Source organism: Glaciibacter kafniensis, from assembly GCF_039538945.1.
Classification (GTDB): Bacteria; Actinomycetota; Actinomycetes; order Actinomycetales; family Microbacteriaceae; genus Cryobacterium; species Cryobacterium kafniensis.
Window position 1 is genome coordinate 1 of record NZ_BAABCN010000002.1, and the last position, 57,671, is coordinate 57,671.

46 protein-coding genes, 1 tRNA gene, 1 rRNA gene and 1 pseudogene (1 of these 49 running past the window's edge) are annotated in these 57,671 nt (G+C 65.5%); 40 read left to right on the forward strand and 9 right to left on the reverse strand.

Going from position 1 to position 57,671, the window contains the following annotated elements; translation table 11 throughout:
- Positions 1-103 precede the first annotated feature (103 nt).
- The 19 genes from rrf to ABD791_RS00545 all read left to right on the forward strand — a co-directional run bounded on the left by rrf (position 104) and on the right by ABD791_RS00545 (position 19,983).
- Positions 104-220 (forward strand): 5S ribosomal RNA (gene rrf / locus ABD791_RS00455).
- Between the two features lie 112 nt (positions 221-332).
- Positions 333-2,678 (forward strand): hypothetical protein, encoded by a 2,346-nt coding sequence (locus ABD791_RS00460; RefSeq protein WP_345061213.1) that lies wholly within the window; start codon positions 333-335, stop codon positions 2,676-2,678.
- A gap of 6 nt (positions 2,679-2,684) precedes the next feature.
- Complete coding sequence (locus tag ABD791_RS00465; RefSeq protein WP_425562204.1) at positions 2,685-3,722, forward strand: HAD-IIA family hydrolase; 1,038 nt, start codon at positions 2,685-2,687, stop codon at positions 3,720-3,722.
- 10 nt (positions 3,723-3,732) lie between these two features.
- Entirely contained in the window at positions 3,733-3,942 is a 210-nt protein-coding gene (locus ABD791_RS00470) for a hypothetical protein (protein ID WP_345061215.1), read from the forward strand.
- Between the two features lie 14 nt (positions 3,943-3,956).
- Positions 3,957-4,838, forward strand: a complete 882-nt coding sequence (locus tag ABD791_RS00475; RefSeq protein ID WP_345061217.1) for a TlyA family RNA methyltransferase — start codon at positions 3,957-3,959, stop codon at positions 4,836-4,838.
- A gap of 4 nt (positions 4,839-4,842) precedes the next feature.
- Complete coding sequence (locus tag ABD791_RS00480; protein ID WP_345061219.1) at positions 4,843-5,763, forward strand: NAD kinase; 921 nt, start codon at positions 4,843-4,845, stop codon at positions 5,761-5,763.
- A gap of 60 nt (positions 5,764-5,823) precedes the next feature.
- Positions 5,824-7,518, forward strand: a complete 1,695-nt coding sequence (recN, locus tag ABD791_RS00485; protein ID WP_345061221.1) for a DNA repair protein RecN — start codon at positions 5,824-5,826, stop codon at positions 7,516-7,518.
- 186 nt (positions 7,519-7,704) lie between these two features.
- Entirely contained in the window at positions 7,705-9,393 is a 1,689-nt protein-coding gene (pyrG, locus tag ABD791_RS00490; protein ID WP_345064401.1) for a CTP synthase, read from the forward strand.
- Positions 9,386-10,024: an NUDIX domain-containing protein gene (locus tag ABD791_RS00495; RefSeq protein ID WP_345061223.1), complete on the forward strand. Its 639-nt coding sequence runs from the start codon at positions 9,386-9,388 to the stop codon at positions 10,022-10,024. The genes pyrG and ABD791_RS00495 overlap by 8 nt, the downstream gene beginning before the upstream one ends.
- The gene (gene xerD, locus ABD791_RS00500; protein ID WP_345061225.1) at positions 10,021-10,926 is read left to right on the forward strand and encodes a site-specific tyrosine recombinase XerD; all 906 of its coding nucleotides are present in this window, start codon (positions 10,021-10,023) and stop codon (positions 10,924-10,926) included. The genes ABD791_RS00495 and xerD overlap by 4 nt, the downstream gene beginning before the upstream one ends.
- Before the next feature lie 1,036 nt (positions 10,927-11,962).
- Positions 11,963-12,850: a ParA family protein gene (locus ABD791_RS00505; RefSeq protein ID WP_345061227.1), complete on the forward strand. Its 888-nt coding sequence runs from the start codon at positions 11,963-11,965 to the stop codon at positions 12,848-12,850.
- Complete coding sequence (locus ABD791_RS00510) at positions 12,834-13,643, forward strand: segregation and condensation protein A (protein ID WP_345061229.1); 810 nt, start codon at positions 12,834-12,836, stop codon at positions 13,641-13,643. Before ABD791_RS00505 ends, ABD791_RS00510 begins: the two co-directional genes overlap by 17 nt.
- A gap of 199 nt (positions 13,644-13,842) precedes the next feature.
- Complete coding sequence (scpB, locus tag ABD791_RS00515; protein ID WP_425562231.1) at positions 13,843-14,388, forward strand: SMC-Scp complex subunit ScpB; 546 nt, start codon at positions 13,843-13,845, stop codon at positions 14,386-14,388.
- Positions 14,385-15,218 (forward strand): pseudouridine synthase, encoded by an 834-nt coding sequence (locus tag ABD791_RS00520; RefSeq protein ID WP_345061233.1) that lies wholly within the window; start codon positions 14,385-14,387, stop codon positions 15,216-15,218. The genes scpB and ABD791_RS00520 overlap by 4 nt, the downstream gene beginning before the upstream one ends.
- Positions 15,219-15,354: 136 nt before the next feature.
- Complete coding sequence (locus ABD791_RS00525; protein WP_345061235.1) at positions 15,355-16,437, forward strand: prephenate dehydrogenase; 1,083 nt, start codon at positions 15,355-15,357, stop codon at positions 16,435-16,437.
- A gap of 4 nt (positions 16,438-16,441) precedes the next feature.
- A complete protein-coding gene (cmk, locus tag ABD791_RS00530) occupies positions 16,442-17,152 on the forward strand; it encodes a (d)CMP kinase (protein WP_345061237.1) in 711 nt (236 codons plus the stop codon).
- Positions 17,145-18,668, forward strand: coding sequence for a ribosome biogenesis GTPase Der (gene der / locus ABD791_RS00535; protein ID WP_345061239.1), 1,524 nt, complete (start codon positions 17,145-17,147; stop codon positions 18,666-18,668). The genes cmk and der overlap by 8 nt, the downstream gene beginning before the upstream one ends.
- 231 nt (positions 18,669-18,899) lie before the next feature.
- Positions 18,900-19,418 carry a TlpA family protein disulfide reductase gene (locus tag ABD791_RS00540; RefSeq protein ID WP_345061241.1) on the forward strand — a complete coding sequence of 173 codons (519 nt, stop codon included), beginning with the start codon at positions 18,900-18,902 and terminating at the stop codon, positions 19,416-19,418.
- On the forward strand, positions 19,402-19,983 hold the full coding sequence (locus tag ABD791_RS00545) for a DUF4395 domain-containing protein (RefSeq protein ID WP_345061243.1): 582 nt from the start codon (positions 19,402-19,404) through the stop codon (positions 19,981-19,983). Before ABD791_RS00540 ends, ABD791_RS00545 begins: the two co-directional genes overlap by 17 nt.
- 792 nt (positions 19,984-20,775) lie before the next feature.
- Here ABD791_RS00545 and ABD791_RS00550 read toward each other — a convergent pair.
- The 3 genes from ABD791_RS00550 to ABD791_RS00560 form a co-directional block, all read right to left on the reverse strand.
- The gene (locus ABD791_RS00550) at positions 20,776-22,242 is read right to left on the reverse strand and encodes a DUF2252 domain-containing protein (RefSeq protein ID WP_345061245.1); all 1,467 of its coding nucleotides are present in this window, start codon (positions 22,240-22,242) and stop codon (positions 20,776-20,778) included.
- 256 nt (positions 22,243-22,498) lie between these two features.
- Entirely contained in the window at positions 22,499-23,017 is a 519-nt protein-coding gene (locus tag ABD791_RS00555) for a hypothetical protein (RefSeq protein ID WP_345061247.1), read from the reverse strand.
- 152 nt (positions 23,018-23,169) lie between these two features.
- Complete coding sequence (locus ABD791_RS00560) at positions 23,170-23,769, reverse strand: GNAT family N-acetyltransferase (protein WP_345061248.1); 600 nt, start codon at positions 23,767-23,769, stop codon at positions 23,170-23,172.
- Positions 23,770-23,887: 118 nt separating this feature from the next.
- On the opposite strand from ABD791_RS00560, the gene ABD791_RS00565 reads away from it, so the two are divergent.
- The 7 genes from ABD791_RS00565 to mobF all read left to right on the forward strand — a co-directional run bounded on the left by ABD791_RS00565 (position 23,888) and on the right by mobF (position 32,285).
- Positions 23,888-23,964: transfer RNA gene (locus ABD791_RS00565), tRNA-Pro, on the forward strand.
- Between the two features lie 178 nt (positions 23,965-24,142).
- Positions 24,143-24,391 (forward strand): helix-turn-helix transcriptional regulator, encoded by a 249-nt coding sequence (locus ABD791_RS00570; protein WP_345061249.1) that lies wholly within the window; start codon positions 24,143-24,145, stop codon positions 24,389-24,391.
- A gap of 47 nt (positions 24,392-24,438) precedes the next feature.
- Entirely contained in the window at positions 24,439-25,611 is a 1,173-nt protein-coding gene (locus ABD791_RS00575; protein WP_345061250.1) for a tyrosine-type recombinase/integrase, read from the forward strand.
- A gap of 264 nt (positions 25,612-25,875) precedes the next feature.
- A complete protein-coding gene (locus ABD791_RS00580) occupies positions 25,876-26,364 on the forward strand; it encodes a DUF1801 domain-containing protein (protein WP_345061251.1) in 489 nt (162 codons plus the stop codon).
- Between the two features lie 438 nt (positions 26,365-26,802).
- Entirely contained in the window at positions 26,803-27,399 is a 597-nt protein-coding gene (locus ABD791_RS00585; protein WP_345061253.1) for a hypothetical protein, read from the forward strand.
- Between the two features lie 145 nt (positions 27,400-27,544).
- Positions 27,545-28,261, forward strand: a complete 717-nt coding sequence (locus ABD791_RS00590) for an NADPH-dependent F420 reductase (RefSeq protein ID WP_345061254.1) — start codon at positions 27,545-27,547, stop codon at positions 28,259-28,261.
- Between the two features lie 478 nt (positions 28,262-28,739).
- Positions 28,740-32,285 (forward strand): MobF family relaxase, encoded by a 3,546-nt coding sequence (gene mobF / locus ABD791_RS00595; RefSeq protein WP_486326970.1) that lies wholly within the window; start codon positions 28,740-28,742, stop codon positions 32,283-32,285.
- A gap of 128 nt (positions 32,286-32,413) precedes the next feature.
- On the opposite strand, the gene ABD791_RS00600 is transcribed toward mobF, so the two are convergent.
- Positions 32,414-32,998, reverse strand: coding sequence for a TetR/AcrR family transcriptional regulator (locus ABD791_RS00600; protein WP_345061256.1), 585 nt, complete (start codon positions 32,996-32,998; stop codon positions 32,414-32,416).
- 220 nt (positions 32,999-33,218) lie between these two features.
- Between ABD791_RS00600 and ABD791_RS00605 the strand changes: the two genes are divergently transcribed.
- The 5 genes and pseudogenes from ABD791_RS00605 to ABD791_RS21215 all read left to right on the forward strand — a co-directional run.
- The gene (locus tag ABD791_RS00605) at positions 33,219-34,595 is read left to right on the forward strand and encodes an MFS transporter (RefSeq protein ID WP_345061258.1); all 1,377 of its coding nucleotides are present in this window, start codon (positions 33,219-33,221) and stop codon (positions 34,593-34,595) included.
- Between the two features lie 58 nt (positions 34,596-34,653).
- Entirely contained in the window at positions 34,654-36,879 is a 2,226-nt protein-coding gene (locus ABD791_RS00610) for a glycoside hydrolase family 3 C-terminal domain-containing protein (RefSeq protein WP_345061260.1), read from the forward strand.
- A 58-nt stretch (positions 36,880-36,937) separates the two neighbouring features.
- Positions 36,938-39,454 carry an alpha-L-rhamnosidase gene (locus ABD791_RS00615; RefSeq protein ID WP_345061262.1) on the forward strand — a complete coding sequence of 839 codons (2,517 nt, stop codon included), beginning with the start codon at positions 36,938-36,940 and terminating at the stop codon, positions 39,452-39,454.
- The gene (locus ABD791_RS00620) at positions 39,451-39,573 is read left to right on the forward strand and encodes a hypothetical protein (RefSeq protein ID WP_345061264.1); all 123 of its coding nucleotides are present in this window, start codon (positions 39,451-39,453) and stop codon (positions 39,571-39,573) included. Before ABD791_RS00615 ends, ABD791_RS00620 begins: the two co-directional genes overlap by 4 nt.
- Before the next feature lie 328 nt (positions 39,574-39,901).
- Positions 39,902-39,952: pseudogene (locus ABD791_RS21215) on the forward strand (hypothetical protein); the annotation flags it as partial.
- Positions 39,953-39,991: 39 nt separating this feature from the next.
- Here the strand turns inward: ABD791_RS21215 and ABD791_RS00625 are convergent.
- Entirely contained in the window at positions 39,992-40,168 is a 177-nt protein-coding gene (locus tag ABD791_RS00625) for a hypothetical protein (protein ID WP_345061266.1), read from the reverse strand.
- Positions 40,169-40,536: 368 nt separating this feature from the next.
- Between ABD791_RS00625 and ABD791_RS21220 the strand changes: the two genes are divergently transcribed.
- The gene (locus tag ABD791_RS21220) at positions 40,537-40,830 is read left to right on the forward strand and encodes a substrate-binding domain-containing protein (protein ID WP_486326966.1); all 294 of its coding nucleotides are present in this window, start codon (positions 40,537-40,539) and stop codon (positions 40,828-40,830) included.
- A gap of 95 nt (positions 40,831-40,925) precedes the next feature.
- Here the strand turns inward: ABD791_RS21220 and ABD791_RS00630 are convergent, their stop codons facing one another.
- From ABD791_RS00630 to ABD791_RS00640, 3 genes are read right to left on the reverse strand one after another with little or no spacing between them, the layout of a single operon-like run.
- Positions 40,926-41,603 (reverse strand): SDR family NAD(P)-dependent oxidoreductase, encoded by a 678-nt coding sequence (locus ABD791_RS00630; RefSeq protein ID WP_345061268.1) that lies wholly within the window; start codon positions 41,601-41,603, stop codon positions 40,926-40,928.
- Positions 41,600-44,443, reverse strand: a complete 2,844-nt coding sequence (locus ABD791_RS00635) for an FAD-binding and (Fe-S)-binding domain-containing protein (RefSeq protein WP_345064407.1) — start codon at positions 44,441-44,443, stop codon at positions 41,600-41,602. The genes ABD791_RS00630 and ABD791_RS00635 overlap by 4 nt, the downstream gene beginning before the upstream one ends.
- Positions 44,444-44,456: 13 nt before the next feature.
- The gene (locus ABD791_RS00640; RefSeq protein WP_345061270.1) at positions 44,457-46,172 is read right to left on the reverse strand and encodes a dihydroxy-acid dehydratase; all 1,716 of its coding nucleotides are present in this window, start codon (positions 46,170-46,172) and stop codon (positions 44,457-44,459) included.
- A 51-nt stretch (positions 46,173-46,223) separates the two neighbouring features.
- On the opposite strand from ABD791_RS00640, the gene ABD791_RS00645 reads away from it, so the two are divergent.
- Genes ABD791_RS00645 through ABD791_RS00660 form a run of 4 tightly spaced genes read left to right on the forward strand, consistent with a single transcriptional unit; the run spans position 46,224 to position 49,855 of the window.
- Positions 46,224-47,027 (forward strand): IclR family transcriptional regulator, encoded by an 804-nt coding sequence (locus ABD791_RS00645; RefSeq protein WP_345061272.1) that lies wholly within the window; start codon positions 46,224-46,226, stop codon positions 47,025-47,027.
- Positions 47,024-47,920, forward strand: a complete 897-nt coding sequence (locus tag ABD791_RS00650; protein ID WP_345061274.1) for an SMP-30/gluconolactonase/LRE family protein — start codon at positions 47,024-47,026, stop codon at positions 47,918-47,920. The genes ABD791_RS00645 and ABD791_RS00650 overlap by 4 nt, the downstream gene beginning before the upstream one ends.
- Before the next feature lie 55 nt (positions 47,921-47,975).
- The gene (locus ABD791_RS00655; protein ID WP_345061276.1) at positions 47,976-48,836 is read left to right on the forward strand and encodes a fumarylacetoacetate hydrolase family protein; all 861 of its coding nucleotides are present in this window, start codon (positions 47,976-47,978) and stop codon (positions 48,834-48,836) included.
- Positions 48,837-48,841: 5 nt separating this feature from the next.
- Complete coding sequence (locus ABD791_RS00660) at positions 48,842-49,855, forward strand: zinc-dependent alcohol dehydrogenase (protein WP_345061278.1); 1,014 nt, start codon at positions 48,842-48,844, stop codon at positions 49,853-49,855.
- Positions 49,856-50,062: 207 nt separating this feature from the next.
- Here the strand turns inward: ABD791_RS00660 and ABD791_RS00665 are convergent, their stop codons facing one another.
- Positions 50,063-51,040, reverse strand: coding sequence for a LacI family DNA-binding transcriptional regulator (locus ABD791_RS00665; protein WP_345061280.1), 978 nt, complete (start codon positions 51,038-51,040; stop codon positions 50,063-50,065).
- 106 nt (positions 51,041-51,146) lie between these two features.
- Between ABD791_RS00665 and ABD791_RS00670 the strand changes: the two genes are divergently transcribed.
- From ABD791_RS00670 to ABD791_RS00685, 4 genes are all read left to right on the forward strand, one after another.
- Positions 51,147-52,544 (forward strand): MFS transporter, encoded by a 1,398-nt coding sequence (locus ABD791_RS00670; RefSeq protein WP_345061282.1) that lies wholly within the window; start codon positions 51,147-51,149, stop codon positions 52,542-52,544.
- Between the two features lie 81 nt (positions 52,545-52,625).
- Positions 52,626-55,094: a glycoside hydrolase family 2 TIM barrel-domain containing protein gene (locus ABD791_RS00675; protein WP_345061284.1), complete on the forward strand. Its 2,469-nt coding sequence runs from the start codon at positions 52,626-52,628 to the stop codon at positions 55,092-55,094.
- A 23-nt stretch (positions 55,095-55,117) separates the two neighbouring features.
- Entirely contained in the window at positions 55,118-57,403 is a 2,286-nt protein-coding gene (locus ABD791_RS00680) for a glycoside hydrolase family 3 N-terminal domain-containing protein (RefSeq protein WP_345061286.1), read from the forward strand.
- Between the two features lie 26 nt (positions 57,404-57,429).
- On the forward strand, positions 57,430-57,671 hold the 5' end (the start) of the coding sequence (locus tag ABD791_RS00685; RefSeq protein ID WP_345061287.1) for an SDR family NAD(P)-dependent oxidoreductase. It continues 526 nt past the right edge of the window; the window shows 242 of its 768 coding nt (coding positions 1-242); it begins with the start codon at positions 57,430-57,432; its stop codon lies beyond the right edge, outside the window.

Genomic DNA, 57,671 nt, shown 5'->3' on the forward strand with positions numbered 1-57,671 from the left:
AAACAACATAATTGAAGAGTTTGTCCAGAACCTTGGACGACGAAGCGATGATTGTTCGAAACGACTTGACAACCCTCCTCACGGAGAGTTGATCGGAAGATGTTTCGGCGGCCATAGCGAGAGGGAAACGCCCGGTCACATTCCGAACCCGGAAGCTAAGACTCTCAGCGCCGATGGTACTGCAGGGGGGACCCTGTGGGAGAGTAGGACACCGCCGGACTTAACTTAGAAAAACGTGAAATGGCCACCCTACGGGGTGGCCATTTTGCGTTAAGCCGTACGCTTGTAAAAGCACGAGGTGCGGCACCATAAATTACACAGGAGATACAACAGTGAGCCCTTCAGGATCCAATGGCAACGACCCCCGCGGCGGTGGCCGGGAGGACCGATGGTCCGGCGCAGGCCGAAACGACCGCTCGAAGGGTGCACAGGGTGATTCCGGACGCTCCTCGGGAGCTCCGCACCGTGGTAACTCCGATCGTCCGTCCGGTTCGGGTGAGCGTGCCCCGTACCGTGGTAACTCTGATCGTCCCTCCGGTTCTGGCGAGCGTGCTCCCTACCGTGGAAACTCCGACCGCACGAGTGCACCTCGCGACGGTGAGCGCAAGCCCTGGGAGAAGTCGGGCGAGCGCCCCGCGTACCGCGGAAACTCCGATCGTCCCTCTGGTTCGGGTGAGCGTGCTCCCTACCGTGGCAACTCTGACCGCACGAGTGCACCTCGTGACGGAGAGCGGAAGCCCTGGGAGAAGTCGGGCGAGCGTCCCGCGTACCGCGGAAACTCCGATCGTCCCTCTGGCTCGGGTGAGCGTGCTCCCTACCGTGGCAACTCCGACCGCCCGAGCGCTCCGCGCGACGGCGAGCGTAAGCCGTGGGCCAAAGATGGCGAACGTCCGGCCTACCGCGGAAACTCCGACCGTCCGTCGTCTGGCTCCGGTGAGCGCAAGCCCTGGGAGAAGTCCGGCGAACGCTCCGACCGTGCTCCGTACCGCGGAAACTCTGACCGTCCGGCTCGTCCGGCGCAGGATGGAGAGCGCAAGCCGTGGGCCAAGGACGGCGAACGTCCGGCCTACCGCGGAAACTCTGACCGCCCGTCCGGCGGAGACCGTCCGGCGCACCGCGGAAACTCAGATCGTCCCGACCGCCCGGCCCGTGCGCCCCGCGATGGCGAGCGTTCTGAGCGTCCGGCCTACCGCGGCGGTGCAGATCGTCCCGGACACCACGGCGACAAGAAGCCGTGGGACAAGGATGGTTCACGCTCCGAACGCCCGCGCCGCGACTCTGATTCACGTGACGGAGACAAGAAGCTGTGGACTCGCGACGGTGCCCCGGCCCGTAACGACCGTGAAGCCCGCGACGCCCAGTACATTGCTGAAGAGGAGACAGTCGAGCAGCGGATGCAGCGTGAGCTGCGCCCGGTTCGCTCGCGTCACGACGATCCCTTCCTGCCCGACGATGTCTCGGACAAAGATCTCGACCGCATCGCGCGCAACGAGCTGAAGACACTCACCAAAGACAATGCCGAATGGGTGGCCAAGCACCTCGCCATGGCAGTGCGCCTCATCGAGGAAGACCCGGAGCAGGCTCACCTGCACGTCGTCTCGGCAGCCCGTCGCGCCGGCCGCATCGCGGTCGTGCGTGAGACGTTGGCCATCACGGCATATGCCGTCGGCGACTTTGCTCTGGCCCTGCGCGAGCTGCGCACCTACCGCCGCATCTCCGGCTCGAACGAGCAGATTGCTCTGATGGTAGACAGCGAGCGTGGCGTGGGACGCCCCGACCGTGCACTCGAACTCGGCCGTTCGGTCGAACGCAGCACGCTGCCCGCCGGCGTTCAGGTGAGCCTGGCGATTGCGATGTCGGGTGCCCGCCTCGATCTCGGTGAGACCGAGGCCGCACTGCGCGAACTCGAGATTCCGCAGCTCGACCCCAAGACCGCTTTCTCCTACAGCGCCGAATTGTTCTCGGCCTACGCCGAGGTGCTGGCCGATCTCGGCCGCGATGCCGACGCAGAGAAGTGGATGACTCTCGCCGCCCGCGCCGACGCCGCATTCGGTGACGCCGCGCTCGACGAGACCATCGAAATCATCGAGATCGATGAGGACGAAGACGGAATCCCGTTGGACGACGAGGACTCGGTGGTTGAGGAGCGCCCGACGGAGTCGGACGTGTCTCGAAACCACGCCGACGAGCAGCAGATCGACGAGTCGGAAACTGCTGAGCTGGAATCCGCAGATCACGACTCAGAGGTCGTCTCACGAGGTCTCGAGACGGTCGCTGGCGCTCCCTCCTCGACCACCGAGGTGGTCGTCGAGGTTTCGGCCCCCGTGGCGGCGAAGGCTGAGAAGGCTCCGAAGGCTCCGAAGGCTGAGAAGGCTCCGAAGGTCGAGAAGGCTCCGAAGGTCGAGAAGGCTCCGAAGGCTGAGAAGGTCGAGAAGCCTGTCAAGGCCGAAAAGGCCGAAAAGGCTGTCAATGTCGCGAAGGTCGTTGAGGCTCCAGAGGTCTCGACCGGCTTGACCGAAGCTCCCGATGCTTCTGAAGACGACGCGGTCTCGACAAGCTCGACCACCGAAGCCAAGGCTGAAGCCGCGCGCCTCGCGAAGAACGAGAAGGCTCGCCTCGCCCGCGCCGAGAAGGCCGCAGCGAAGGCAGCAGCCGCGACCACGTCGACCAAGAAGTAGAGACGAGTGCTGAAGCTGGGACGCACAACGAAGGCGACAACGCCTCTCGACGGCGTCGACGTTCTCCTTGCCGACCTCGATGGTGTCGTATACGCCGGTCCTGCAGCCATTCCGTTCGCGGTCGATGCGCTGAACCTGGCCGCCGAAACGATGCGTGTCGGCTACATCACCAATAACGCCTCACGCACCGACCAGTCTGTCGCCGACCACCTGACCGAACTCGGTCTGGCGGTCGCGGCAGCGGATGTCGTGACGTCGCCTCAGGCTGCCGTGCGTCTGCTCGCTGAGCAGGCGCCGGCCGGCTCCCAGATCTTGGTGGTCGGCGGCGAGGGCCTGGTCGTCGAGGTCGAGAAGGCCGGATTCATCGTGACCCGGTCGGCCGACGACAAGCCGGCCGCGGTCATCCAGGGGTTTGCTCCCGACGTGGGCTGGGCGCACCTGGCTGAGGCGGCGTTCGCGCTGAACAACTCAGCGGCCGACGGCGGCGAAGGCATCCCGTGGATTGCCACGAACACCGACTGGACGATTCCCGTCGCCCGCGGCATCGCGCCAGGCAACGGCACGCTGGTCTCTGCAGTGCACACGGCTGTCGGTCGGTTGCCGCTCGTGGCAGGTAAGCCGGAGGTCGCGATCTTCACAGAGGCGATCAACCGGTTCGACGCGAAAAACGCGTTGTTCATCGGCGACCGTCTCGACACCGACATCCTGGGCGCCAATCGCGCCGGAATCCCCTCTGTGCTGGTGCTGACCGGCATCGACAAGGCGAAGCAGGCCTTGGCGGCCGATGCGAACTCGCGTCCACAGTTTTTGCTCAGCGACCTTCGTCAGCTGCACGAGCCCTACCCGGTGCCTGTGTTCAGCAAGGACCAATCGACGGCCACCGTCGCCGGCGCGTCCGTGCGCATCCGTGGCAATGATGTCGAAATCACTGCTGACGGCGACAACGGGATCAACCTGTTGCGCGCCGCGTGTGCTGTGATTTGGGCATCGGGCCGACCGATCTATGGGCTCAACGTTCCGGAGCGACTGTATCTCGACCGGTAATCTTGAAGGTATGGATGCCACCGAGACTCCCTCCGGCGAAACGAACGGCGAAACGAACGGCGAATCATTCGACGCCTCGTTTGAGGACGGGCTTGCCTCGCGGCTGTCTCTGATCGAAGAGCAGCCGTTGGAGAAACGCGCCGCGGCATACACCGAGGTTCACGATCGGTTGCGTGACCGCCTCGAGGGCGGCGACGTGCCGGCGGCGGCACACCGATGAATGAGGTTGCTCCTGTGAACGAGTCCACACCGATGGAGGAGTCCCCATCGCCGGACGAGGCCGCGCCCACGACCCCGCCGACCCCTCCGACGCCGCCGAGCGACCCGCGGCTCGACATCGCGCTCGTCGAACGCGGCCTGGTGCGCTCGCGCACTGTCGCCGCCAAACTCATCGCCGACGGCCTGGTCACGGTGGATGGCAAACCGGTCGTCAAGGCATCCGCCAAAATTCGGGAGAACCAGGTTCTCGAGGTTGCGTCCACCGACCACTACGTGAGCCGCGGTGCCCACAAGCTCATCGCCGCACTCGACGCCTTCGACATTCCGGTCGCCGGGCGCACGGTGCTCGACGCCGGCGCTTCGACCGGCGGTTTCAGCCAGGTGCTGCTTGAACGCGGTGCTGCACAGGTGATCGCCGCCGATGTCGGGCACGGTCAGATCTCTCCGGAACTCGTCTTCGATCCGCGGCTCGCCCTGGTCGAAGGCTTCAACCTGCGCTACGCGACGGCGGAATCGATCGCCGCGGCATCCGGGGTCGCCACGCGTCCCGACCTCGTTGTCGGAGACCTCTCCTTCATCTCGTTGACGACGGTGCTGCCGGCCCTCGTCGCAACGGCGACCCCCGACGCCGACTTCGTGCTGCTGATCAAGCCGCAGTTCGAGGTGGGAAAAGAGAGCATCCGCGAGGGCGTCGTCACGAATCCGGCCCTTCGAGCGGATGCGGTCACCGGCGTGCTCTGGGCGGCCTTTGACCTCGGCCTCCGCGCACACGGTCTGATCGCCTCACCGATTGCCGGTGCAGCAGGAAATCGCGAGTATCTGTGCTGGATCAGCACCGCAGCCGACAGTAATCCGACAGAATGGATCGACCGGATTACCCGACTCGTGGGAGCGTGACGACATGACTGCAGCACCTCGTCACATCCTCGTTGTCGCGCACACCGGCCGCACCGATTCGCTCGACGCCGCCGTCACGGTGTGCCAGCAGCTCCTCGCTGCCGGCGCGGTGCCGGTGCTCGACGTCGACGAACGTGCCGACCTGCTCGCGTCGTCACCCGAGCTTGAAACCCACCTCGGCATTCTGGGCGACGGCGTTGACGCCGACGAACTCGAACTCGTGATTGTGCTCGGCGGCGACGGCACGATTCTGCGTGCCGCCGAACTCGTGCGCGGCTGCTCTGCTCCGCTTCTGGGCATCAACCTCGGCCACGTCGGCTTTCTCGCCGAGAGTGAGCGCGACGACCTCGGCGAGGCTGTGCACCGCGTGCTCACCCGCGACTACACGGTCGAGGAGCGCATGGCACTCTCGGTACGCGTCAAAGTCGGCAGCGACGTCGTCTACGAAACCTGGGCGCTCAACGAGGCGTCGGTCGAGAAGGCCAGCCGCGAACGGATGCTCGAGGTCGTCATCGAGGTCGATGGCCGCCCCCTCTCGTCATTTGGCTGCGATGGCGTCGTCATGTCGACGCCCACCGGGTCGACCGCGTACTCATTCTCAGCCGGCGGCCCGATCGTCTGGCCCAGCCTCGACGCGCTGCTGCTCGTGCCGCTCTCGGCCCACGCGCTCTTTGCCCGACCCCTCGTGGTCGGCCCCGATTCATCGTTGGCCGTCGAAGTGCTGGCCCGCAATGATGGGGCCGCTGTGCTCTGGGCCGATGGCCGCCGCGCCTTCGACCTGCCGCCCGGCGCGCGTGTCGTCGCCCGGCGGTCGAGTGTTCCGGTGCGCCTGGCGCGCCTGCACACCGGACCATTCACCGACCGTCTGGTCAACAAATTCAACCTGCCTGTCACGGGCTGGAGAGGTCCTGTTGGCAGTGAATAAGGCGCAACGCATGAACGAGAATCTCGGGAGTGAAGCGCAGCGCATGAACGGTGGACGAGCATGATCGAAGAACTGTCCATTCGGGATCTCGGCGTCATCGCCGAAGCCACCCTGCCGCTCGGCCCCGGGTTCACCGCGGTCACGGGTGAAACCGGCGCCGGAAAGACCATGGTCGTCACTGCCCTCGGGTTGCTGCTCGGCGAACGCGCCGACGCCGGCACCGTGCGCCAGGGACAGGCCCAGAGTTGGGTGGAAGGCCGCTGGTTGATCGACCCCGTCGGCGCCGTCGCCGACCGGGTGCGTGACGCCGGGGGAGACCTCGACGGCCCGGAGCTCATCCTCGGCCGCTCGGTGTCGGTCGAAGGCCGCAGCCGTGCCATCGTCGGCGGCCGCAGCGCCCCGGCGAGCGTGCTCGGTGACCTCGGTGGCGATCTTGTCGTCGTGCACGGCCAGTCAGACCAGGTGCGCCTGCGTTCCGCCGTCGCCCAACGTGATGCCCTCGACCGGTTCGCCGGACCCGACCTCGCCGCCGCACTGACCAACTATCGAAGCGCCTTTCACCGCTGGCAGGCCAACCGGGTCGAACTTGAACAGCTCACCCGCGAACGCGACGAACGCGCCCGTGAAGCCGACGATCTGCGCGCCGCAATCGCCGAGGTCGAGACCGTCGCACCGCAGCGCGGCGAAGACGTCGAGCTGACCGAGCGTGCCGAACGCCTCGGCAACCTCGAGGAGCTGCGCCTCGCCGCCGCCCAGTCGCGCGAACTGCTCTCAGCCGAGGAGTCGACCGACGATGTTCCGGATGCGACGGCGCTGCTCGACGCGGCACGTCGCCAACTCGAGCGCGCGGCCGGCCACGACCCCGCCCTGCCGCCGATGGTTGACGCGATCGCCAACGCCGGCTTTCTCATCGCCGACATTGCCGCGCAGCTGTCCAGCTACCTTGACGGCCTCGACGCCGACGGCGCACGAGAGCTCGAAATCGTGCAGGAGCGGCGCGCCGAACTCTCGACCGTTGCCCGCAAATACGTCGGCGGACTCGACGAGGCCATCGATTTTCTCGACACCGGCAGTGCCCGGCTGCTCGAACTCGACGGCGACTCAGACCGCATCGACCAGTTGGAGGGCGAGACCGCAGCCGACCTGCAGCTCGTCGACGAACTCGCCGGCACCCTCACCGCGTTGCGGGTGCAGGCCGCCGGAGAGCTCGGCAGTGCGGTCACCGCAGAGCTGAGCGCGCTGGCGATGCCAGACGCCCGACTGATCGTGGAGATCGACAGCCGTGACGAGGCCACCCTGACCGGTCGCGACACCGTGAAGATTCTGCTTCAACCTCATGCAGGGGCTGAGCCGCGGTCGCTCGCGCGCGGCGCATCCGGTGGTGAACTCTCCCGGGTGATGCTCGCGATCGAGGTCGTCATCAACGCCACAGACCCGGTGCCGACCTTCGTTTTCGACGAGGTGGACGCCGGAGTCGGCGGGGCGGCGGCGATCGAGATCGGCCGACGGCTCGCCCGGCTCGCCGAAACCGCGCAGGTCATTGTCGTCACCCACCTGGCGCAGGTTGCCGCGTTCGCCGGCAACCACCTCACCGTGGTGAAAGACAGCGACGGGTCGGTGACCGCGTCGAGTGTGAAGCAGCTGCAGGGGGAGGAGCGCGCCGCCGAAATGGCCCGGCTGCTCTCCGGCCTGCCCGATTCGGCCAGCGGACTCGAGCACGCTCGCGAACTGATCGCCCTCGCGCACGCGCGCTGACGACCGCGCTGACGACCGCGCTGACGGATGCGCCGACGAGTACTCCGACGGATGCGCTGTCGGCCACGCTGGGGGACCCACCTTCGAGCACACTGACGCGCGCCGACATATTCTCATTTCGTCGGCATCAATTCGGTCACACTGGGGAGACGTTCAGGGTGACGCCTGATAGGCTCGAGGCCCGTGGTGAACATTAAAAACGCGGACAACTCAGACGGCATTACCAAGCACATTTTTGTGACCGGTGGTGTCGTTTCTTCATTGGGTAAAGGCCTGACGGCAGCAAGCCTCGGCAATCTGCTCACCGCGCGGGGACTACGCGTCGTGATGCAGAAACTTGACCCCTACCTCAACGTCGACCCGGGAACGATGAACCCGTTCCAGCACGGTGAAGTCTTCGTCACTGACGATGGCGCCGAAACCGACCTCGACATCGGTCACTACGAACGCTTTCTGGACATCAATCTGAACCAGGCCGCGAACGTCACGACCGGCCAGATTTACTCGCAGGTGATTGCGAAAGAGCGTCGCGGGGAGTACCTCGGCGACACTGTGCAGGTCATCCCGCACATCACCGACGAGATCAAGCGTCGCATGCGCCTGCAGGCCAGCGATGAGCTGCAGCCCGACGTGATCATCACAGAGGTCGGCGGCACCGTCGGCGACATCGAATCGCAGCCGTTCATCGAAGCCGCCCGTCAGGTGCGTCACGAACTCGGCCGCAAGAACGTTTTCTTCGTTCACGTCTCGCTCGTGCCGTTCATGAACGCGTCTGGCGAGCAGAAGACCAAGCCGACCCAGCACTCGGTCGCCGCCCTGCGTTCGCTCGGCATCCAGCCGGACGCCCTGGTGCTGCGTAGCGACCGCCCGGTCTCCGACTCGAACAAGCGCAAGATTGCGCTGATGTGCGACGTCGAAGAGGCCGCGGTCGTCAACTGCATCGACCTGCCGAGCATCTACGACATCCCGTCGACGCTGCACGAGCAGGGCCTCGACGCGTACATCATCGACACCCTCGGCTTGCAGGCCAACGACGTGGACTGGAGCAGCTGGCAGCCGGTGCTCGACGCCGTGCACGAGCCCAAGTTCGAGGTGAACATCGGCCTGGTCGGCAAGTACATCGACCTGCCGGATGCCTACCTCTCGGTCACTGAGGCGCTGCGAGCCGGCGGCTTCGCCCACCAGAGCAAGGTCAAGATCCACTGGATTCCCTCCGACGAGTGCGAGACCGAAGAGGGCGCAGCACGCATGCTGGCCGACCTCGACGGCATCTGTGTTCCCGGCGGATTCGGCGTGCGCGGCATCGAAGGCAAGCTCGGCGCGCTGCGCTTCGCCCGTGAAAACGGCATCCCGACCCTCGGCCTGTGCCTGGGCCTGCAGTGCATGGTCATCGAGTACGCCCGCAACAAGGCCGGCCTGCCCGGCGCCTCGTCGAGCGAGTTCGACGAAGACACCGAGTTCCCCGTGATCGCGACGATGGAGGAGCAGGTCGAGATCATCGCCGGCGGCGACCTGGGCGGCACCATGCGCCTCGGCCTCTACTCGGCCACGCTCGCCCCCGGTTCGCTGGTTGCCGAGATGTACGGCGCCAACGAGGCGTCGGAGCGTCACCGTCACCGCTACGAGGTCAACAACCGCTACCGCGACCAGATCGCCGAAGCCGGCCTGTGGTTCTCCGGAACCTCGCCCGACCGCCAGCTCGTCGAGTACGTCGAGCTCACCCGCGACCAGCACCCGTTCTACGTGGGCACGCAGGCGCACCCCGAGCTGCGCTCGCGCCCGAACAACGCCAACCCGCTATTCCGTGGCCTGATCGGCGCAGCACTCGACCGCCAGCAGGCGAGCCGCCTCTTCGAAGTGAAGGTCGATGCCTAACCAGCCTCTCGAAGACGATCTCGCTCCGGCCTCAGTGGTCGCGAGCGAGATCGCTTTTGCCGGAAAAATTTGGAATGTGCGCCGCGACGAGTTCGCCTACAACGGGTCGACCATCGTGCGCGAATATCTCGATCACCCCGGCGCCGTCGCGATTCTGGCGCTTGACGAGCAGGATCGCGTGCTGCTGATCAAGCAGTACCGGCACCCCGTGCGGGTGCGCGGCTGGGAGCTTCCCGCCGGTCTGCTCGATGAGGCCGGCGAGAGCCCGGTCGACGGGGCCAAGCGTGAACTGGCCGAAGAAGCGGATGTTGCGGCGACCGATTGGGCTGTCCTCGGCGAGTTCTCCACGTCGCCGGGTGGCAGCGATGAAGTCATCCGCATCTTCCTGGCGCGCGGCCTGAGCGCGCTGCCCGACGCATTCGATCGCAGCGACGAAGAAGCCGACATCGAGATCCGCTGGGTACCGCTCGACGACTGCGTCGATGCAGTGCTCGCGCGACGCATCCAGAACCCGTCGCTTGTGATCGGCGTGCTGGCCGCGCACGCTGCGCGCAGTCGGGGCTGGGCGAGCCTGGGGCCGGCCGACGCGCCGTGGCCGCGGCATCCGTCGAGCTGGAAAACTCACTCGTGAGCATCGAGACGGCCGTGGACTCCTACCTGCGGCATGTCTCGATCGAACGCGGGCTGGCCGCCAACACCGTCGCGGCGTACCGGCGTGATCTGGTCATTTACGCCGACTGGCTGAGTTTCTCGGGGCTTGATGACTTGCGCGGCGTCAGCTCCGCTCATATTTCTGAATTCGTGCGGTTTCTCGGCACGCGCGAGGAGGCACCGCTGACGGCGTCGTCGGTCGCGCGCATTCTGTCGAGTGTGCGCGGATTCCACCGCTTTCTGCTTGAAGAGTCGGTGGTCGAGACGGATGTGGCCTACGACACGAAGCCGCCGAAGCTCGGCTCGCGGCTGCCGAAGGCCATCTCGATTGAGCAGGTGAATGCGCTTCTTGCCGCGACCGACGGAGACGAGGTGCAGCAGTTGCGCGATAAGGCGCTGCTGGAACTGCTCTATGCGACTGGCGCGCGGGTGTCGGAGGTTGTCACGCTCAACGTCGACGATGTGCTCGAAGAGGATGTCGTGCGGCTGACCGGCAAGGGTTCGAAGCAGCGGATTGTGCCGCTGGGCAGTTTTGCGCGGGCCGCCATCGATTCATACCTCGTGCGGGCGCGACCGTTGTTGTCGGTGCGGGGGAGTGCGACCCCGGCCCTGTTTCTGGGGATGCGTGGGGCGCGGGTCAGCCGGCAGAACGCCTGGCTGATCATCAAGGCGGCGGCCGAGCGGGCCGAACTGACCGTCGAGGTGTCTCCGCACACGCTGCGGCACTCGTTCGCGACGCATCTGCTGGCCGGGGGAGCGGATGTGCGCGTGGTGCAGGAGCTGCTCGGGCATTCGTCGGTGGCGACGACGCAGATCTACACGCTGGTGACGGCCGACACGCTGCGGGACATGTACACGACTGCGCATCCAAGGGCGCGGTAGACCGGTCCGTCGCGGCGGATCCGCCCCCGAATCGGCTCTGAGTCGAGATCAGGGGTGCCGAATCAGGGTGCCGAAATCAGGAGCGGAGGAGTGTCGCGGCACTGTTCACTGTCAATTCGCCGGTTTGTTCCGGTCGACACACCTCCACTCCTGATTTTGGTACCAGCCAGGTGTCGGGAACCCGCGCCGCGGCATCCGACCCGCGTGACGGCATTCGACCCGCGTCGCGGCATTCGACCCGCGCGACGGGCGTTCGGCAGGGGGTCGACGGGGCGGCATGTGGGTTGCGCGCGTTGGGTGCCGCTGCGCGCGTTGGCGCCAGCCCGCGTGGCGGCATTCGACCCGCGCGACGAATACATGGGATGGGCTCGACCCGCGCAGCGGCATCCGACCCGCGCAGCGGCATCCGACCCGCGCGACGGCATCCGAGCCGCGCGACGGCATCCGAGCCGCGCGACGGCATCCGACCCGCGCGACGGGCGTTCGGCAGAGGTTCGACGGGGCGGGATGTGGGTTGCGCGCGTTGGGTGCCGCTGCGCGCGTTGGCGCCGGCCCGCGCGACGGCGCCGAACCCGCGCGACGGCGCCGAACCCGCGCGACGAATGTGCGGCTGGGCCCGACCCGCGCGGCGGCGTCCGACCCGCGCGGCGGCGTCCGACCCGCGTGACGGCATTCGACCCGCGTGGCGGCGGTTCGGCAGGGGGTCGACGAGGCGGGATGTGGGTTGCGCGCGTTGGGTGCCGCTGCGCGCGTTGGCGCCAGCCCGCGTGACGGCACCGGACCCGCGCGACGGAACCAGGACGGAACCAGGACGGATGCAGGACGGATGCGGGATGGCTGGCGGATGTCTCGACAGCCTCGACCACCGGGACGGTGCACCACCACGGGATGCACAACGAATATGCCAGCTGCGGGGCGCACCGGACACGAATTCAGCGCCCGACCGGGCCCTGTGCGGCGATGCGCGCCATCCGTCGGCCTGTCTCTCGCTAGAATCGAGCAGGCAATTGGTGCAGGACGGATAGAGGACATTTCAGTGGCGCGTAGGCAGGACAACCGGACAGAGCTCCCGGGGCTCGAAGTGAAGGCTGTCGGCCCCACCGGACGCCCGTTGCGAGAGTTTCCCGACCCACGCCCCCTCAAGCTTCACGGCCCCGCCCGCATCATCTCGCTCTGCAACCAGAAGGGTGGCGTCGGCAAGACCACGACCACCATCAATCTGGCCGCAGCGCTCGCCGGCTACGGTCGCCGCGTTCTCGTCGTCGACTTCGACCCGCAGGGTGCACTCTCGGCCGGTCTCGGCGTGCCCACCCACGACGTCGTGACCATCTACGACCTGCTGCTGAGCGGATCGAAAGACCCGTTCGACGCCATCCAGCGCACCAGCGTTCCCGGCCTGGACATCATCCCGGCCAACATCGACCTCTCCGCCGCCGAAGTGCACCTCGTCAATGAGGTGGCGCGCGAGCAGATCCTCGCCCGGGTGCTGCGCAAGGTCTCCTCCGACTACGACGTGATTCTCATCGACTGCCAGCCGTCGCTCGGCATCCTGACCGTCAACGCCCTGACCGCCAGCCACGGGGTGCTCATCCCGCTTGAGTGCGAGTTCTTCGCGCTGCGCGGCGTCGCCCTGCTGATCGAGACCATCGACAAGGTGCGCGACCGGCTGAACCCGGCCATCGAGCTCGACGGCATCCTGGCCACCATGTACGACTCCCGCACCCTGCACTCGCGTGAGGTTCTCGAGCGCGTGGTCGACGCCTTCGGCACCCAGGTGCTGGAGACGGTCATCGGGCGCACGGTCAAGTTTCCCGACGCGAGTGTCGCCGGGCAGCCGATCACCGATTTCGCTCCGGAACACCCGGCGGCCAAGGCCTACCGCCAGATGGCGCGGGAACTGATCCAGCGTGGCGCTGTCGCCTAACGCGGTCGAAACTCCCGCCTTCTCGGTGGCCCTCGGCAACTTCGAGGGCCCGTTCGATCTGCTTCTCACGCTCATCGGCAAGCACGAACTCGATATCACCGAGATCTCGCTCAGCCGGGTCACCGACGAGTTCATCTCCTACCTGCGCGGTCTCAACTCCGATGAGGAGCTCGATCAGGCGACCGAGTTTCTCGTCGTCGCGGCGACCCTGCTCGACCTCAAAGTGGCCGGGCTGTTGCCGCTCGGCGAGCTGGTCGATGCCGAAGACGTGGCGCTGCTCGAGGCGCGCGACCTGCTCTTCGCCCGGCTGCTGCAGTACCGTGCATTCAAGGAGGCGTCGGCCTGGTTCGCCGGTCAGCTGGAGACCGAGTCCGCCCGGCACGTGCGCTCGGTGCGGCTCGAAGAGAAGTACCGCCAGCAGACCCCCGAACTCATTTGGACGCTCACCCCGGCCGACTTTGCAGCCCTCGCCACCCTGGCGCTGACGCCGAAAGAACTGCCGAGCGTCGGCCTCGACCACCTGCATGCGCCGCTGGTCAGCATCCGGGAGCAGGCCGCGCATGTGGTGGCGATTCTGCGGGCCGCAGACATCGTGAGCTTTCGCGAACTGATCGTCGACGCCGACCAGAAGGGCATCGTCATCGCCCGCTTTCTGGCCGTGCTCGAGCTCTACCGACGCGGCGCGCTCTCGTTCGAACAGATTGAACCGCTCGGCGAGCTCAGCCTGCGCTGGTGCGCCGAGAACTGGTCAGAAGAAAACCTCGCCAACCTCGGAGCCGACTATGACAACTGAGCGCACGACTGACACTGCCACCGAGATGGCGACGGATGCGCCCGCAAGCGACACAACGCACGTGACGGATGCGACGACCGGCGACGCCAACGTCGCATCCGCCACCGACAACTCCCTCGACAACGCCACCGACAACGCCCTCGACAACGCCACCGACAACGCCACCGACCTCAACGCCCTCGACCGCAAGCTCGAAGCCATCCTGATCGTGGCCGACGAGCCGCAGAGCCTGGTGCACCTGGCCAGCGCCGTCGACGAACCGCTGCCCGTCGTGCGCGCCGCGGTCGCCCGCCTGGTCGCGGATTTCGACGGCGTCGGCGTCGGCGATGGCGTCGCCAGCACCGGCACCGTGCGCCGCGGCTTCGAACTGCGCGAGGTCGCCGGCGGCTGGCGCATCTATGTGCGGGCGACGCACGACGCACTCGTCACCGACTTCGTGCTCACCCAGAACCCGAGCCGCCTCTCGCAGGCAGCCCTGGAGACACTCGCGGTGATCGCCTATAAGCAACCGATCAGCCGCGGGGCGGTAGCCTCGATCAGGGCCGTCAACGTCGATGGAGTGGTGCGCACCCTCCTCGGCCGTGGTTTGATCACTGAGGCCTTCACCGACAGTGAAACGGGTGCCATCAATTACGCCACCACAGACTTGCTGCTGACCCAGCTCGGAATCAACTCGCTCGACGAGTTGCCACACTTATCGCCGTTACTCTCCGACGGCGCAGAAGGATTTGAGGATCTACGATGACCAGCGATTTCGCACCCGATGCCGGCAACCCCGAAGCTGCAGTCGACGGCGTACGCCTGCAGAAGGTGATGGCCTCCGCCGGCGTCGCCTCCCGCCGCGTCTCTGAGGAGATGATCGCCGCCGGCCGCGTGCGCGTGAACGGCAAGGTCGTCACCGAAGCCGGGCGTCGCATCCACCCGGAGACCGATGAAATCTCGGTGGACAACATTGCCGTGCAGCTCGACACCAGCCGCCGCTACCTGATGCTGAACAAGCCGGTCGGCGTCGTCTCGTCGATGCAGGACGAGAGCGGTCGCCCCGACCTGCGCGAATTCACCAAGGACTACGAGGAGCGCCTCTTCAACGTCGGACGCCTCGACGCGATGACCAGCGGCCTGCTCATCCTCACCAACGACGGCGACCTCGCCCACGTGCTTGCGCACCCCTCGTTCGGTGTGACGAAGACCTACATCGCCAAGGTGGAGCGCCGCGTCACCGCGCAGACGATCGCCGCACTGCAGAACGGCATCGAGCTCGAAGACGGCCCGATCTCCGCCGACAAGGCGCGCGTGCTCAGCGGTCAGGGCGGCGACGGCTTCAGCCTCGTCGAGATCACCCTGCACTCCGGCCGCAACCGCATCGTGCGCCGCATGATGGATGCCGTCGGTCACCCGGTCGTCGACCTGGTACGCCGCCAGTTCGGCCCGCTCAACCTCGGAACCCTGCGCTCCGGCGCCGTGCGCGACCTCACTAAGGTTGAACTCGGCGAGCTGCTCACCGTGTCGCGCGCTGCACGTCCGGCTCAGGCGGGCACGCCTGCTGCAGACGCCGCGTCAGACGCCTCCAACTAGCAGCACAGCAGCACGCAGCTGGCCGGCCATCCGGTCAGTCGCCGCATCCGCTCGCTGCAACGCAGTCGGTCGCCAGGCCAGAAGCAGCCAGAAACAACAGTCAGCACAAGCCTTTCGCACAGCAAGGAGAACGTGAGTGGTGGAGAGTCGCCTCGTCGGGCCGGTCCGCATCGTCGGCGTCGGCCTGCTCGGAACCAGCGTGGGCCTCGGCCTCCGCAACCGCGGCATTGAGACGATTCTCGCCGACGCCTCGCCGACCAACCTGAGCATCGCCATCGACTACGGGGCCGGCCGAGCCGCCCGCGACGGCGACCAGCCGCAGCTGATCGTGGTCTGTGTTCCGCCCGACGTGACGGCCGAAATCGTCGCGCGCGAGCTCGACGCCTACCCGAACGCCATCGTGACGGATGTCGCCAGCGTCAAGTTGGCCCCCCTGGCCGAACTGCGGGAGCGGGGCGCCGACGTGTCCCGCTACATCGGCTCCCACCCGATGGCCGGCCGCGAACGCGGCGGGCCCCTCTCGGGCCGCGCCGACCTGTTCATCGGCCGACCCTGGGTCGTCGCCGCACACGGCGGCATCAGCTACCAGCAGGCCAACGCGATCGACGACCTGATCCTCGATCTCGGCGCTGTGCTCATCGAAATGAGCCCCGAAGATCACGACAGGGGAGTGGCGCTCGTCTCGCACGTTCCCCAGGTGATCTCCACCATTCTTGGCCGCCAGCTCGCCAATGCCTCGAACTCTGCGCTGAACCTGGCCGGGCAGGGCGTGCGCGACATGACCCGGTTGGCCGCGAGCGACGCCGACCTCTGGGTGCAGATTCTGGGGGCGAATGCGGAGCCCGTGCGGGACATCCTGATTGCCTACCGTGACGACCTCGACCGCTTCATCGACGCGCTCGCCGATCCGACCGCGCCCGGCGCGCGCCGCAAGGTGGCCGAGGAGATGATCGGCGGCAACGCCGGTGTCGCCCGCCTGCCAGGCAAGCACGGTCAGGACCGCCAGTTCTCGTCGATGATCGTGATGATCGACGATACCCCCGGCCAGTTGGCCCGCCTGCTGCACGAGATCGGTGAGATCGGGGTGAACCTCGAGGACCTGCGCCTCGAGCACTCGCCTGGTGCCGAGATCGGCCTGGTTGAGATTTCTGTTCTGCCCGAGGTGGTCGCCCGCCTCACCGATGAGCTGGCCGCACGCGGCTGGCGGATTGCCGGATAACCGTATGACACTGAACACACACACCACCCCCGACGACGTTCCGATCGTCGTCGCCATTGATGGGCCGGCCGGCAGCGGCAAGTCCAGCGTCAGCAAGGCGGCAGCGCACCGCCTCGGCTACGCGTTTCTCGACACCGGCGCCGCCTACCGCGCATTCGCCTGGTTCGCGCTCTCGCGCGGCGTCGACATGAGTGACGCGGATGCCGTCACCGGGTTGCTCGCGGACTTCGACTACTACATCGGCACCGACCCAGACGACTACGTCGTGCAGGTCGGCGACATGAACGTGACCGACGCCATCCGGGAGCCACGGGTGACGGCGGCGGTCAGTTCGATTGCCAAGGTTCCGGCCGTGCGCGAGCACCTCACCAACCTGTTTCGGCGCATCGCCCGCGACGTGTTGAAGCCCGGAATTGTGATCGAGGGCCGCGACATCACGACCGTCGTCGCGCCCGGCGCCGACGCTCGCATCCTTCTCACAGCATCCGAAGAGGCTAGAATGGCTAGGCGCTCTCTGGAAATATCGACCCAATCGGCCGAAACAGTAGCAGAACAGCTGCGATCGAGAGACTTGGCCGACTCGAAGGTTGTCGAGTTCATGAGCGCCGCAGACGGTGTGACCACCGTCGACTCCACCCATCTCGACTTCGAGCAGACCATTGACGCGGTTATCGACGTCATCACCACACGTACCGCGAGGAACTCGCATGACTAGTAACGAATACGACGACACGAGCCCCGAGCTCGTCGACGACGAACTTGCCGACAAACTGGCCAACCTCGACGAGGAGCTGGAAACGACCCGCGCCGCGGCGCTGCGTACCGGCCTCGACGATTATGAACTTGATGAAGAGGACTTCGACGTTCTCAACCTGGCGACGGAAGACCCCGACGCCATTCAGTACCTGCCGGCCCTGCCGGTCATCGCCATCGTCGGCCGCCCGAACGTGGGCAAGTCGGCTCTGGTGAACCGCATCCTCGGCCGCCGTGAGGCCGTCGTCGAGGACACCCCCGGCGTCACCCGTGACCGCGTCACCTACAAGGGTGAGTGGAACGAGCGCCGGTTCAGCCTCGTCGACACCGGCGGCTGGGAGCCCGATGCCAAGGGCATCGACGCATCCGTCGCCCTGCAGGCCGAAATCGCGATCGAACTCTGCGACCTGGTCATGTTCATCGTTGACTCCAACGTGGGCCCGACCTCCACCGACGAGGCCGTCGTCAAGATGCTGCGCAAGAGCGGCAAGCCCGTCTTTCTCGTCGCCAACAAGGTCGACGACATTCGTCAGGAGCCCGAAGCGGCCAACCTGTGGTCGCTCGGCCTCGGCCAGCCCTGGCCCGTCTCCGCCCTGCACGGGCGTGGCGTGGCCGACCTTCTCGACGCGATTCTGCTGGAACTGCCCGAGATCTCGAACGTTGCCAAGCAGGAAGTCGGCGGCCCGCGTCGCGTCGCCCTGCTCGGTCGCCCGAACGTGGGCAAGTCCAGCCTGCTCAACAAGGTTGTCGGCGAAGAGCGTGTCGTCGTCAATGAGATGGCCGGCACCACCCGCGACCCGGTTGACGAGCAGGTTGAGCTCGGCGGCAAGGTCTGGCGTTTCGTTGACACCGCCGGCATCCGTCGTCGCGTGCACCTGTCTCAGGGCGCCGACTTCTACGCGTCGCTGCGCACCAGCGCCGCACTCGAGAAGGCCGAAGTTGCCGTCGTTCTCATCGACGTCACCGAGGTGATCAGCGAGCAGGATGTGCGCATCATCGACTTGGTTCTCGAGTCGGGCCGTGCGCTCGTGCTCGCGTTCAACAAGTGGGACATGATCGACGACGACCGTCGCCGCTACCTCGAGCGTGAAATCGAGCAGGACCTGGCCCACGTGGCCTGGGCCCCGCGCGTGAACATCTCGGCGCGCACCGGCCGTCACATGGAGAAGCTGGTTCCGGCTCTCGAGGTTGCCCTCGAGTCGTGGGACACCCGCGTCGCCACCGGCAAGTTCAACGCCTTCTTGGCCGAGCTCGCCGCGGCACACCCGCACCCCGTGCGTGGCGGAAAGCAGCCCCGCATCCTGTTCGGTACGCAGGCCTCGAGCCGCCCGCCGACATTCGTCATCTTCACCACCGGGTTTCTGGACCCGGGATACCGCCGCTATATCACGCGTCGTCTGCGCGAGATCTATGGATTCGTCGGCAGCCCGATCAACATCAGCATGCGAGTGCGCGAGAAGCGCGCGCGCGGCAAGTAGCACTTGCCGGTGGTCGAGCCTGTCGAGACCACCTCGCGAGCCCGTCTCGACTTCGGTCGGGGCGGGCTCGTTTGCGTTTGCATCCATCTCGTTGATCGAGGAGCAGCCGACGCAGGAGGCCGCGTCTCGAGATCTGGCGAGCCGATCCTTGAACGTGGGTTGCGTTCGAACAGTGGCTCGCTGGGTCTCGAGACACGGGCTCGCTGCGCTCGCTCGCCCTCGACCACCGAGGTGGTGCCGTCATCTGCTGTCACACTCCGCACCGCCTGGCCCGGCTGGCGTAGCGTCGGCGACATGCATCCGCTCGCCGCGTTCGCCCTCGTGCTCGCACTCGTCGCCGTCGCGACGGGGCTCGGGCTGGTCTGGCGACGCCGGCAGGGGCGGGTGCGGGCCGTCGGCACTTCGTCGCACGCCGGGCTGATCCAGCCAGCGGATGTCGCCAGCTCGGCCCCGTTCGGCGCACACGCGACGTTGCTGCAGTTCAGCACCGACTTCTGCGCTCGTTGCCCGGGCACCCATCGCCTGCTCGGCGCGGTCGCCGATGCGCGACCCGGCGTCGTGCATCTCGACGTCGATCTGACCCACCGCGCGGATCTCGCCAACCGCTTTAACATCTTGCAGACTCCGACGACGATTGTGCTCGACGGCTCTGGTCGCATTCGTGCGCGGGTCAGCGGTGTTCCCGACCGGGGTCAGCTGGCCAGGCAACTCGACGAACTCTTGAGGAGTGACAATGTCCACAGCGGCTAATGCGTCAGACGGCACCGCGGCGGATGTCGGTGGGTCTGGGGCGGGCGGGACCGGCGCGGGTGCATCGGGCGCGGGTGCGTCCGGAACGGTTGCGTCAGGCACCCCGCAGGCCGGCGCGGGTATCGACCCGCGCAGTCCGCGGTTCGGGGCCGCGATCACAGCCGTGCTGCTGCTGGCGGTGATCTTCTTGGCGCTGGTGGGGGCATCCGTCGCCGCGTTGGTGCTGCTCGCGCTGATCGCGGCGCTGTTCGCGTGGGGTGCGTTTGCCGGGGTGCGCCGGCACCCGTATGGGCTGCTGTTCAAGAAGCTCGTGCGGCCCCGGTTGGCGCCGCCGACCGAGCTGGAAGATTCGGCGCCGCCGACGTTCGCACAGGGGGTGGGCCTGCTGGTCACCCTGGTCGGCGTGGTGCTCGGGCTGCTCGGCGTGCTGCCGGCCGTGCCGATCGCGGCTGCGGCGGCATTCGTGGCGGCATTTCTGAACGCGGTGTTCGGCTACTGCCTCGGCTGCCAGTTGTACCTGCTGCTGGTGCGGGCCGGAGTGCTGGGTCGGGTGCGCGCGGCGTAGGCATCAAGGCCATCTCGTTGGTCGAGGAGGCCGCCCGCGATCGGGTCGAGACCCCGTGAGCCGACGTTTGAACGCAACCCGAGTTCAAGGATTGGTTCGCGAGATCTCGAGACGCGTGCTCGCAAGCTCGCGCGCTCCTCGATCAACGAAAAGGCCATCTACCTAATAGCTTCGGGGCCGCTGTGCGGCATTGTGGTGAACGAATTTGACCATTTCGTTGGTCGAGGAGCGAGCGCCAGCGAGTGTCTCGAGACCCCGTGAGCCGATGTTCGAACGCAACCCCAGTTCAAGGATTGGCTCGCGAGATCTCGAGACGCGTGCTCGCAAGCTCGCGCGCTCCTCGATCAACGAAAAGGCCATATACGTAATAGCTTCGGGGCCGCTGTGCGGCATTGTGGTGGACGAATTTGACCATTTCGTTGGTCGAGGAGGCCGCCCGCGGCCGTCTCGAGACCCCGTGAGCCGACGTTTGAACGCAACCCGAGTTCAAGGATTGGCTCGCGAGATCTCGAGACGCGTGCTCGCAAGCTCGCGCGCTCCTCGATCAACGAAATGGCCATATACCTAATAGCTTCGGGGTCGCTGTGCGGCATTGTGGTGGACGAATTTGACCATTTCGTTGGTCGAGGAGCGAGCGCCAGCGAGTGTCTCGAGACCTCGCGAGCCGATGTTCGAACGCAACCCAAGTTCAAGGATTGGCTCGCGAGATCTCGAGACGCGTGCTCGCAAGCTCGCGCGCTCCTCGATCAACGAAATGGCCCCGCATCGCGTGCTCCTCGATCAACGAGATGGTCACCGGGTCGTATGCGGAACCTGCTGCGCCTTCTCCTGCGCACGAGCCAGAGCGACATTGCCCGAAGGATCGGGCAACGTGAAGGCACCCGATCCGACCGCCTCGCCCAGCTGCACGAAATCTGCATACGACTGGTCGGCGTAGGCGTGAGCCCAATCGGCAATCGCGGCGGTGAACACGTCGGAGGAGCCGATGTATCCGGCGGCAAATGCCGCATTGGGACTCTGCGAGTGCGCACGGGCCAGGAGTCGACCGCAGGCATCGGCGTAGTCAAGAAAGCTGCTCAGCTTCAGCGAGTCGATGTCGATCGAGATGTTGCGATCGCGAAACTGTCGAACGTAGAAGCCGAGTCCGATGCCGGTGAAATAGCCGAGGAAGGGGTCGGACACCGCTTGCAAAATGCGCTGGTTGGCCACCACGCGCAGGCCATGATCTCCGGTGAGGGCCTCCGGTTCATTCAAGTGGGAGACGATGGCTTCGATGCCGCCGAACTCGTTCAGCACCGAGCGGCCGGCCTCCTTCACCTGGAGGATCAAGCCTTCGCCGCTCGGGCCGGTGAGCACGACGATGAAGCAGCGGGTGCCGACGCTGCCGACTCCGACGACGCGGCGCACGATATCCGTCACGGTGTATTGGGAGAGCAGAAAGGCAATGTCGGGCGAGACCGTGTGCCGGTAGGTCTCGATCATCTCCTTGATCTGGGCTTCATTCTCGGGTGGCACGTGGGTCAGGGTCGGCGGCCGCTCGATGATCGAGATCGTGCCGTCTTCGCTGACCTCGGTGATCTTGTTGAGCTCCCTGGCGGAGGTGCGACGTGCCGAAGCGTTGAGCGCCCGGTCGATCACCAACTGGGTCGCTTTGCCGTACCGGGAGGATCCCAAGTTCACCTCGGCGCGGCGATAGTAGCGTTCCAGGGTGTCGAGTTCGAGCATCTCATTGAGTCCGAGCCGATACGAGGCGGCAGCGGCCTGTGCAGCTTCGCGCACGTCGCGGGGGGAGTAGCCCTTGTGCCGCCCGGCGATGACGACGCTGGTGACGAAGCGCTTCAGATCCCACTCCCAGGGGCCGAATGCGGCCTCATCGAAGTCGTTCAGATCGAAGACCATCGTGCGTTGCGGGGAAGCGAACAGGCCGAAATTGGAGATGTGCGCGTCGCCGCAGAGCACCACACCGGCGCCGGTCGTCGGGGCGCCGGCGAGGTCGGCGGCCTGCAGCGCGGCGGTGCCGCGGTAAAACGCGAACGGGTTCTGCAGCATCCGTTCGAGGCGCAGGGGCACGAGCCAGGGGAGTCGGCCCTCATTCTGTTCGTGCAGGATGCCGAGGGGATCGCGCGCGGCGTCGGGGCTGTAGGCGGCATGGGCGGATCGAGGCAGTGCTTTTCGCGCCTGGCGGCCGGCCTTGAGGTGGTCCGCCGTCGTGGTGATGGGCGGGTGTTCGAATCGGTGCCGAGCAGACGTGTTCTCCATGATTCCTGCCTCTTCTCCGGGGAGTGTGGATCAGGGTACCCCTGCGGGACGTTCGGCGGCTAGCACGGCGCTGTCTCGGTGGTCGAGCCTGTCGAGGTCTCCGCCGGACAGCCCATGTGTCCCAGGCCGAGTTCAGAGATCGGCTCGCGGGATTTCGAGACGCGTGCTCGCAGGCGCGCGCTCCTCAATCAACGACTGGGTTAACGCAGAAGGCGGCCCAGCGCTCTCGCGCCAGGCCGCCTCATGCGGAGTCTGTTTAGGCCTTGGTGTCGCCCTCAACAGGCGCGGACGGCGTCTCGTCGGCATTGACTGCGGGAGCCTCAACCGGGGTGGTCTCGGCTGCAGACGCGGTCGCCGACGCGGTCGCCGGTGCGGTCGTCTGCGGGGCGGTGAACGCCACCGCAGGAGCAGTCGCGGTGGGCGCGGCGATGACGGTGTCGGCATCCGTGTCAGCGATGTCAGCGACATCCGTTTCGCTGACAACGGTCGTGGTGGCGGCCGAACGCGCGATCGCGAACGACACAGCGTGCGTGGCCAGGGCGATGAGCAGGCCCAGCACGCCGATGCCGATGAGGGTTGCACCGAGCGAGCTGCCCGACTGCAGGGGGAAGAGCTTGGCGTAGTCGCCAGTTTGCTTGGTGTACAGCTCGGCCTGGCCGGAGTTCGACGAGGTCATGAGCACGTAGCCGACGAGGCCGACAACGACCGAGGCCAACCACAGAATGGCCAGCGAGTAGTTGGATTTCGTGCGGGCGTCAGAAGTTTTCGGGGACATGATTTCCTTCATCGTGTTGAGCGGCCCGAAGCGGGCCACTGAAAACCGTAGGGGAGTCAGCTATGTGGTTTCTATGAGAGGCCTGAGGATCCTCGCAATCTGTTGCTGCCTGTCCCGGCGCGGGCGTGTCGGGCGCTGTTGCCTGGTGGCGCCTATTCGATGAGCCGCAGCTGCACCACGGGCCGATCGGGTTTCGGTCGGGCGACGACGGTGAAGCCGGCGTTCTCGAACACCGACAGCGACCCGTGGTAGAGGTCGGCCGATGACACTCCCGGCCGTGCGGCGACGTCGACGGGGTAGCCCTCCACAATCCGGGCGCCATTCGCGCGGGCATGCTCGACGGCTCCCGTCAGCAGCGCCCCGCTCACTCCGCGTTTGCGAAAACCGACGCGCACCACGAAGCAGGTGACAGCCCAGACGGATGCGTCGTCGAGGTCATGGAGGCCGCCCGCCGTCACCAGCGGCATCCGTTGCAGCCTGCTGTAGTTCGGTCGGGGTTCGACCGCGCACCAGCCCACCGGTTCGTCGCCCAGATAGGCCAACACGCCCGGGGCGGGCGGCGAGGCCGCAATCTGATCGCAGAGCATCCGGCTTAAATCTTCGCGTTGGAGGCCGTTCCATTCGGCATTGCTCAGCTTGAAGAATTGGCACCAGCACCCGGCCGGATCGCCGCGGTTTGCGAAGACGGTGCGCACGTCATCCCAGGGCACGGTGTCGACCGGTCGCACCTGCACCTCCGAGAGAACGGGCATGCTGCCACGCTAACGCGATGCCGGGTGTGCGCAAGAGGTCTGCGGAGGCGGTAAGCTATTCGAGTTGTCTCTTGCAGGTGCAAATCGGTTCGCCGGGATGCGTTTGGGGGAGTAGCAGCGGGCTGTAGCGCAGCTTGGTAGCGCACCTGACTGGGGGTCAGGGGGTCGCAGGTTCAAATCCTGTCAGCCCGACCAAGAAGTCTCGGAAACTCAAGGGTTTCCGAGACTTTTTAGGTTAAAGATTTGATCCACTCACCGAAAACTCACCACTTTCACTTCTCCGGAACTGCTTTCGCCGGAATGGTCTCCGACGCGGCGTTGAATCTCCCGGTCGGTTGCGATCGCTTGGCTGCGACGTGCGCACCTTCCCGGCATGAACGAACACGAGATTCTCAGATCCTCCTCGTCGGCCTCCTCGTCGCCCGCTCCCGGCGAAGTGTCGGGGCTCGAGCCGCTTTGGGATGTGACCGAGTTGGCCAGCTACCTGGGCGTACCGGTGTCGACGATCTACGACTGGCGCACCCATGGCAAGGGACCGGCCGCGTACCGCTTCGGCAAGCACCTGAAGTTCGCCGTCTCGGACGTGCGCGCCTGGGTGGCCGAGCAGCGGGAGCGGGCGTAATCGCCCGCATCGCTCGAGAGGCGGTGGTGTGAATGTCCCGGCCCCGATTGACGATCGGTACCTTCGGCGACGTCACCACCCGGGTGACGCCGTCTGGCCGTTTCGAAGCCCGCGCCCGGTACCGGGACTGGGATGGCCGTGCGCGTCAGGTCGCGGCGACCGGCGAAACCGCCAAGGCAGCCGAACGCGCGCTGAAGGGCAAGCTGGCGGAGCGGTCGCTGTTCCAGCCCGCCTCCAGCACCCTGACGCCCGACAGCCCCTTTCCCGCCCTCGTCGCGTACTGGCTGGAAGACATCGATTTGGAGGCTCGGATTTCGAAAACGACTCGGAATCTGTACGAGCGCAACATGCGCACCCTCGTGCTGCCGGCGTTTGAGTCCCTCACGCTCCGCGAGATCGGCGTCGCACGCTGCGATCAGTTCATCAAACAGCTGGCGAAGATCTCCTACAACCGCGCCAAGCAGGCCCGGGTCGTGCTGCGGCTCGCCCTGGAGCTGGCGGTGCGGCACGAAGTCCTCCCGCGCAACCCGATGGACCACGTCTCCCGCCTCTACCGCGAGCCGCACATCCCCGATGCGCTCACCGCCCCCGAGGTCAACGTGGTCCGCGCCGCGATCGCTCAGTGGGAAAGCGCCGCCAACCACATCTCCGGCCCCAAGCCCGACGGCCAGCTCGGCGCGATCGTCGAGGTCATGCTCGGCACCTCGGCCCGCATCGGCGAGGTGTTGGCCATCCGCCGCCGGGACATTGACATCACCAGCCCCGTGCCATCCATCCGCCTCGCCGGCACCATCGTCAGCCGCAACGGCGAGCCGACCTTCCGGCAGGACCACCCCAAGACCGCCAGATCCAGTCGCGTCGTAGCACTGCCCACGTTCACCTCCGACGCGGTCCGCCGACGGCTCGCCACTGCCGGGAGCATGGGCTTGGACTCACTGCTGTTCCAGTCCCGGGACGGGACGCCGCTGACGACCGCGAACGTGCGCCGTCAGCTGCGACAGGTGCTCGACGGAGCCGGCATTACTGGGGTGACCCCGCACATGTTCCGCCGCACGGTCGCGACCGCGGTCAACGACAACGCCAGCATCGAACTGGCCGCGGAACTGCTCGGTCACACGGACACCCGGGTCACGGTGATGCACTACATCCAACGCAGCGAGCTGGTGAACCCGGCCACCGCCGCGCTCCTCGACCGGGCGTTCGCGAAAGACCAAGACTGACTGAACACGGTGCCGCCACGGTGGCGGCACCGTCTCATCGGGGATTTTGCTGTTTCCCGTGAAACGGAGGTCATCACTGCACGAGTGGGCGGACTGAGAACTGGAATTGGCTTCCTTTGTACACCGAAGGTTGAGCGCGCGCAATCGCCTCCAGAAATTCTCGTCACGGGCGACAACCCCGCCGCCGAATTCCCACAGTCACTGTGCGCTGCTGTGGGCGAGGTGGAGCACCCACTCACAAGGCGTGCGGAATAAGATTCCACCATGGACAGCAGGGAGGCCGGCAAGAGCGACGTCCAGAAGCCGGCCACGGGCGCTGCGGCGCCTGGCGACGTCGCCTGGACACTGCCCGAAGCCATGACAGGCCGGGCAAGCCCCGCGAAGGTCGCCGTCGGCGACAAGCCGGTCTTCGCCTATATCGCCAGCCTGCCGCAGCCGCAGCGCGGCATCGCCGAGGCGGTCGACGCGCTGGCGGCCAAGACGCTGACTGACCTCCGGCGGTCCGTGAAGTGGGGCATGTCGTACTACGGCGTCGGCGACGGGTGGTGCTTCAGTTGCGGCGGCTTCGCCGGCCACGTCAAGCTCATGTTCATCAATGGCGTGGCGCTCGAGCCGGTACCGCCGGTGACGCCGGTGGGCAAGTCGACGCGCGGTGTGGAGCTCGAGTCCGTGGGTGACCTCGACGAACGCCAGATCGCGGAGTGGATGAAACAGGTCGCGTCCGTGCCGGGTGTCGGGGGCAAGAAGCGGTGAACCGGGGGCTCGCCGCCGAGGCAAACGGCCGCTGGGGACTACAAGCGAGTCGAAAAGTCTTTGATGGTGAAATCGCCCTGAGGGAATCGGGTCGATACTCAATGTGTCGGCTGGGTCGTGGACGATGCTCTCCATGTTCGGAGCTGACCATGGGACGCGTCTCTCGAGCGCCTCTGTCTCATTCCCAAGAGGACGAAGATCCTGATGACATGCTCAACTTCGTGCGTATAGCGCCCCCCTCATCGGGCCTAATATCGGGCGAGGTTAGCGGGACAATGTCGCTGTCCCGCGCGGTCGTAACCGGCTGCTTCGGGGAAGTGTCTGCTGACGGTACGGCAATCGAACCATGTTCGATGCGAGACTGGGCGGAAGCTGCTCGTTGGGGAGGATGCAATGCGTTCATCAGTGCCAATGCCAGGGAATCCTTGGCCACACGACATGCTCATAACTGTCGAGGACGACCCGCACGCGCTTGTCGACCTCCTCTGGATTCGCGAAGCATGGGGTCTTAGGCCCGTCGGAGACAACCTCCCGCCCCTCCTCTCAGACAAGTCCGTCGGCGCTCACACTGGAACCGATGCATCCGGCGGGGTCGGAACCTGGCAGAACGACTGGCCTGCGATGTGGGAGGCGTGTGTTCGCCATGCAGGCCAGGTTCGCGATGAAACGCTATTCGAGCAACTCCAGGGAACCGCGTTCGGGTCAGCTGAGCGCGACGAGCTGCTGCACCAGTTCGTCGGCCCGACTTGGCGCGACAAATTCGGCGATGATGCATTCGCAGCCCAGTACGAGACGTGGAACCTGGCCAAGCTTGACGCTCGATCTCGACGTCGCCCGCAACCCCTTGAAGACGCGCCCGAGCATGTGTCGCTTGCCGCCCTTATCCCGGCGTGGCGCGCAGGGCTGAGCACCATCGTGGTCATTCCGTGCCTGAGCTCCTACACGCGAGTGATCGGGCCGCATTCCCTCATCGTGACATCCGAAACCCGTGACGACCCAAACCGGTATAGCCAAGCCCTGAAACAGTTTCGGTAGAGGTTCCCCTTGCGCGCACTCGAGCGACGCCCTCGAGTTACGCGTTAGGGGAATCATTACAACTGAGGTCGGGTTCAAACCTAAGGAGTGTCGCTCGGTAGTCGGCTGGCACCCACACCGTTGAACTTTATCGAAGGGAATGCGCATGCCGACATTGGGAATCATTGGAAGTGGGAACATCGGATCGGCGGTCGCTCGACTCGCCGTTGCATCGGGTATGAACGTGGTACTTGCGAACTCCCGCGGACCTGAATCCCTCCGCGACCTCATTACAGAGCTCGGACCACTCGCCAAGGCTGGCACAGTCGAAGAAACGGCCAGCAACGGAGAGGCGATTGTGCTCTCCATTCCACTACTCGCGGTCAAGGACCTACCTGCCGGACTGCTCCGCGACAAACTTGTGCTGGACACTAGCAACTACTACCCGTTCCGCGACGGCCGGGTCACGCAACTCGATACCGAGACCGTGACGGCAAGCGAGCTGGTGCACGCATGGCTCGTGGGAGCCCGCTATGTCAAAGCATTCGGCAATATCCTCGCCCACCACATTCCCCTCCTTTCACGTCACAGCGGTGCCGCCGACCGCTCCGCCCTCCCCATCGCGTCCGACGACCGCGAAGCAAAGCGTGAAGCGGCGGCACTCATTGACCGGCTCGGCTTCGACACTGTCGACGCCGGCTCGCTCTCCGACAGCTGGAAGTTCGAACCCGAGTCCGGAGGCTTCACACGCATCTACCTCGCGGATTCGAACACTCCCGATGACCAGCTTCTTTCCTCCGAACCCGGCCCGACATCAGCAGATCAGGTCAACGCCGCGCTAGCATCGGCCACTCGTGTGAAGGTCGCCGACCGCGTCTTCTGAGTTTCTCGCACTCTCTGTGCGGGATGAGATCGCGGTGTGGGTCGTGCTTCTATGAACATCGCAAGTGGGCAGGTCTACTTGTTTGCCGATCCTCCATGGAGCCGCGTGACGAACTGTCAGTTCCGGTTAGGGTTCACCTTGCGGTACAAATCCAAGTACCGCGGCCAGCGCCAGATCGCCTCCAAGCGCGTCCGCTCAACGCTCCTTTTTCTGCGTTAGTGCCCTCCTGCCACCGTAATCGCGCGGACACGCAGGACGCGCCTCTGTATTCACGACCTCACGAAGCCGGGAGCACAGCGGTCGCGGATGATCGACAGCCTTGGCCACTTGGAGCGCCTACGTGAGCGCTTCCGATTCCTCATTCAGCAGTCCCACGCTTCTTGCAGATCGAGGGCGGCGCGACGGCTGATCGCATCTGACGCGACTGGGCCCAGCGGCGCACCTCCTCTTCAGAGGGGGGTTCGCAGTGACGGTTTCGATGCGGGTGATGAGTGCGGGCGATGGCTACAAGTACCTGCTGCGGACTGTCGCGGCCGGCGATGGCGAGAGATCGCTGTCGACTCCACTGACGAAGTACTACGCCGAGGCGGGAACGCCGCCGGGCCGCTGGCTTGGTAGCGGTGTTCGGTCGCTTGGTGACAGTGAGATCGTCGAAGGCGATCACGTCTCGGAGGCGCAGCTTCAGCTTCTCGTCGGCATGGGCCGCGACCCGGTCACCGGCGAACCGCTCGGGAGGTCCTACCCGGCCTATACCGCTGTCGCCGATCGGATTGCCGCGCGCGTCGCGAGACTCGACCGCGGTCTTGGTCTCGTCGAGCGTGCCGAGGCATCCGCTGCAATCGAAGTCGAGGAGACGGCCCGCGGCACGCGCCGAGCGGTGGCGGGGTTCGACTTCACGTTCTCCATTCCGAAGTCCGCTTCGGTGCTGTGGGCGGTCGCCGACGCGGGCACTCAGAGGCTCATCGTCGACGCCCACCACGCCGCGGTGGCGGAGATGGTTGCGTTCATGGAGCGGGAGGTTGCAGCCACCCGGACGGGTGCAACCGGGCGCGGCGGTGCCGTTGCCCAGGTCGATGTCACCGGGTTGATCGCAACGGCGTTCGACCACTTCGACTCCCGCGCCGGCGACCCGCACCTGCACACGCACGTCGTCATCAGCAACAAGGTTCGCACCACGTTCGATGAGAAGTGGCGTTCGCTCGACGGGCGGCCGATGCATGCGGCCGTCGTCGCACTGTCCGAGCTGCACGAGGCCGTGTTCGCCGACCACCTCAGCCGCGCGCTCGGCGTGGAGTGGGAACAGCGGGAGAGGGGCCGCGACCGCAATCCGTCCTGGGCGATCTCGACGGTGTCCGAGGAGATCGTCGCGGAGTTCTCCAGCCGGTCTCGGCACATCGACGTCGAGGCGCACCGCCTCGTCGAGGAATGGGCCGCGGCGCACGGGCGACACCCCTCGAACGCCACGCTCATCCGGCTGCGTCAGCAGGCGACCCTCACGACCCGTCCCGAAAAGGACGTCAGCTCGCTTTTCGAGTTGACGGCCGGGTGGCGCGAGCGCGCGAGCAACCTGCTCGGTCAGGATGCAACGCGATGGGCGCGCACCGTCCCCAAAAACGCGACTCCCTTGCTGCTGCGCGCGGATGATGTGCCGTTGGACGTTGTCACCAGCCTCGGGCAGTCCGTTGTCGAGGCTGTGGGGGAGAGGCGGTCGACGTGGCGGCGGTGGAACCTGTATGCGGAGGCGGCTCGGCAGACGATGGGATGGCGGTTTGCCAGCACCCAAGACCGTGAGGCCGTCGTCGGGATGGTGGCGGATGCTGCCGAGGGAGCCTCCATGCGGCTCACCCCACCTGAGTTGGCGACCAGCCCCGCAGTGTTCCAGCGCCCCGACGGGAAAAGTGTCTTCCGACCCAAAAACTCCATCGTCTTCTCGTCGGAATCACTTCTCGCTGCAGAGGACCGGCTTCTCGCACTTGCCCACGACACAAGCGGTCCAGCCGTCGGGCTCGATGTCGTGGAGCGGATCACAGCGCGCCCGGATGCGCGGGGCCGGCTGCTCGGCGAGGACCAAGCTGCCGCGCTGGCATCCGTCGCGGTGTCGGGGCGCGTGATCGACGTGCTGGTCGGCCCGGCGGGGGCCGGGAAGACCACGGCAATGAATGCACTGCGCCGGGTGTGGGAGGCAACGTACGGTGCGGGTTCCGTCGTCGGGCTCGCGCCATCCGCCGTCGCCGCACAGGTGCTCTCCGATGACCTCGGGATCGCCACGGAGAACACCGCGAAGTGGTGGCAGAACCACCTTGCGCACGGCACGACATTTGCCGCCGGGCAGCTGGTCATCATCGACGAGGCATCCTTGGCGGGGACCCTCACACTCGACCGAATCGCCGGGCTCGCGGCGAATGCCGGAGCGAAGGTGCTGCTGGTCGGTGACTGGGCGCAACTTCAGTCCGTCGATGCGGGTGGGGCTTTCGCGATGCTCGTCGGCGACCGAGCCGACGCTCCCGAGCTGGTCGACGTGCACCGCTTCACGCACGCCTGGGAGAGGACCGCCTCACTCGACCTCCGACACGGCCGGCGCGCCGCCATCGAGACCTACGACGACCATGGCCGGATCGTCGGCGGCAATACCGAGGAGGTCGCTGCCGCGGCGTACACCGCCTGGCGGCGCGACCGGGCGTCCGGGTTGGCCTCAATCCTGATTGCCGAGACCGGCGAGGCCGTCACCGAGCTGAACCAGCGCGCCCGCGCCGACCTCGTGCTCGACGGGATCGTGGATGCGAGCCGGGAGGTCGGACTTGGCGACGGAACCGCGGCATCCGTGGGAGACACCGTGATCAGCCGCCAGAACGACCGGCGGTTGTGCACCGGCCGGGACTGGGTGCGCAACGGTGACCGCTGGCGCGTCACCGGCGTGCGTGGCGACGGCTCACTGACCGTACGCCGCCCCGGAAGAAAGTGGGGCGGATCACTCGTGCTGCCCGCCAACTATGTGGCCGAGCATGTTGACCTCGGCTACGCCGTGACGGCGCACCGTGCCCAAGGCACCACCACCGACACCGCCCACGCTCTGATCGAGCCGACCACCACCCGCGAGAACCTGTATGTGGCACTCACGCGCGGTCGGGAGTCGAACATCGCCTACGTTGTGATCGACCGGCCGGACGACGTCCACTCGATGAAGCATCCCGGCGACGCGGCGGATGCGACGGCGCGCAGTGTCCTCTGCGGGGTGCTTCAGCACGTCGGCGCTGAACTGTCGGCGCACGAGACTATTGAGGTTGAGCAGGATGTTTGGGGATCGATCACACAGCTGGCCGCCGAGTACGAAACTATCGCCGCGGCTGCCCAGCACGACCGGTGGTCGGCGTTGGTTCGGGCATCCGGTTTGTCGGATACCGACGCGGAGGCCGCGATCGCGTCAGACGCGTTCGGGCCGTTGACTGCCGAGCTTCGCCGAGCTGAAGCTCACCACCACGACATCGAATCGTTGCTCCCGCGGCTGGTGGCAGCGCGCGGGTTCACCGACGCTGACGACATCGCCGCAGTAATTCACGCACGCGTGGCTCGGGCGACGGCGCGACCGGCTGGTGCAGGGCGAACCCAGCGCGCGCCATGGATGATCGCCGGCCTCATTCCCGCGGCAGCCGGCGCCATGAGCGCGGAGATGCGCCAGGCGCTCGACGAACAACGCGACCTCATCGAACAGCGAGCCGTCGCCTTGGTCGACGCCGCGTTGGCGTCACGCGAAGCCTGGACTGATGCGATGGGGGAGAGGCCGCGCGGCCCACGGCAAGCTGAGGCGTGGCGGCAGCAAGTGCGCGTCGTCGCCGCCTACCGCGACCGATACAGCATCACCGCAGACAGCGCGCTCGGCGCTCCCGCCGAGAATGCAGCCCAACGCACAGACGCAGCGCAGGCACGATCCGCGATGGAGCGTGCACGACAGCTGGGGGCTGGTGGCGACGACACAGCGGCACGTGCCCGCCTGGCAGTAGCCGAACGGGCCAGGCCGAGCCTGTAGCCGCACGGGACTTCCTGCGCTATTGGGCCGGGCGTAGTGTGGCGGGCGAAGCATGCTCTCCTCACATTCGAGTCCTCCGAGACGGCCCAGCGGGGGTCGAAATGGGTCGTCTTGCCGACGTGAAAGTGCTATCTATCCGCCGTCGGCAGGTGAGGCTCGGGCAATTCCGTTGCGACCACAGACAGCACGAAGCCTCGCAGAGCCGCCCCCACATCGACAGCGTCGGGATCGAGTAGCCACTGGATGTGTAACCCGTCGGAGAGAGCAATCATCGTGGATGCGAGCGTCTCGGATGGCAGTGCGCTAACGAGGTCTCCCTGATCGGCGAGTGCCTGGAATGTGCGCGTGAGATACAGGCGCAGGTCGCGGTAGCGGGCTTGGTGTGTGGCGTGCGCGGGGTGGCTCGCTGTCGTCGACTCGCCCGCGAGGATCGTTTGAAGCTCTACGAGCCCGGGTTGCTTCTGGTCCTCAACCACGACGGCGATGTAGACCAATAGCGAATCGAGGCCGTACTCGGCTGGCGTGAAGAAATTCTCGCTTTGCTTGTCTCTCCACTCGATAGTCGCGGTGAGCAGGGCTTCCTTGCTGGGAAAGTGATGAGCGAGCCCCATCTGGCTGATGCCTACGGCGGCGGCGATGTCCTTCATGGTGGTGCCGTAGTAGCCCGTAGCCCCGAACACCTCGATGCTCGCGTCGATGATGCGCTGGCGCACCTCAAGGCTCTTAGCGTACGGACCCCGCGGTTTCGACTCTGTCGTCATTGAGTCCCCCTATTCAGCGAAAAGCTTACTCGAATACGAGGTTAACTTCCGTCGTCGCCCGATTTGTGATAGCTTCACAATCTCAACTTCGTACTCCGATACGGGTTTGACTTTCACTGGGAACCGTCCGAGCGGACAGCTTCCCGATACCTCACGACAATGGAGTTTTGACATGGCTGCCACGCCCCGCGATTCATTAGGGAACGAGTCCCCGCTCCCGTTCACCCCCACAGCTGCGCTCGAGCAGGAAGCAGAGTTCATAGGATCTGGGCACGCGGCGCCCGCAGCCGACGGGCCGAACCTGAGCAAGCGATACCAGTTCCTGATCTATCTCGCGCAATTCATGCTGTACATCGCCGTGGTTGTGCCTGGCGCGTTCTCGCTCGCCATCCGCGTGGAGCAGATCGCTCCTGAGGCGAAGGATGCGATTCTGCCGCTCGCCGTGGGCATCCCGGGCCTCCTCTCGATCATCGTCATTCCCCTCGTCGGGGTATGGAGCGACCGCACCCGCTCTCGATTCGGCAGGCGGCGCCCCTGGCTGATCGGCGGGGCATTGATCTCCATCGTCGGAACCGCGATGATCGGACTGACCGATTCGGTGGAGATGCTCATCCTCGGGTGGGCGATCGCGATGATCGGGTACAGCGCAGCAGGAAACTTGATCACCATCCACCTCGGCGACATCCTTCCCGAGGAGCAGCGCGGCAAGGTGATGGGAACACTCGGAGCCATCAACCAGATTGCGCCTCTCGTGGGGATCGTCATCGCGGGCGCCGTTGTCAGCAGCCCCATCGCGCTCTTCCTTATCCCGGGCGCTCTGGCCATGCTGGGGTTGCTAGCCTTCGGACTCAACATGAAAGACCCGCAGGTGACCGAGGTGTCGAAGACGTCGGGTATCAAGGCCGTGCTGTCCGGCTTCTGGTTCAACCCTCGTCGATACCCGAATATCGCGTGGGTATGGATCAGCAAGGCGTTTATCTTCCTTGCGCTGTCGTTCTCTACGATCTACGGCGTCTACCTGATCGCTTCGCGGCTCGGCCTCGACCCCGCAGGGGTAGGCGGTCTCATCGCCACCGCTGGACTGGTGTCCACCGTGGCGGGCATCGGCGGGGCAATCGGCTCCGGTGTGCTGTCCGATCGCCTGAAGACCCGGAAGCCTTTCCTGATTGTCAGCGCCCTCCTGATCGGCGTTGGACTGATCATTACGGGAACCACGGCGTCGGTGCCCCAGTACCTCATCGGCAGCATCGTCACCTCCTTCGCTATCGGCATCTACGGAGCCGTCGATCAGGCCCTGGCACTCGATGTTCTCCCACGAGAAGAGAATGAGAACGGACGATTCCTGGCCATTCTGGCGCTGGGAACCTCGATCCCACAGGCGGTCGGCCCTCTCGTCGCCGGCGGCATCCTCATCGCCTTCGGCGGCGACTATCTCGGTGTCTACCTCGTCGGAGCTGCAGCCACCGTGCTCGCCGCGATCGCAATCATCCCGATCACCGTCGGCCGCCGCGCGACACTCTCGACCACCAGCACCCGCTCTATCGACTGACAATCACCACCATCCCTCTCGCGTCGACCGGCGCCTCACTACTACAGAAAGACGACGCATGAATGCTCTCGCCCGCGAATTGACCCTCGAAGAGAAGGCTGCGCTCGGCAGCGGTGCGTCCTTCTGGCACTCCGAACCCGTCGACGACGCTCCCGGCGTGTTCCTGTCCGATGGCCCGCACGGCATCCGGGCACAGATCGACAGCGCGGATGCCCTCGGCATCGGCGTCAGTGCACCGGCGACCTGCTTCCCGCCAGCGGCTGGCATCGCGCAGAGCTGGGACCCCGACCTCGTCGAACGCATCGGCGCTGCCCTCGGACGCGAGGCACGGGAGCTTGGCGTCGGAGTCCTGCTCGGCCCCGGCATCAATATCCGCCGGGATCCGCGCGGTGGCCGCAACTTCGAGTACCTGTCCGAAGACCCCCACCTGTCGGGGGCTCTCGGCAGTGCTTGGGTGCGGGGAGTGCAGGGCGAAGGCATCGGCACATCGGTCAAGCACTTCGCCGCGAACAACGCCGAAACCGATCGACTCCGCCTCAGCTCCGAGGTCGACCAGCGCACCTTGCGCGAGATCTATCTCCGTGCCTTTGAGCGGGTGGTGAAGACCGAAAAGCCGTGGACCGTGATGTGCTCTTACAACCGCGTCAACGGTGTGTGGGCATCCGAAGATCCGTGGCTGTTGACCCAAGTCCTCCGCGACGAATGGGGCTTCGACGGTGTGGTGGTCAGCGACTGGGGGGCAGTGCGTGACCGCGTCGCGTCTGTCGCGGCGGGCCTGGACCTGCAGATGCCCGGCGGTCAGAACGACGGTGATCGCGCGGTCGTCGACGCCGTCCGGACAGGGCGGCTTCCCGAAGCGACCGTGGAGACATCTTCGGCTCGTATGCGCGCTCTCATCCGCCGTGTCGCCGACTCCGCGGGTTCCGGGGTGCCGCTCGACCTCGATGAGAATCATCGTCTTGCTCGTGAAGCCGCCCGACGCAGCATCGTGCTCCTCAAGAACGAGGATTCCCTGTTGCCCCTGGCGCCGGCGACGCGGGTCGCCGTCATCGGGGCGTTCGCCGAGCATCCTCGCTTCCAGGGGGGCGGGAGCAGCCACGTGAATCCCACCCGAGTCGACATCCCGCTGGACGAGATTCGCAGCGTTGGCGGCGATCAGGGATCGGTGACGTTCGCGGCTGGCTACTCCGCGAATCCCGCGGCTGCGCAGACGCTGCGTGAAGAAGCGGTTGCGACTGCGGCGGACGCGGAAGCCGCTGTCGTGTTCCTTGCTCTGCCCGATCGCGACGAGTCCGAGGGCTACGACCGTGATCACATCGACCTTCCCGCGAACCAGGTGGACGTTCTCCGCGCCGTGGTCGCGGCGCAGCCCCGCACGGTTGTCGTCCTCAGCCACGGCGGCGTGGTGCGCCTGGCCGAAGTCGACTCTCTCGCCCCTGCGATCCTCGATGGGGCGCTTCTCGGGCAGGGCGGAGGCCGAGCGGTGGCAGACATCCTGTTCGGCGTCGCCGAGCCGAGCGGGCGCCTCACAGAGACCGTGCCGGTTCGGCTCCAGGACGTACCGTCGTACCTTTCGTTCCCCGGCGAGTTCTCCCGGGTGGTTTACGGGGAGGGCATTTTCGTCGGATACCGCGGATACGACGCCCGGGAGACCCAGGTCACCTATCCCTTCGGCCACGGGCTGTCTTACACCCGCTTCGAGTACTCCGACCTCCAGGTTGAATCGGCCGCCGATGGCATCCGTGCCCGACTCACCGTGACCAACGTGGGGTCTCGCGAGGGCCGCGAGGTTGTGCAGTTCTACGTCGGAAAGCCGGAGTCTCGTGTCTCTCGCGCGCCCCGCGAACTCAAGGCATTCCGCTCGACGGTCATCCCCGCCGGCGCATCGGCCGACATCGAGGTGGTGATTCCCCGCGAGGACCTGAACTATTGGGATGAGCGGGTTGACGGGTGGGTCCTCGAAGGCGGCGCCTACCGCGTGTCGGTTGGCGCATCCAGCCGGGACATCCGTGTCAGCGTCGAAGTAGCGGTGGACGCGCCACCGCTGCGACTGCACCTGTCGATGCAGTCGACGATGGGGGAGGTCGCGGAACACCCCGTCGCCGGACCGATCCTCGCCGCCTCGATGGGGCAGCACATGGACCAGGTCCCGGACGACGAACTCGGAATGGACATGGCCCGAATGGGTGCATCGTTCCCGCTCGATCGCATCGCGATGATGGGCGCCGGCATCACCGCCGACGACCTCGCGCAACTCGTCGCCGCCGGCAACAGCGGCGCCTGACTCGACCCCACCCATTTCCCCATCGGCGCCCGAGCTCGTCTTCGAGAGGAACCCCTTCATGCCTTCCCCAGCCGCCCTTTTCATCGGCCCACCATCGCCCGCAGCCCCCGATGCCCCTGCCCTGTATACCCGACGTGAGTTCGACGTCGCCGCGACGATCACACGAGCCACCCTGAAGGTGACCGCTCTAGGCATCGTGGAACCCTTCATCAACGGGGTCAGGGTCGGAGACGAGGTGCTCGCACCCGGTTGGACCTCCTACCGGCACCGAATCGCGGTGAGCACCTACGACGTGACGGAGATGCTCGAGGAAGGCCCGAACGCCGTGGCTGCGGTCATCGGCGACGGCTGGGCCGTCGGACGGCTCGGCATGGACGGTGCGCGAGCGCACTACAGCGACCGCCCCGCCGTATATCTCGAGCTCACCCTCGAGTATCCCGACGAGACCGTCACCATCGGCTCCGGCGACAGCTTCCGGATCAGCACCGGCGGCGTGCAGGCCAACGGCATCTACGACGGCGAAACGTACGATGCCCGCCGCGAACCAGAAGGCTGGAAGCTCCACCACTTCGATGACAGCCAGTGGGACCCTGCCCATGTCGTCGAATGGGACCTCGGCACCCTCGAGCCGGCCACGGCATCGCCGATTCGACGGATCGAGGAACTTTCCCCTGCGCGGATCCTCACGACACCGTCTGGGTGCACCGTCGTTGACTTCGGTCAGAACATCTCCGGATGGGTCCGCATCGATGTCAACGGACACGCCGGCGACACCGTGACCCTACGGCACGCCGAGATCCTCACCCCCCAGGGTGAGCTCGAGCCTCAGTCGAATCGAACCGCGGCCGCCACCGACCGTTATATCCTCCGCGGGAATGGGCCCGAGTCATGGGAGCCGCGGTTCACCTTCCACGGTTTCCGCTTCGTCGAGGTCGAGGGCTGGCCCGGCACCCTCACCCCCGAGAGCATCCGTGCGGTCGTCGTGCACAGCGACATGGAACGCACCGGCTGGTTCGAGACCTCGGATCCGCTGCTGAATCAGCTGCACTCGAACGTCGTCTGGTCGATGCGCGGCAACTTCGTCGGCATTCCCACCGACTGCCCGCAACGCGACGAGCGCCTCGGCTGGACTGGAGATATCAACGCGTTCGCACCCACCGCATCGTTCCTCTACGACGTGCGCGGCGTGCTCGGCGCCTGGTTGCATGACCTCGCCGCCGAGCAGCAGGAGAAGGGCGAGGTTCCCTGGACCGTGCCGGACATCCTCGCCGGCGCGTCCCACCCCACCGCCCTGTGGGGTGACGTGGCCGTCAACCTCCCGTGGACGCTCTTCCAGGAGTACGGCGACATCAACATTCTGCGGCGCAGCTACACGTCGATGACTGCATTCGTGGACCAGGTGACGCTGTTGCTCAACGAGGACGGCCTATGGGACTCAGGCTTCCAGTGGGGCGATTGGCTTGACCCGGACGCGCCCGTGGACAACCCTTTCGCGGCGAAAACCGACAAGTACCTCGTTGCCTCCGCATACTTCTGCCGTACCACGAGACAGATGGCTCAGACTGCGGAGCTTCTCGGCGAGGAAAACGACGCCCAGCGGTATGCCGCTCTCGCCGACCGAGTCCGGAACGCGTTCTGCAACGAATGGGTGACACCGAACGGCCGGATCGTCGACGAGGCCACGACCGCCGTCGCCCTCGCCATCGCGTTCGACATCCTCAGCGCCGACCAGCGGGGAGCCGCCGGAGATCGCCTCGCCGAGCTCGTGCGAAAAGCCGGCTACCGCATCTCCACGGGTTTCGCGGGCACACCGCTCGTCGCGCACGCACTCAGCAGCACCGGCAATCTCGACACGGCCTACCGCCTTCTCACCGAAAAGAGCGCCCCGTCCTTCCTCTACCCGGTCACCATGGGTGCGACCACGATCTGGGAACGATGGGACTCCGTCCTCCCCGACGGCACCTTCAATGACAGTGGCATGACGTCGCTCAACCACTACGCGCTCGGCGCTATAGCGGACTGGATGCACCGAGTCGTCGGCGGTCTCAGCCCGATTGAACCCGGCTACCGACGAGCCCGCATCGCTCCCCAGCCGGGCGGTGGACTCACCTCTGCCAAGCTCACGCACACCACCGTGCTCGGCACCTTCCGGGTCGCCTGGAGCATCGATGGAGGCACCCTTACGCTCGATATCGATGTCCCCGACGGCGCAGGGGCCACGGTCGAACTTCCCGAGCACCCCGAATCCGCTGTTCACGAGGTCAAAGCGGGGCACCACCACTGGAGCTACCAGATCCCGACCGTTCAGGTCGAGTCCGGTCCGCTGACAATGAATTCCACCATGACCGAACTCGCTGAACATCCCACAGTCTGGGCTGCGCTGAACGACGTATTCGAGACCTACTTCCCCGGCCACCGTTTCGACGCCCACCCCGACGAGACGGCGGGGCTGACATTGGCCACGCTCCTGCAATACATCCCCGGCGCATCCGAAGAACTCGCAGCCGACTTCGAGCGTGCACTCACTATCCCACCCACTGCCTCATGCACCAATGAAGCAGGAGACTCTCCGTGACCGCACTTAGCAAGCAGGCACGCGCGATCGCTCAATATCAAGACCTTTCGAATCTGCGCACAAACAAGAACGCAATGATTCCATTGGATGCCGCCTCCGACCTCACATTCCGCACCTAGGCAAAGTGGGGTCGCCGTATCCGTACGCACGTCGTAGGCTCCCTGGACGAAGAATCCTGCAACCGCGCTCCAAACGTGAGCTGTGGCGCAGCGAGCAGCGCACAGGAAAGGGCGCACCGTGAAGTCGAGGCGACTCCGCGCCGTGATGCCTGAGACAGTCTGTCCGAAATGGATCTCGAACTCGAAAGTTGACTTGTCGCCAGCCACTACTGCGACCTCGGGGGAAGCCAGCCAGCAGCATGATGGCTACCCGGCGGCTACGACGAGTGATTGAGCCTGCGTATGCCACAGTGACCCAACGTTGAGTGACATCGCCCGTGCCGCAGGTGTGTCACGTGCGACGGTCGGGTTTGTTCTGAACGAGACTCCGGGTCAGACGATCTCCCCTGCAACACGGGAGCGCGTCCAAGCCGAGGCCTTACGTCTGGGCTATAAGCCCCATCTGCACGCGCGCGCGCTTCGTAGCGGGGAAAGCCGTGTGGTTCTTGTCTTGCTGCCGGAATACCCGGTCGAGCACAATCTGAGTCAACTCCTTGACGAGCTGTCGATTGCGTTGGATGACGCCGGCTACACGCTCTTCACGATAGACCCTCATGCCCACCGCAATTCTCGTCCGTTGTGGGAAGCGCTTCAGCCGGATGTCGTGATCTCTCTCGATTCCCTCACCGATGTACAGCGGGCTGCAATCATTGCAAGCTGCGCGCGCGTCACCTCGCCGAACGACCTCGCACGCCCATCAGAGCGCTTTGAGTCGGATTTCATCCGAGGGCCGGTCGTTCAGGTCGGTCACCTCGTCGATCGTGGTCACCGGAAACTCGTGTTTGCATCCACAGCGATCAAGAGCATGCGTCAGATGACTTCGGAACGATTCCAACTTGCGTCGGCGACTGCAGAGTCCCTCGGCGCGCAGATCACCGAAACTATCGTCGATCGCGAGAATGCGACTGCGTCAGTGGGGAGTGGGTGTCGCGGGGTGTCACAGCGGTGGCCGCCTTTAACGACGAAGTCGCCGCTCTTGTGCTCGGCGCTACAATTCGATTGGGCGTTTCCGTGCCCGACACCCTTGCGATCGTCGGGCACGACGATACTCCGCTCGCGCAACTCCTCGTGCCGTCCTTGTCAACCGTGCGTGTAGACATTTCGGGGCTCGGAAAGTACTTCGCGGCCGTTGCGCTCAGCGCGGCTCGCAAATCGCCAACGCCGCAAATTTCGCCGCAGGTGCAACGGGCGAAGCTCGTGGTTCGAGAATCGTCCTGACGCAGCAGCATTAGCGCGTGCGGCACCCCGTACTCGGATGCGAAGCGTTTCCACTCTTCATCCCCGCTCACCGCGCACTCCGCACTGCGCACGGGTCAGTAGGTGGCGCGGCCGCCACTGATGTCGTAGGCGGCGCCGGTGGAGAAGCTCACCTTGTCGGAGGCGAGCCAGGCGGCCAGTTCCGCGACCTCTTCGGCCCGGCCCACGCGTTTCATGGGGATGAGGCTCGTGATGTGCGCCAGCACCTCAGGGGACGTGTCATCGTTCATCGGCGTCTCGATGACGGCGGGGACGATGGCGTTGACGAGAACTCCGCTCGTCGCCAGTTCCTTGCCGAGCGATTTTGTCATGGCGATGACCGCGGCCTTTGACGCGGAGTACGCGGAGAGGTTCGGGTTTCCGTCTTTGCCGGCCATGCTCGCGAAGTTGACGATGCGGCCCCACCCCAGTTCCTGCATTCCTGGCACGAAGGCGCGACACAGATTGAAGGTGCCGGTGACGTTCACAGCGAAGACCTTCTGCCATTCTGCGTCGCTGACCTCCCAGAGTGGTTTGTTCGGGCCGACGATCCCGGCGCAGTTGATGAGGATGTCGATCGAGCCGAGCTCTGCCGCGGCGGCGTTGACCGCTGCGGAGTCGGAGACGTCGACGACGACGTCTGCGCCTGGGGCGAGGTCGAATCGGATCACCTTCACGCCCTCGTCGGCGAGGCGGGTTGCCGTTGCGGCGCCGAGGCCGCTCATTCCTCCGGTGATCACTGCAGTCCTGGTCATGATGTCGCCTTCTTCTGTTCGGTGGGCCGGGTCGCTCGTTCGAGGGTCTCGAGGAGATGTTCGTATTCGTGTCCGGTCGCTCGGGTGAGTCCGAGCTCACACGTGCGGTTAGTCGAGGCATAAGCGTCGAAGTCCCGCGTGTTGACGGCGGCGGCTTCCATTGCGGTGGCGGAGGCGGTCAGCTCGGGATGCAGCATGCCGCGGTCGCCGGCGAAGGCGCAGCATCCCCAGCCGTCGGGGATGACAACCTCCGCGGCGATCGTCTCGGCAATGCGCGACAGGGCATCGTTTGTGCCCAGGTGGGTCGATGAGCAGGTCGGATGCAGAGCGAGCGAACCCACGGGTGCCGTGACGCTCAGTGAGCCGAGCACGCGCTCGTCGATGAATTCGACGGCGTCGATGATGCGGAGGCCCGGGAAGCGCCCGTCGCTGGATCCAATGAGGCGTTCGACGCCTTCGGTGCAGGACGCCGCGTCGCAGACCACGGGGATGCGACCGTGATCGGATGCTTCCCAGAGAGCGGGAAGTACGCGTTCGCGCATCTCTTCGTAGCCGTCGGTGAGCCCCTTGGACTTCCAGGGGGTGCCGCAGCACATGCTCGCTATGCCATCGGGGATTGTCAGCTTCACGTCGGTGCGGTCGCACAGATCAAGGAACGCGCGGGTCACGCCCGGTGCGCCGACGGCCGGCCCGAACATTGTTCCGATGCAGGCCGCGAAGTAGACCACCTCGGGTGCGTCGTCGTGGCGGGGCAGACGGGGGACTCCGCCAGCGGGTAGGTCCTTCTCCCACAGCGGCACGGTGTCGGCGCCGACGATCTTGCGTGTGAATGCGGCTGCGCCCGTAACGAGGGGGGCGGGAAGCTTCTTGACTGCGCTGAGGGCGATGCCACCCGCACGGGCTGTCGCACCCCAGTGCTGGGCCGCAACTTTCCAGCCAGCCTGTTCGACGGGGTTACGCTGTTCCTTGCGTAGTCGTCGCACGAGATCGCCGGTGTCAATGAGTACCGGGCAGGCTGTGGCGCACATTCCGTCGACGGCGCAGGTGTCGACTCCGTCGTACTGATAGTCCTTCTGCAGGCTCGTCAGCAGCTCGGTGTCGCCAGCAGCCTCCGCGTCTGCCATCTCGCGGCGGAGGACGATGCGCAGGCGGGGCGTGAGGGTGAGGTCCTTGCTGGGGCAGACGGGTTCGCAGTAACCACACTCGACGCAGCGGTCGACCTCTTTCTCGACGGTTGGGGTGACCTTCAAATTGGAGATGTGTGAGGCAGGGTCTTCGTTGAGCAGTACCCCCGGATTCAGCAGGCCGGAGGGGTCGATGAGTCGCTTGGTCTCCTGCATGATGCCGAACAGTTCGTCGCCGTACTGGCGGCGCACGAACGGCGCCATGACGCGGCCGGTTCCGTGCTCTGCCTTCAAGGTGCCGTCGTGGGCGAGAACGAGGTCGACCATGTCGTCTGTGAAGGCAATGTAGCGGTCGAGGGACGATGTGTCACGGAACCGCTCGTTGAGCATGAAGTGGATGTTGCCGTCTTTGGCGTGGCCGAAGATGACGCTGTCCTCGTAGTCGTGCTTGTCGAACAGCTCCACCAGTTGGGTGCAGGTGTCGAGCAGTGCTGGCACGGGGACGGCGATGTCTTCGAGCAGTGCGGTGGTGCCTGACGGGCGATTGCCGGCGACGGTCGCGTAGAGGCCCTTCCGGATATGCCACAGCGCGGCGCGGGTCTTGGGGTCGGGGCTGAGTGCCGCGCCGGACACAAGGGGGAGGCGTTCGAGCAGGGCGCGGGAGCCCTCGACGCGGTCGGCGAGGAGCTCTTTCGAGTCGGTCTGGTGTTCGACGAGAAGTGCGGCGTGCCCGTCAACGGGCAGATCGAGCAGACTGCCGATGGCCTGTGGGTCGCGTTGCGCGACCCGCAACGAGGTGGCGTCGAGCAGTTCGATTGTGGAGAAGCCGGATGCCACGAGTTCGGGGAGGGCGCCGGTCGCGTGGTCGAGGCTGTCGAAGATCAGGAACCCGGTCGCCAGGTGCGAGAGGGCAGGGAGGGTCCGGAATGTCGCCTCGGCGACGAAGGCGAGGGTGCCCTCGCTGCCGATGACGAGATGCAGCAAGATCTGGATGGCGGTGTCGTGGTCGACGAAGGAGTTGAGTCCGTAGCCCATGGTGTTCTTGATGGAGTAGAGCTTCTCGATTGTCGCGAGGGATGCGGGGTTCGCGCGTACCCGGTCGCGCAGCCGCAACAAGCCTGTATGAAGGGCCGGTTCGAACGCGCGCAGCCGCTCGTCGGCATCCGCGTCCTTCGTATCGATGACGGTGCCGCTCGGCAAGACGAGAATGGCGGACTCGAGCGTGCGGTAGCTGTTGAACTCCGTGCCGCAGGCCATGCCGCTGGAATTGTTCGCGACGACGCCGCCGATCGTGCACGCGCCCTCGCTGGCCGGATCGGGTCCGAGCTTGCGTTTGTAGGGGGAGAGGCGCGCATTGACTGCACGCACCGTGGCGCCGGGCTGTACTCGTACACGCAGACCGCCGTCGAGCACGTCGATGTCGCGGAAATTGCGCCGGGTGTCGACGAGGACCCCGGCGGATGACGCCTGACCGCTGAGGCTCGTTCCGCCGGACCGGAAGGTCAATGGCACGCCTTGGGCGGCGCTGGCGCGCAGCAGCGCTGCGATCTGCTCAGTGCCGTCCGGGGTCACGACAGCCTGCGGAGTGAGAAGGTAGTGCGACGCGTCGTGGGCATGCCCGAGCCGGTCGGACGGCCGCGAGTGCACACCGGTGGGAACGGCCGCCTCGAGGGCGCTGAGCAGTGCGGGCTCGACGTGCGGCAGCCGCGGCGGCATGCCCAAGCTCACGCTAGTGCGACTCACGGGAGACCTTGTCGCCACTGGAGCCCAGCAGGAAGTCGAGGTCAGCGCCTGTGTCTGCCTGCATGACGTGATCGACGTAGAGGCGCTCCCAGCCGCGCTTCGGTTTCGCGAATCCATCGACGGTTGCCTTGTTGGGGGTGCGCTGGTTGAGCTCCTCCTGGCTGAGGTCGAGGGTGAGGCGGCGCCCCGGCACGTCGAGGATGATCCAGTCTCCAGTTTCGACGATTGCCAGCGGTCCGCCCGCTGCGGCCTCGGGCGTGACGTGCAGCACGACGGTGCCGTAGGCAGTCCCGCTCATGCGGCCGTCACAGATGCGCACCATGTCGCGCACTCCCTGCTCCAGCAGCTTCTTGGGGAGTGGCATGTTGGAGACTTCCGGCATGCCCGGGTAGCCCTTGGGGCCGCAGCCGCGCAGCACGAGCACCGAGTCGGCGTCGACGTCGAGATCGGGGTCGTCCATGCGGGCGTGCATATCTTCGATCGAGTCGAACACGACGGCCTTGCCGCGGTGCTGCAGCAGATGAGGGGAGGCGGCGGCCGGCTTGATGATTGCGCCGCCGGGGGCGAGGTTTCCGCGGAGCACAGCGATGCCGGCATCCGGGATCAGGGGGCTCTCGCGCACGGAGATGACTTCCTTGTCCCAAATGCGGGCCGTGTCGAGGTAGTCGACCAGCGGCTTGCCGGTAACGGTAAGGGCGGTGGGATCGAGAAGATCCTTGACCTCCCGCAGCACCGAGAGTAGGCCGCCGGCGCGCTGGAAGTCGTCCATCAGGTAGCGGCCCGCGGGCTGTAGGTTGACCAGCAGCGGCACACCCGATCCGATGGAGTCGAAGTCGTCGAGCGTGAGGTCGATGCCGAGCCGGCCCGCGATCGCGAGCAGGTGCACGACGGCGTTCGTGGAGCCGCCGATTGCGGCGAGGGTGACGATCGCGTTCTGGAAGGATCCCTTCGTCAGGAAGCTGCTCGGGCGGCGCCCGGCTGTGACGAGGTCGACGATGAGGCGCCCGGTCTCGTGCGAGTTCTCGAGTAGGCGGCTGTCGACGGCTGAGGTTCCGGCCAGCCCGGGGATGATCGTGCCGAGGGCCTCGGCGACCAGTGCCATCGTCGATGCGGTGCCCATGGTGTTGCAATGACCCTTGCTGCTGATCATCGACGATTCGCTCTTCAAGAACTCTTGCTCGCTGAGGGTGCCTCCCCGCACCTCCTCGCTGAGCCGCCAGACGTCGGTGCCACAGCCGAGGGCCGCGCCCTGGAAGGTACCGATCTTCATTGGTCCGCCCGGCACGACGATTGCGGGCAGGTCCACGGATGCCGCGGCCATCAGCAGGGCCGGGATGGTCTTGTCGCAGCCGCCGAGCAGCACAACGCCGTCAATCGGGTTCGCACGCAGCATCTCCTCAGTGGCCATCGCGGCCATATTGCGCCAGAGCATTGCTGTCGGGCGCACCTGAGTCTCGCCAAGCGACACGACGGGGAGGTTCAGGGGGATGCCGCCGGCCTCGTAGATGCCGGCCTTCACGGACTCCATCACTTCGTCGAGATGGGAGTTGCACGGGGTGAGATCGGAAGCCGAGTTCGCGATTGCGATGTGTGGGCGACCGTCGAAGGCGTTCTCGGGCAGCCCGCGCCGCATCCACGCACGGTGAATGTAGGCGTTGCGGTCGGTACCGGCGTACCACTCGGAGCTACGGTGCTCAGTCACTGCATCATCCTCTTCCGTTTGATGAAACTTATGTATAACATGTGGAACATCATGAATACTAACCCCTCCGCTGGCGAATCGGAACACCCCACCGACGAGCGCCTCGTCGGCTCCGACCGAGTGCTCGCAGTTCTCGTCGAGCTCGCAAAATATCCCGAGGGCGTGAGTCTCGACGAGGTCGCACGCGCCGTAAGCAGCCCGAAGCCGACTGTGCACCGTGCGCTGGCATCCCTGTGCCGGGCGGGATTGGCCGGAAAGGACGGCCGAGGCCGCTATCTTCTCGGTGACGAGTTTCTGCGGATGGCGTTCGCCAACCACGAGCAGCGACCCGACCACATCCGCGTTCAGCCCATTCTCGACCGGCTCGCAGCGCGCTTCGGCGAGACGGCCCACTACGCGGTACTGGACGGCTCAGACGTCGTCTACCGGGCCAAGGTCGATCCCGCCGTCGGCGCGATGCGACTCACATCAACGGTCGGCGGTCGAAATCCAGCGCATGCCACCGGCGTTGGGAAGATGCTTCTCGCGCTCAGGCTGCCCGACCTCGCATCCGTGGAGGAGTGGGTCGGCGATCGGGTGCTCGAAAAGCCCACGCCTCGCACCGCGGGCGACGCGGCTGAACTCCATCAGCAGCTCAAGCAAGTGCGCGCACACGGCTACAGCGTCGATGATCAGGAGAACGAACCGGGCGTCAATTGCCTCGCGGTCCCGCTCTACCTATCGTCTCCGAGTGAGCCAAGTGGGGCGATCAGTGTGAGCGCGCTTGCCTACCGCACTCCGTTGGTCCGACTGATTGAGGATCTGCCCGCGATCAGGGCCATCGTGAACGGTGCTTTCGGCGAGGAGCTTTCATGACTGAGTTCAGGGCCACACCGGCTTCGCACACGAGCCATGTGCTCGCCGAGGGGCCGGTTTGGAATCCGGCAACGTCCAGCGTTCTGTGGGTCGATGTGGAGGAAGGATCCGTCTTCGAAGGTCGCATCGCTGACGGAACCGTTGAACTGACGCGCCAACTCGACTTCGATGGGCGTGTGGGGGCCGCAGTGCCGGCCGATGACGGCAGCCTCCTGGTCGCTGCACACGATCGACTCGTCGTCGTCTCGAGCGATGGCGACCGCTTCGACGGCCCTGCCCTCATTGCCACTGGGGTTCTCAGCAGAGCGAACGACGGCGCGTGCGATCCCGCGGGGCGCTTCGTGGTTGGAACCCTCGCACTCGATGAGCGAGAGGGCGAGGAATTCCTCTACCGCCTGGAAGACGATGGCTCCCTGGTGGCATTGGACTCTGACCTGACACTCTCGAATGGAATCGCGTGGTCACCCGGGGGAACGGTGCTGTACAGCACCGACACGATACCCGGGATCATCTGGGCACGGGACTACGACGTCGAGACCGGCGCGGTCGGCGCGCGGCGTCAACATCTCCACATCCAAGACGGTTTCCCCGACGGCATCTGCGTCGACGCCCGCGGATACCTCTGGGTCGCCATCTGGGGGGCCGGCGAAGTACGATCCTTCAGCCCAGCCGGGATTCCCTCGGACACCGTGCGTGTTGCGGCCCCGCATGTCTCCAGCGTTGCATTCGTCGGCGACGGGCTGGATCGGCTTCTCATCACCACGGCAGCGCGTGATCTGAGTGCCGCCGAGCGGCTGGTGTACCCGGATGCCGGTCGACTCTTCCTCGCCGACGTTCAGACGACCGGCACCCCGACGACGCCCTGGGCTGCCTCGGCGCTCGTGCATCTCTGACCCTGAACTCACAATCCCACGATCTCCAGAACCACGATCTCCAGAAAGAAGAACTATGTACCTCATGCGCATCGGACCCGTTGGATCCGAGAAGCCCGTCGCACGCCTCGATGACGAGCGCTACGTCGACCTCTCCGATGTGGTCGCAGACTTCAACGAAGCCTTCTTTGCCTCCGAGTCACTCGCCGAGCTGGCAGCGACTGTCGCCAGGCGCGTGGCGGACGGGGCAATCTCTCGCTTCGCCGGCGAACGTGTTGGCGCTCCGATCGCGCGACCGCACCAGATTCTCTGCATCGGATTGAACTACAGCGATCATGCCGCCGAAACGGGCCAGGCCGTGCCGGATGAGCCCATCCTCTTCACCAAATCGCCGAACACCCTCATCGGCCCGAACGACGACGTGCGGCTGCCGCGCGGGGCCACCAAGCCCGACTGGGAGGTGGAGCTCGGAATCGTGATCGGTCGCCGAACGAGCTACCTGGATTCCGTCGATGACGCGCGGGACGCCATTGCCGGATTCGTCGTCGTCAACGACGTCAGCGAGCGCGCCTTCCAGCTCGAACGTGGTGGCCAGTGGTCCAAGGGGAAGTCGGCCGAGACGTTCAACCCGGCCGGCCCCTGGCTGGTGACGCCCGACGAAATTGATGATGTGCGTGCGCTCGGCATGTGGCTGGATGTCAACGGCATCCGTCGCCAGACCGGCTCAACCTCGACCATGATCTTTGACCCCTACTTCATCGTCCACTACCTCAGCCAGTTCATGGTGCTCGAGCCGGGCGACCTCATCAACACGGGTACGCCCCCCGGCGTCGGCATGGGATTCACGCCGCCAATTTGGCTGCAAGCCGGCGACGTCATGGAACTCGGCATCGATGGCCTCGGCGCGCAGCGCCAGACCGTGCTCGAAGCACGATAACGGCCATGCGAGCGTTCGTACTCACCGGGCCCCGTCAGTTCGAGGTTCAGGATGTCGCACCGCCCACCGCCGGTGCCGGCAGTGTCGTGATCGACGTGCACCGGGTTGGCGTGTGCGGCACGGATGTCGAGTTCTACACGGGCGAAATGCAGTACTTGCACGAGGGGCACGCCGAGTACCCCATTCGGCTCGGACACGAGTGGATGGGGGTCGTCGCCGCCGTTGGGGATGGAGTCGACCCGGCCTGGCTCGGACGAAGAGTGACCGGCGACACGATGCTCGGCTGCGGTACCTGCCGGCGGTGCACGCAGGGCAACCAGCACGTGTGCGAGTTCCGCTTCGAGGTCGGGGTTCGCAACGGATTCGCCGGCGCCCTCGCGGAGCAGCTGGCGATGCCGGTCACAGCGCTACACGCACTGCCGGACTCCGTGGACGACACCCTGGGCGCCTTGGTGGAGCCCGGAGGAAACGCTTTGCGCTCGACGTGGGGCGCCAAGCTCCGCGCAGGCGACCGGGCCCTGGTGCTGGGGCCGGGCACCATTGGGTTGCTCGTCGCGATGTTTGCTCGCTCGGCTGGAGCGGAGGTGCATCTCATGGGCCGGTCCCCACGCTCGCTTGAGTATGCGAGAACGCTGGGATTCGATGGCGTCTGGACGGAGGAAGATCTGCCCGAGCTTTCATGGGATGCCGTCATCGACGCCTCGAACGCACCTTCACTGCCTGGAAAGGCGCTGGATCTGGTCGAACCCGCAAAGCGCGTCGTATACGTCGGACTGGCGGGTAGCCCGAGCCTCATCGACACCCGCACCCTCGCGCTGAAAGACGTGACGGCCGTCGGTATTCTCAGCGCCTCGCCCGGCCTTGCCGGCACCATCGAGAAGTATGCGTCCGGGGAGGTCGATCCGCGATCCGTCGTTGCTGCCACCGTCGGCCTGGAGCAGGTCGGTGACGTCCTAGCCGGTTGGCGCCCGGACGGCGCGGGCGCCGGTCCCAAGATGCACGTCGATCCGCGAATCTAAGTGGAGTGGAGTGACGGGCTGCTCCAGCGGGCGATCAGTGTGAGGTGCGCGCCAGCCCGCTGAGGGTCCCTCTTGCCCGCGGGAGGACGGCCGCGGACGCCGTTTGGGCTGGAGCGGTGACGAGGCTGGCCCACCCTCGCCAGCCTCGCCCAGACCTCCGCAAAGGTCGGCGGCACTTGCCTCGTTTTCAGCCGAGCGACACGGTCATCAGGCCGTCTCGCGATCGAGCACGCGAAACTGGATGAGCTGATCCGGAGAATTCACGGGATCACCGGTGATGCCTGCGATAATCCCGGCGACTGTGCCGTGGGCGGCGTCGGCGACGGGGTAGTCAATAGTACTCAGGCGCGGAACCATGACCCGCGACAGTGGGGTATTGTCCATTCCTACCACAGCGACGTTGTCCGGAATTTGGCGTCCGCGAATGATGGCGGCCGACACTATTGATGCGGCGACATCGTCGTTGTAGCACGCTATGGCGACGGGCAAGTCGCCTAGGGAGTCAAGCGCCGCGAGAGCTTCGATGCGATCGATGCCCAGTCTGAGTGAAACTGGTTCCGGGAGGCCCCGGTCGCGGCACTCGTCGCGGACGCCCTCCTCCCGGCTGTCGGCGAAAAGCTCCTGTCGGCTGTCAATAAGGTGAGCGAAGGCCAGGCGGCGGTGGCCTTTATCGTAGAGATATCGCGCCTGCATTCGCCCGATGTTGTAGTCAACACTTCCCTGATCAGCTGAGGTCGTCGGGTCGAAGCCCTCCACTCCCCGAGCTTGCATGATCTGTCGCTCCTGCGCTGTGAACGGCATGTAAGACAGTACCGCGCGAGGATTCAACGTCGAGATGATCCGGTCGAACGAATCTGCTGAAGGGGTGGAGAACCGCAGCACAAGGATAAGCCCGTGCTGCGCCAGCTCGTCGGTCGCCTGCTCGAAGATGTTTTGAAGATTGCCGCCGAATGTCGTGTTGGGCAGGAAGGCGATCACAAGATCGCTGGTGCCGCGGACTAGACTCCTCGCCGCGGCCGACGGCTGGTAACCCAGATCTCGCGCGGCCTGCTCGACCTTCTCGCGAGTAGCGGGTGAGAATTTATGACCCCTCCCGTTGAGGACCTCGCTCACCGTCGACCGGGAGACCCCTGCGCTGCGAGCGACATCGCGACTCGTGGTGACCACCGCGTCCTCCTGCACCATGTAACCGGACTTTGATCCTACAACCACATATTGTTACGTGACAATGACGATGGCGGCGTGTATTGTCACGTAACAACACCCGTTCAAAACAATGGAGTTCTGATCTATGGCACCGAAATATTCAGACGACTCACCGTCGCCGCTCTCCGACCCTCAGGCCTACGAGCTGCCGCTCAATCAGGCAGGAACGATCGGGGTCGGAGCGGAGCGCATCAATGACGCGATGAGCGAAACTGCCGATAGTGCCCTGCCGAAGCTGCGGGCTCGCTACCTTTGGGTGATTTACATCGCCCAACTGACGTTGTATATCGCGTGGATAGTTCCCATTGCATTCTCGCTAGCGATCCGAGTGGATCAGATTGCCCCAGACAACCGCGACTCAATTCTCGCTCTCGCGGTCGGCCTTCCTGGGTTGTTTGTCGTTATCGGCACCCCGCTTGTTGGGATTTTCAGCGATCGGACACGTTCGCGTTTCGGCCGTCGTCGCCCATGGCTTCTACTCGGCAGTTTCTTGGGGCTCGTTGGCTCAGCCGTGATCGCGCTTACCGGTGATGTAGCCGGCCTCATCGTCGGCTGGTGCATCGCCTACACCGGGTACGGCATCGCCGCATCAATGATCAATACTCACTTGGGTGACAACTTGCCGGCGGTGCAGCGCGGCCGAGTCATGGGCATTCTCGGCGCGACCACGCAGATCGCCCCAATCCTCGGTGTCGCCGTAGCCGGGTCGATGGCCTCCAGCCCGATCGCACTGTTCCTGCTACCCGCAACAATTGCCTTTGTCGGCGGGCTCTTCTTTGTTGTGATCATGCGCGACCCGCAGGTCACCACCCCTCGTCCGGCGCTGCGACTGTCGAAAGTCTTTGAGGGCTTTTACTTCAATCCGCGCCGGTACCCGAATCTCGCCTGGGTGTGGATCAGCAAAGCATGCGTGTTCCTCGCGATCTCGATGGCCGGTCTTTACGGCGTCTACCTCCTCAGCTCGCGGCTAGGCCTCACCACGGCCGAGGTCGGCGGCGTGGTCGCACTCGCCGGACTCATGGGCGTCGGCGCCGGGATTCTCGGAGCCATCGGCTCCGGTTACCTGTCAGACAAACTAAAAACGCGCAAACCATTCCTGGTCTTCAGCGCCGTGGCAATCGGCGTGAGCATGGTCATCACCGGGACCTCCGCGACCTTGGTGCAGTACATCGTGGGTGCTGTCGTTCTGTCGCTATCGATCGGTGTGTACGGGGCAGTAGATCAGGCTCTGGCCTTGGACGTCCTTCCACGCGACACTGACGAGAACGGCCGCTTCCTAGCCATCATCGGCATCGGTAGCACGCTGCCGCAGGCGATCGGTCCGTTCGCCGCCGGATTTGCCCTCGCCCTCGGGTCGGGGAACTACACCGTCGTCTACATCGTCGGCGCAGTTATCGCAGTATGCGGAGCCCTCTTCATCATCCCAATCACAGCCGGGCGTCGAGCCGATCTCGAAACCCACAGCATTCAGGTCATGGGATAGCCGCCAGGCTCGCCGCACGCCCATCCCCTCACACTCACACTCACACTCACACTCACACTCACACTCACACTCGGAGCGCCTGTGACTCGAATATCGTTCAACGCCAACTGGACCGTCCGTCCCAAAGTCAGCCCATACGCCCAGCTGCAGGGCCAGCATCAAGATGCCACGGCCATCACCCTCCCTCACGATGCGCTTATTCGCGCCGCTCGCGTGGCTGACGCCCCCACCGGTGGCCGTAACGCATACTTCCCGGGCGGCGTCTTCGAGTACGAGAAGACCTTCGATGTTCCCGCGGGCAACACCGAGTTGCGGATGGCGGTCGAGTTCGACGGTGTCTACCGCGACGCCATGGTCTTCGTGAACGGCGTCTTTGCCGCGCAGCGCCCCAATGGGTACAGCGCTTTCGTGGTCGAGCTGGATCCTTATCTTCTCTATGGGCAGCCCAACACCATCCGAGTCGACGCGCGATCGCACGACGACTCGCGCTGGTACACCGGAGCAGGGATTTACCGCAACACCACTCTGATCGTGACCGATCCGGTGCACGTCGCCGACCACGGAATCCGGGTCACCACCCCCACGATCGAACCGGGCCACGCGGTCACGGTTGTCGCGACGCAAGTCGAGAACGGGCGCCGTCATAGAGTGACGGCGACCTTAACTACGGAACTGTTGGACGACACCGATAGGGTCATCAATCTAGATCGCTCTCCCGTGACCCTCCGGCCCGGTGGCTCCGCGGCGGTCCGTCAGCGTCTCCTCGTGGACCAACCGCGACTCTGGAGCGTTGACAGTCCCACGCTGTACAAGATCCGCACCACACTTGAGATCGACGGGCGAATCGCCGATGCCGTCTCCACTCCGTTCGGGATCCGGCGGATCGACGTTGACCCGGTGCGGGGCCTGCGCATCAACGGCGAGACGATCAAGCTGCGAGGGGCCTGCGTCCACCACGACAACGGTCTCTTGGGGGCTGCCACGATTTCGCGGGCCGAGGAACGCCGGATCGAGCTGCTGCGCGCGGCCGGCTTTAATGCGATCCGGAGCTCTCACAATCCCCTCAGTGAGGCAATGCTGGATGCCTGCGACCGGCTCGGCATGCTAGTCATGGACGAGACCTTCGACATGTGGCTCGAGGGGAAGTCCTCATTCGACTATTCTCTGAACTTCGCGGAGTGGTGGGAGCGTGACGTTGAGGCGATGGTGCAGCGGGACTTCAATCACGCGAGCGTCATCTTCTATTCCATCGGCAATGAGATCCTCGAGACTGGGGACCCCCTGGGCTCCGAGTGGGGCCGGCGCCTCGCCGAAAAGGTTCGATCCCTGGACGACACCCGCCTCGTCACGAACGGCGTGAATGGCTTCGTCTCGGTGCTCCGGGATGTTGTTGAAATGATGGGCGCGGCCGGCGGCGACCAGGGAGCAGCCGGCGGCGTAAACGACGCGATGACATCGGCCGCCGATTTCATGAATCAGGTCAGCGCGTCCCCGTTGGTCACCGAGAGGACCGCAGAATCGTTCTCGATTCTCGACGTAGCCGGGCTCAACTACGGTGACGGCCGCTACGTGCTGGATCGGGATCTCTTCCCCAACCGTGTCATCGTGGGCTCTGAAACCTTCCCGACGAAGATCGCCGAATACTGGCGGCTGGTGTTGGAGAACAGCCACCTGATCGGAGACTTCACCTGGACAGGCTGGGACTATCTGGGCGAAGTGGGCGTCGGCCGGGTCCGATACGCCGACGATCCGCAGGTCTTCGAAGCTCCCTACCCGTGGATCACCTCATGGACCGGAGATATCGACATCACGGGCGTCAGGCGGTCCATGTCGTACTATCGGGAAACCGTGTTCGGGCTGCGCCACACGCCGTACATCGCGGTGCTCCGCCCCGATAACCATGGTCGAACCGTGATGCCGGGCCTGTGGTCTTGGAGTGATTCTCTGGCGAGCTGGACTTGGGACAGCCCAGCCGAAAGCCCCATCGATGTCGAGGTGTACAGCGACGCCGACGAGGTGGAGCTCTTGGTCAACGGGAAGTCGAAGGGCACGCGTCTGACCGGGTATGCCCACGACTTCATCGCCCGCTGGAACATCGCCTATGAGCCCGGAGAGATCATCGCCAGAGCAATCACCGATGGTCAGGAGGTCGCCCGGACAGTGCTCCGCACCGCTGGTCCGGCCGCCCGAATCTCAGCGACGGCCGATCGCACGCTCCTGAACGACGACCACCACGACCTCGCCTTCATCGCGATTGAGTTGCACGATGAGCACGGAGCGCTCGCCTCACAAGCCGATCGCGCCGTGAGCGTCGAGATAGAGGGATCTGGGGTGCTTCAGGCGTTCGGCAGCGGGCGGCCCGACAACGCAGAGAGCTACTCCGTCGGCCACCATACGTCCTTCGACGGACGCCTTTTGGCAATCATCCGCCCTACCGGACCGGGACAGATCGAGGTACGGGTAAGAGCAGATGGCCTGGAGCCGGCAGAACTCCTCATCGAGGTGGCTCCAGCACCCGAAAACCTGAGCGACCAGCTCCCGACATTGTGATCGCTACGAGAAGAGCAAACAGCATGGCACAGCATCCCTACCAAGACCCGACCACATCGACGAGCGTGAGGGTGGCAGACCTCCTCAGCAGGATGACGCTCGAGGAAAAAGCGGGCCAACTGACCCAGTACTTCTACTTCGGCTCCTTCGGTGAGGCGCCGGCGGATCTCGACATTGAGTCCTTGCCTCCCGAGCACCAGCTGTATGTGCGGCAACCGCAGATGGTGCGGGAAGCGGTCGCGCAGGGCTCGACTGGATCGGTGCTCTTCGTCCGCGACGCGACGACCGCGAATTTGCTCCAGCGCTCCGCAATAGAAAAGACCCGTCTCGGCATCCCGCTGATCTTCGGATTCGACGTTGTGCACGGGCACCGGACCATATTCCCGGTGCCCATCGCCCAAGCTGCCTCTTGGGATCCCGATGCGGTCGAGGCGTCACAACGAACCGCGGCGCGCGAAGCGCGCGCGAGCGGCATTCACTGGACCTTCGCCCCCATGGTCGACATCGCGCGCGACGCTCGATGGGGACGGATCATCGAGGGAGCGGGAGAGGACCCGTACCTCGGAGCAGCCCTCGCCGCAGCACAGGTTCGCGGATTCCAAGGCTCGTTCGGGCCGGAGAGCATCCTCGCAGGCCCCAAGCACTTCGCGGCCTATGGCGCGGCGCGTGGTGGCCGCGATTACGACGACGTGGAGGTCTCCGATTCGGAGCTTCGCAACGTGTACCTACCCCCGTTTGCCGCAGCGATCGAGGCCGGCGCGGTGAACATCATGAGTGCCTACATGGAACTAAACGGTGTTCCGGCCAGCGGTAACCGATGGTTGCTGCGCGACGTGCTCCGCGACGAGCTCGGCTTCACCGGGTTCGTCGTCTCCGACGCCAATGCCGTGCGCTCGCTCACCACCCAGCACTTCGCCAAAGATGCGGCTGACGCCGCGACGCGGGCGATAACCGCTGGCCTGGACATGGAGATGTGCACGATCGACCCCGCGTTCGCCTCGTTGCCGCAGGCCGTCCGCGACGGCCTCGTCGATGAGAGCATCCTCGATGAGGCCGTCGCTCGCATCCTCGTGGTCAAATTCGACCTCGGTCTCTTCGAGAATCCCTACGCGGACGAGGATGACGAACACATCGTGCTCGCCGCCTCGGAGCACCGCGATCAGGCCAGGGTGATGGCAGAGAAGTCTGCTGTGCTCCTGAAGAACGACGGGCTGCTGCCGCTGGACCTCGACTCGCTGAACTCGATCGCCGTGATCGGCCAGCTCGCCGACAGCAAGCGGGAGACCCTCGGGCCCTGGGTGTTCGCCCACGACACCGAGGAGACGGTCACTGTTGTCGAGGGCATCCGATCCCGCGTCGCAGACAGCGCTGCGGTGCGCTTCGCGGCCGGGGCCGGGATCCCGTCGCGTGTCTTTCCCTCGATGTTCGACGGTCAGGACGCCGATGTCGTCAACACCCCGGAGGACTACGACGACGATAACGCGATCGAGGAGGCGGTCGCCCTCGCCGCCCAGTCGGACGTGGCCGTGGTCGTCGTCGGACAGCAGCAGAGCCAGATTGGCGAGAACGCCTCAACCTCGACCTTGTCATTACCCGGCCGCCAGCTCGAGCAGCTCCAGCGGATTGCCGAAACAGGAACCCCAGTAGTCCTGCTCGTCATGTCTGGACGGCCCCTCGACCTGCGCTGGGCGGACGAGCATATCGCCTCGATCCTCGAGATCTGGTACCCGGGAACCCGAGGAGGGGATGCTGCGGCGGCGCTGCTCTTTGGCGACGCGTCCCCTGCCGGCCGACTTCCCTTCACCTGGCCACGTCACGTCGGCCAGGTGCCGATGATCTCCTCCTACTTGCGCACCTTTCAGCCTGAGAACCAAGAAAAGCGCTACTGGGACGAGGAATCCTCCGCCCTATATCCGTTCGGTCATGGCCTCAACTACGCGACGATCACCTACGGCGCGGTGCAGCTTGACTCCGACACGATCGAGGTGGGCGGTACCGTCTCTGTGAAAGTGGATGTCACCAACACCTCAAGCAAGCCACAAGACGAGGTCGCCCAGCTCTACATCCACCAGCGCCACGGACGCGCGGCACGCCCCGTCCGCGAGTTGAAGGGATTTCACCGGGTACGGCTGGAAGCTCATGAGACCCGTGCCGTCACCTTCACCCTCGGCCCCGATCAGCTCCGCTACTGGAGCGCCGCCGACCGCGAGTGGGTGCAGGACCCCACCACCATCGAGCTCGGTGTCGGCCCCTCGTCAGCGACCACGCTCGACACCACTCTCACTGTCACCCCGGCCCGCAACCGCTAACCACAGCAGAACAGACAGGAAAAGCAATGAACGGACTCGAAGGAAAAGTCATCGTCTTCGCCGGAGCCGGTGGCCTCGCAGATAGCACGGCCCGCCACCTTGGCGCCGGCGGCGCGACTGTCGTCGCTGGCGACATCAATCCCGACTCGGCCGAACGATGCGCCGCCGCAGCCCGGGGGGCCGGTGGAGACGGCGCCTTCGCGCGACTGGACATATCCGACCAGGCCGATGTCACATCGCTCATCGACCTCGCACTGACCCGGTTCGG

What these genes read in the sequence shown, in the direction of transcription:
- ABD791_RS00470 (WP_345061215.1), top strand. Translation starts at nt 3,733, where the DNA reads ATGGATGCCACCGAGACTCCCTCCGGCGAAACGAACGGCGAAACGAAC.
- ABD791_RS00480 (WP_345061219.1), top strand. Translation starts at nt 4,843, where the DNA reads ATGACTGCAGCACCTCGTCACATCCTCGTTGTCGCGCACACCGGCCGC.
- recN (WP_345061221.1), top strand. Translation starts at nt 5,824, where the DNA reads ATGATCGAAGAACTGTCCATTCGGGATCTCGGCGTCATCGCCGAAGCC.
- ABD791_RS00495 (WP_345061223.1), top strand. Translation starts at nt 9,386, where the DNA reads ATGCCTAACCAGCCTCTCGAAGACGATCTCGCTCCGGCCTCAGTGGTC.
- ABD791_RS00520 (WP_345061233.1), top strand. Translation starts at nt 14,385, where the DNA reads ATGACCAGCGATTTCGCACCCGATGCCGGCAACCCCGAAGCTGCAGTC.
- cmk (WP_345061237.1), top strand. Translation starts at nt 16,442, where the DNA reads ATGACACTGAACACACACACCACCCCCGACGACGTTCCGATCGTCGTC.
- der (WP_345061239.1), top strand. Translation starts at nt 17,145, where the DNA reads ATGACTAGTAACGAATACGACGACACGAGCCCCGAGCTCGTCGACGAC.
- ABD791_RS00545 (WP_345061243.1), top strand. Translation starts at nt 19,402, where the DNA reads ATGTCCACAGCGGCTAATGCGTCAGACGGCACCGCGGCGGATGTCGGT.
- ABD791_RS00550 (WP_345061245.1), bottom strand. Translation starts at nt 22,242, where the DNA reads ATGGAGAACACGTCTGCTCGGCACCGATTCGAACACCCGCCCATCACC.
- ABD791_RS00555 (WP_345061247.1), bottom strand. Translation starts at nt 23,017, where the DNA reads ATGTCCCCGAAAACTTCTGACGCCCGCACGAAATCCAACTACTCGCTG.
- ABD791_RS00560 (WP_345061248.1), bottom strand. Translation starts at nt 23,769, where the DNA reads ATGCCCGTTCTCTCGGAGGTGCAGGTGCGACCGGTCGACACCGTGCCC.
- ABD791_RS00570 (WP_345061249.1), top strand. Translation starts at nt 24,143, where the DNA reads ATGAACGAACACGAGATTCTCAGATCCTCCTCGTCGGCCTCCTCGTCG.
- ABD791_RS00580 (WP_345061251.1), top strand. Translation starts at nt 25,876, where the DNA reads ATGGACAGCAGGGAGGCCGGCAAGAGCGACGTCCAGAAGCCGGCCACG.
- ABD791_RS00585 (WP_345061253.1), top strand. Translation starts at nt 26,803, where the DNA reads ATGCTCATAACTGTCGAGGACGACCCGCACGCGCTTGTCGACCTCCTC.
- ABD791_RS00590 (WP_345061254.1), top strand. Translation starts at nt 27,545, where the DNA reads ATGCCGACATTGGGAATCATTGGAAGTGGGAACATCGGATCGGCGGTC.
- mobF (WP_486326970.1), top strand. Translation starts at nt 28,740, where the DNA reads ATGCGGGTGATGAGTGCGGGCGATGGCTACAAGTACCTGCTGCGGACT.
- ABD791_RS00605 (WP_345061258.1), top strand. Translation starts at nt 33,219, where the DNA reads ATGGCTGCCACGCCCCGCGATTCATTAGGGAACGAGTCCCCGCTCCCG.
- ABD791_RS00610 (WP_345061260.1), top strand. Translation starts at nt 34,654, where the DNA reads ATGAATGCTCTCGCCCGCGAATTGACCCTCGAAGAGAAGGCTGCGCTC.
- ABD791_RS00615 (WP_345061262.1), top strand. Translation starts at nt 36,938, where the DNA reads ATGCCTTCCCCAGCCGCCCTTTTCATCGGCCCACCATCGCCCGCAGCC.
- ABD791_RS00625 (WP_345061266.1), bottom strand. Translation starts at nt 40,168, where the DNA reads ATGAGGGTCTATCGTGAAGAGCGTGTAGCCGGCGTCATCCAACGCAAT.
- ABD791_RS00630 (WP_345061268.1), bottom strand. Translation starts at nt 41,603, where the DNA reads ATGACCAGGACTGCAGTGATCACCGGAGGAATGAGCGGCCTCGGCGCC.
- ABD791_RS00635 (WP_345064407.1), bottom strand. Translation starts at nt 44,443, where the DNA reads ATGCCGCCGCGGCTGCCGCACGTCGAGCCCGCACTGCTCAGCGCCCTC.
- ABD791_RS00645 (WP_345061272.1), top strand. Translation starts at nt 46,224, where the DNA reads ATGAATACTAACCCCTCCGCTGGCGAATCGGAACACCCCACCGACGAG.
- ABD791_RS00650 (WP_345061274.1), top strand. Translation starts at nt 47,024, where the DNA reads ATGACTGAGTTCAGGGCCACACCGGCTTCGCACACGAGCCATGTGCTC.
- ABD791_RS00655 (WP_345061276.1), top strand. Translation starts at nt 47,976, where the DNA reads ATGTACCTCATGCGCATCGGACCCGTTGGATCCGAGAAGCCCGTCGCA.
- ABD791_RS00660 (WP_345061278.1), top strand. Translation starts at nt 48,842, where the DNA reads ATGCGAGCGTTCGTACTCACCGGGCCCCGTCAGTTCGAGGTTCAGGAT.
- ABD791_RS00665 (WP_345061280.1), bottom strand. Translation starts at nt 51,040, where the DNA reads ATGGTGCAGGAGGACGCGGTGGTCACCACGAGTCGCGATGTCGCTCGC.
- ABD791_RS00670 (WP_345061282.1), top strand. Translation starts at nt 51,147, where the DNA reads ATGGCACCGAAATATTCAGACGACTCACCGTCGCCGCTCTCCGACCCT.
- ABD791_RS00680 (WP_345061286.1), top strand. Translation starts at nt 55,118, where the DNA reads ATGGCACAGCATCCCTACCAAGACCCGACCACATCGACGAGCGTGAGG.